The 57,671-nt window shown below is 69.5% G+C and carries 48 protein-coding genes, 1 pseudogene and 1 riboswitch (1 of these 50 cut by a window edge); of the genes and pseudogenes, 30 read left to right on the top strand and 19 right to left on the bottom strand.

Going from position 1 to position 57,671, the window contains the following annotated elements:
* Positions 1–1,386, bottom strand: partial view of an alpha-1,4-glucan--maltose-1-phosphate maltosyltransferase gene (locus tag OG395_RS20590; protein WP_327244270.1) — the 5' portion only. The gene continues 684 nt to the left of window position 1, outside the view; the window shows 1,386 of its 2,070 coding nt (coding positions 1–1,386); it begins with the start codon at positions 1,384–1,386; its stop codon lies off the left edge, out of view.
* A gap of 932 nt (positions 1,387–2,318) precedes the next feature.
* Here OG395_RS20590 and glgP point away from each other — a divergent pair.
* Complete coding sequence (gene glgP / locus OG395_RS20585) at positions 2,319–4,922, top strand: alpha-glucan family phosphorylase (protein WP_327244269.1); 2,604 nt, start codon at positions 2,319–2,321, stop codon at positions 4,920–4,922.
* 251 nt (positions 4,923–5,173) lie between these two features.
* On the opposite strand, the gene OG395_RS20580 is transcribed toward glgP, so the two are convergent.
* The 3 genes from OG395_RS20580 to OG395_RS20570 all read right to left on the bottom strand — a co-directional run bounded on the left by OG395_RS20580 (position 5,174) and on the right by OG395_RS20570 (position 11,931).
* A complete protein-coding gene (locus OG395_RS20580) occupies positions 5,174–7,201 on the bottom strand; it encodes a M4 family metallopeptidase (RefSeq protein ID WP_327244268.1) in 2,028 nt (675 codons plus the stop codon).
* An 873-nt stretch (positions 7,202–8,074) separates the two neighbouring features.
* Positions 8,075–10,078 (bottom strand): ABC transporter ATP-binding protein, encoded by a 2,004-nt coding sequence (locus OG395_RS20575; protein WP_327244267.1) that lies wholly within the window; start codon positions 10,076–10,078, stop codon positions 8,075–8,077.
* Entirely contained in the window at positions 10,075–11,931 is a 1,857-nt protein-coding gene (locus OG395_RS20570) for an ABC transporter ATP-binding protein (protein ID WP_327244266.1), read from the bottom strand. Before OG395_RS20570 ends, OG395_RS20575 begins: the two co-directional genes overlap by 4 nt.
* A gap of 180 nt (positions 11,932–12,111) precedes the next feature.
* Between OG395_RS20570 and OG395_RS20565 the strand changes: the two genes are divergently transcribed.
* The 4 genes from OG395_RS20565 to OG395_RS20550 are packed head-to-tail and all read left to right on the top strand — an operon-like array spanning position 12,112 to position 15,776.
* Positions 12,112–13,014 carry an ABC transporter ATP-binding protein gene (locus tag OG395_RS20565; RefSeq protein ID WP_327244265.1) on the top strand — a complete coding sequence of 301 codons (903 nt, stop codon included), beginning with the start codon at positions 12,112–12,114 and terminating at the stop codon, positions 13,012–13,014.
* A gap of 1 nt (position 13,015) precedes the next feature.
* Positions 13,016–13,792 (top strand): ABC transporter permease, encoded by a 777-nt coding sequence (locus OG395_RS20560; protein ID WP_327244264.1) that lies wholly within the window; start codon positions 13,016–13,018, stop codon positions 13,790–13,792.
* Positions 13,793–13,816: 24 nt separating this feature from the next.
* The gene (locus OG395_RS20555) at positions 13,817–15,106 is read left to right on the top strand and encodes a sensor histidine kinase (RefSeq protein ID WP_327244263.1); all 1,290 of its coding nucleotides are present in this window, start codon (positions 13,817–13,819) and stop codon (positions 15,104–15,106) included.
* A 19-nt stretch (positions 15,107–15,125) separates the two neighbouring features.
* Complete coding sequence (locus OG395_RS20550; protein WP_327244262.1) at positions 15,126–15,776, top strand: response regulator transcription factor; 651 nt, start codon at positions 15,126–15,128, stop codon at positions 15,774–15,776.
* A gap of 24 nt (positions 15,777–15,800) precedes the next feature.
* Here OG395_RS20550 and glgX read toward each other — a convergent pair whose 3' ends face one another.
* Positions 15,801–18,080, bottom strand: coding sequence for a glycogen debranching protein GlgX (gene glgX, locus OG395_RS20545; protein ID WP_442818579.1), 2,280 nt, complete (start codon positions 18,078–18,080; stop codon positions 15,801–15,803).
* Positions 18,081–18,366: 286 nt separating this feature from the next.
* On the opposite strand from glgX, the pseudogene OG395_RS58400 reads away from it, so the two are divergent.
* The 6 genes and pseudogenes from OG395_RS58400 to OG395_RS20515 all read left to right on the top strand — a co-directional run.
* Positions 18,367–18,420, top strand: a pseudogene (locus OG395_RS58400) (hypothetical protein); the annotation flags it as partial.
* Between the two features lie 499 nt (positions 18,421–18,919).
* Positions 18,920–20,173, top strand: coding sequence for a L,D-transpeptidase (locus tag OG395_RS20535; protein WP_327244261.1), 1,254 nt, complete (start codon positions 18,920–18,922; stop codon positions 20,171–20,173).
* A gap of 87 nt (positions 20,174–20,260) precedes the next feature.
* Positions 20,261–21,028 carry an enoyl-CoA hydratase/isomerase family protein gene (locus tag OG395_RS20530; RefSeq protein ID WP_327244260.1) on the top strand — a complete coding sequence of 256 codons (768 nt, stop codon included), beginning with the start codon at positions 20,261–20,263 and terminating at the stop codon, positions 21,026–21,028.
* Between the two features lie 251 nt (positions 21,029–21,279).
* Entirely contained in the window at positions 21,280–21,795 is a 516-nt protein-coding gene (locus OG395_RS20525; RefSeq protein ID WP_327244259.1) for an ATP-binding protein, read from the top strand.
* Between the two features lie 425 nt (positions 21,796–22,220).
* On the top strand, positions 22,221–23,033 hold the full coding sequence (locus tag OG395_RS20520; protein ID WP_327244258.1) for a polysaccharide deacetylase family protein: 813 nt from the start codon (positions 22,221–22,223) through the stop codon (positions 23,031–23,033).
* Entirely contained in the window at positions 23,033–24,214 is a 1,182-nt protein-coding gene (locus OG395_RS20515; RefSeq protein ID WP_327244257.1) for a YncE family protein, read from the top strand. Before OG395_RS20520 ends, OG395_RS20515 begins: the two co-directional genes overlap by 1 nt.
* Before the next feature lie 225 nt (positions 24,215–24,439).
* On the opposite strand, the gene OG395_RS20510 is transcribed toward OG395_RS20515, so the two are convergent.
* Positions 24,440–25,078, bottom strand: a complete 639-nt coding sequence (locus OG395_RS20510) for a GNAT family N-acetyltransferase (RefSeq protein ID WP_327244256.1) — start codon at positions 25,076–25,078, stop codon at positions 24,440–24,442.
* Between the two features lie 142 nt (positions 25,079–25,220).
* On the opposite strand from OG395_RS20510, the gene OG395_RS20505 reads away from it, so the two are divergent.
* Complete coding sequence (locus OG395_RS20505; RefSeq protein WP_037690105.1) at positions 25,221–25,436, top strand: EF-hand domain-containing protein; 216 nt, start codon at positions 25,221–25,223, stop codon at positions 25,434–25,436.
* Between the two features lie 206 nt (positions 25,437–25,642).
* Here OG395_RS20505 and OG395_RS20500 read toward each other — a convergent pair whose 3' ends face one another.
* The 5 genes from OG395_RS20500 to OG395_RS20480 all read right to left on the bottom strand — a co-directional run bounded on the left by OG395_RS20500 (position 25,643) and on the right by OG395_RS20480 (position 31,069).
* Positions 25,643–27,130 carry a carboxylesterase/lipase family protein gene (locus OG395_RS20500; RefSeq protein WP_327244255.1) on the bottom strand — a complete coding sequence of 496 codons (1,488 nt, stop codon included), beginning with the start codon at positions 27,128–27,130 and terminating at the stop codon, positions 25,643–25,645.
* Positions 27,131–27,314: 184 nt separating this feature from the next.
* Positions 27,315–27,605, bottom strand: coding sequence for a hypothetical protein (locus tag OG395_RS20495; protein ID WP_327244254.1), 291 nt, complete (start codon positions 27,603–27,605; stop codon positions 27,315–27,317).
* Between the two features lie 210 nt (positions 27,606–27,815).
* Complete coding sequence (locus OG395_RS20490; RefSeq protein ID WP_327244253.1) at positions 27,816–28,826, bottom strand: terpene synthase family protein; 1,011 nt, start codon at positions 28,824–28,826, stop codon at positions 27,816–27,818.
* 497 nt (positions 28,827–29,323) lie between these two features.
* Positions 29,324–29,998 carry a DUF6445 family protein gene (locus OG395_RS20485; protein ID WP_327244252.1) on the bottom strand — a complete coding sequence of 225 codons (675 nt, stop codon included), beginning with the start codon at positions 29,996–29,998 and terminating at the stop codon, positions 29,324–29,326.
* A 108-nt stretch (positions 29,999–30,106) separates the two neighbouring features.
* Positions 30,107–31,069 (bottom strand): helix-turn-helix transcriptional regulator, encoded by a 963-nt coding sequence (locus OG395_RS20480; RefSeq protein ID WP_327244251.1) that lies wholly within the window; start codon positions 31,067–31,069, stop codon positions 30,107–30,109.
* A gap of 73 nt (positions 31,070–31,142) precedes the next feature.
* Between OG395_RS20480 and OG395_RS20475 the strand changes: the two genes are divergently transcribed.
* Positions 31,143–31,625 carry a hypothetical protein gene (locus OG395_RS20475; RefSeq protein ID WP_327244250.1) on the top strand — a complete coding sequence of 161 codons (483 nt, stop codon included), beginning with the start codon at positions 31,143–31,145 and terminating at the stop codon, positions 31,623–31,625.
* 493 nt (positions 31,626–32,118) lie between these two features.
* Here OG395_RS20475 and OG395_RS20470 read toward each other — a convergent pair whose 3' ends face one another.
* The 4 genes from OG395_RS20470 to gcvT all read right to left on the bottom strand — a co-directional run bounded on the left by OG395_RS20470 (position 32,119) and on the right by gcvT (position 36,500).
* Positions 32,119–33,501 carry an L-serine ammonia-lyase gene (locus OG395_RS20470; protein ID WP_327244249.1) on the bottom strand — a complete coding sequence of 461 codons (1,383 nt, stop codon included), beginning with the start codon at positions 33,499–33,501 and terminating at the stop codon, positions 32,119–32,121.
* 156 nt (positions 33,502–33,657) lie between these two features.
* Positions 33,658–34,917 (bottom strand): serine hydroxymethyltransferase, encoded by a 1,260-nt coding sequence (gene glyA / locus OG395_RS20465; RefSeq protein WP_327244248.1) that lies wholly within the window; start codon positions 34,915–34,917, stop codon positions 33,658–33,660.
* 20 nt (positions 34,918–34,937) lie between these two features.
* Complete coding sequence (gcvH, locus tag OG395_RS20460; RefSeq protein ID WP_037690095.1) at positions 34,938–35,315, bottom strand: glycine cleavage system protein GcvH; 378 nt, start codon at positions 35,313–35,315, stop codon at positions 34,938–34,940.
* Positions 35,316–35,384: 69 nt separating this feature from the next.
* Positions 35,385–36,500, bottom strand: a complete 1,116-nt coding sequence (gcvT, locus tag OG395_RS20455) for a glycine cleavage system aminomethyltransferase GcvT (RefSeq protein ID WP_327244247.1) — start codon at positions 36,498–36,500, stop codon at positions 35,385–35,387.
* 141 nt (positions 36,501–36,641) lie between these two features.
* Positions 36,642–36,739: riboswitch (glycine riboswitch) on the bottom strand.
* Positions 36,740–36,897: 158 nt separating this feature from the next.
* Between gcvT and OG395_RS20450 the strand changes: the two genes are divergently transcribed.
* The 3 genes from OG395_RS20450 (at position 36,898) to OG395_RS20440 (ending at position 39,465) form a co-directional block, all read left to right on the top strand.
* Complete coding sequence (locus tag OG395_RS20450) at positions 36,898–37,593, top strand: AAA family ATPase (RefSeq protein ID WP_327244246.1); 696 nt, start codon at positions 36,898–36,900, stop codon at positions 37,591–37,593.
* Between the two features lie 144 nt (positions 37,594–37,737).
* Positions 37,738–38,508, top strand: a complete 771-nt coding sequence (locus OG395_RS20445) for an enhanced serine sensitivity protein SseB (RefSeq protein WP_327244245.1) — start codon at positions 37,738–37,740, stop codon at positions 38,506–38,508.
* A 180-nt stretch (positions 38,509–38,688) separates the two neighbouring features.
* Entirely contained in the window at positions 38,689–39,465 is a 777-nt protein-coding gene (locus tag OG395_RS20440; RefSeq protein WP_327244244.1) for an enhanced serine sensitivity protein SseB C-terminal domain-containing protein, read from the top strand.
* Between the two features lie 155 nt (positions 39,466–39,620).
* On the opposite strand, the gene OG395_RS20435 is transcribed toward OG395_RS20440, so the two are convergent.
* Positions 39,621–39,752 (bottom strand): hypothetical protein, encoded by a 132-nt coding sequence (locus tag OG395_RS20435; RefSeq protein ID WP_266981277.1) that lies wholly within the window; start codon positions 39,750–39,752, stop codon positions 39,621–39,623.
* Between the two features lie 105 nt (positions 39,753–39,857).
* Between OG395_RS20435 and OG395_RS20430 the strand changes: the two genes are divergently transcribed.
* From OG395_RS20430 to OG395_RS20405, 6 genes are all read left to right on the top strand, one after another.
* A complete protein-coding gene (locus tag OG395_RS20430) occupies positions 39,858–40,850 on the top strand; it encodes an ABC transporter permease (protein WP_327244243.1) in 993 nt (330 codons plus the stop codon).
* A 104-nt stretch (positions 40,851–40,954) separates the two neighbouring features.
* Positions 40,955–42,718 (top strand): ABC transporter substrate-binding protein, encoded by a 1,764-nt coding sequence (locus OG395_RS20425; protein ID WP_327244242.1) that lies wholly within the window; start codon positions 40,955–40,957, stop codon positions 42,716–42,718.
* Positions 42,719–42,839: 121 nt separating this feature from the next.
* Entirely contained in the window at positions 42,840–43,841 is a 1,002-nt protein-coding gene (locus tag OG395_RS20420) for an ABC transporter permease (protein WP_327244241.1), read from the top strand.
* On the top strand, positions 43,838–44,947 hold the full coding sequence (locus OG395_RS20415; RefSeq protein ID WP_327244240.1) for an ABC transporter ATP-binding protein: 1,110 nt from the start codon (positions 43,838–43,840) through the stop codon (positions 44,945–44,947). Before OG395_RS20420 ends, OG395_RS20415 begins: the two co-directional genes overlap by 4 nt.
* Positions 44,948–44,991: 44 nt before the next feature.
* The gene (locus OG395_RS20410; RefSeq protein ID WP_442818763.1) at positions 44,992–46,299 is read left to right on the top strand and encodes an ABC transporter ATP-binding protein; all 1,308 of its coding nucleotides are present in this window, start codon (positions 44,992–44,994) and stop codon (positions 46,297–46,299) included.
* Positions 46,300–46,317: 18 nt separating this feature from the next.
* A complete protein-coding gene (locus OG395_RS20405) occupies positions 46,318–46,989 on the top strand; it encodes a trimeric intracellular cation channel family protein (protein ID WP_327244238.1) in 672 nt (223 codons plus the stop codon).
* A 64-nt stretch (positions 46,990–47,053) separates the two neighbouring features.
* Here the strand turns inward: OG395_RS20405 and OG395_RS20400 are convergent, their stop codons facing one another.
* Complete coding sequence (locus OG395_RS20400; RefSeq protein WP_327244237.1) at positions 47,054–48,433, bottom strand: MFS transporter; 1,380 nt, start codon at positions 48,431–48,433, stop codon at positions 47,054–47,056.
* A 135-nt stretch (positions 48,434–48,568) separates the two neighbouring features.
* Here OG395_RS20400 and OG395_RS20395 point away from each other — a divergent pair, with 135 nt between their 5' ends.
* From OG395_RS20395 to OG395_RS20375, 5 genes are all read left to right on the top strand, one after another.
* Positions 48,569–49,330, top strand: coding sequence for an IclR family transcriptional regulator (locus tag OG395_RS20395; RefSeq protein ID WP_327244236.1), 762 nt, complete (start codon positions 48,569–48,571; stop codon positions 49,328–49,330).
* Entirely contained in the window at positions 49,327–50,550 is a 1,224-nt protein-coding gene (locus tag OG395_RS20390) for a CaiB/BaiF CoA transferase family protein (protein WP_327244235.1), read from the top strand. Before OG395_RS20395 ends, OG395_RS20390 begins: the two co-directional genes overlap by 4 nt.
* A complete protein-coding gene (locus OG395_RS20385; protein WP_327244234.1) occupies positions 50,547–51,398 on the top strand; it encodes a citryl-CoA lyase in 852 nt (283 codons plus the stop codon). Before OG395_RS20390 ends, OG395_RS20385 begins: the two co-directional genes overlap by 4 nt.
* Positions 51,399–51,507: 109 nt before the next feature.
* Entirely contained in the window at positions 51,508–52,374 is an 867-nt protein-coding gene (locus OG395_RS20380) for a thioesterase family protein (protein ID WP_327244233.1), read from the top strand.
* A gap of 52 nt (positions 52,375–52,426) precedes the next feature.
* Positions 52,427–53,431 (top strand): helix-turn-helix transcriptional regulator, encoded by a 1,005-nt coding sequence (locus OG395_RS20375; RefSeq protein ID WP_327244232.1) that lies wholly within the window; start codon positions 52,427–52,429, stop codon positions 53,429–53,431.
* 15 nt (positions 53,432–53,446) lie between these two features.
* Here OG395_RS20375 and OG395_RS20370 read toward each other — a convergent pair whose 3' ends face one another.
* On the bottom strand, positions 53,447–54,079 hold the full coding sequence (locus OG395_RS20370; protein WP_327244231.1) for a TetR family transcriptional regulator: 633 nt from the start codon (positions 54,077–54,079) through the stop codon (positions 53,447–53,449).
* A gap of 94 nt (positions 54,080–54,173) precedes the next feature.
* Between OG395_RS20370 and OG395_RS20365 the strand changes: the two genes are divergently transcribed.
* The 3 genes from OG395_RS20365 to OG395_RS20355 all read left to right on the top strand — a co-directional run bounded on the left by OG395_RS20365 (position 54,174) and on the right by OG395_RS20355 (position 56,048).
* Entirely contained in the window at positions 54,174–54,368 is a 195-nt protein-coding gene (locus OG395_RS20365; RefSeq protein ID WP_327249765.1) for a hypothetical protein, read from the top strand.
* 62 nt (positions 54,369–54,430) lie between these two features.
* Positions 54,431–54,745, top strand: a complete 315-nt coding sequence (locus OG395_RS20360) for a DUF4190 domain-containing protein (RefSeq protein ID WP_327244230.1) — start codon at positions 54,431–54,433, stop codon at positions 54,743–54,745.
* Between the two features lie 133 nt (positions 54,746–54,878).
* A complete protein-coding gene (locus OG395_RS20355) occupies positions 54,879–56,048 on the top strand; it encodes a cysteine desulfurase family protein (protein WP_327244229.1) in 1,170 nt (389 codons plus the stop codon).
* A gap of 139 nt (positions 56,049–56,187) precedes the next feature.
* On the opposite strand, the gene OG395_RS20350 is transcribed toward OG395_RS20355, so the two are convergent.
* Positions 56,188–57,615, bottom strand: coding sequence for an IS1182 family transposase (locus OG395_RS20350; protein WP_442818744.1), 1,428 nt, complete (start codon positions 57,613–57,615; stop codon positions 56,188–56,190).
* Positions 57,616–57,671: the final 56 nt, after the last annotated feature.

Below are 57,671 nucleotides of genomic sequence, written 5' to 3'. Positions count from 1 at the left end.
GAAGTACGTGTACGACTGCTGGAAACCGACCGTGGCGAGCGCATGCATCATCGCGGGGCGGGTGAACGCCTCGGCCAGGAAGATCACATCGGGGTCGGTGCGGTTGATGTCGGCGATCACCTTCTCCCAGAAGATCACCGGCTTGGTGTGCGGATTGTCGACGCGGAAGATCCTTACGCCGTGGTCCATCCAGAACCGCAGGATGCGGACGGTCTCCGCGACCAGCCCCCGCAGATCCTTGTCGAAGGCGATCGGATAGATGTCCTGGTACTTCTTGGGCGGGTTCTCCGCGTACGCGATCGTGCCGTCCGGGCGGTGGTGGAACCACTCGGGATGTTTCTCCACCCACGGATGGTCGGGAGAGCACTGGAGCGCGAAGTCCAGCGCGATCTCCATACGGAGGGTGCGGGCGGTCTCGACGAAGTGGTCGAAGTCGTCGAGCGTGCCGAGTTCGGGGTGGACGGCATCGTGACCGCCCTCGGCCGAACCGATCGCCCACGGCACCCCCACGTCGTTGGCGCCCGGGGACAACGAGTTGTTCGGGCCCTTGCGATGGGTGGTCCCGATGGGGTGGACGGGTGGCAGATAGACGACGTCGAACCCCATGGCGGCAACCGCGGGAAGCCGCTCGGCGGCAGTGCGGAAGGTGCCGCTGACACCCCTTCCCCGGTTCCCCTGCCCCTGCAGATGGTCCACCGCCTTCCCCGTACTGTCCCTTCTCGTGACCTTTGTCGCCTTCGTCGGCTCGGCCGGCTCGAACCTGGCGCCCTCCGACCGCGGGAACAGTTCGTACCAGGAACCGAACAGGGCCCGTCGGCGCTCGACGACGAGGGGGAGCGGGCGGGCCGCGGTCACCAGTTCGCGCAGAGGATGGCGGGCGAGCGCGGCCGTGGCCTCGGGGGCGAGCGCGACGGCGAGCCGCGCGGCGGCCGGACGTGACTCGTCGCGCAACGCATCGGCCGCGGCCAGCACCGCCTCACGCCCGTCCCGTTTGGGTACGCCCCCGGCGGCCCGCTCGTACAGCTCGGCGCCCTCCGCCAGGACGAGCGCGGTGTCGATCCCCGCCGGGATCTTGATCTGTGCGTGCCGGCGCCAGGTGGTCACCGGATCGCTCCAGGCCTCGACCGTGTACGTCCAGTGCCCCTCGGAGTCCGGCGTGACATCGGCGCCCCAGCGGTCGGTGCCGGGAGCGAGCTCACGCATCGGCGTCCATGGGCCCGGGCGGCCGCTCGGATCCCGCAGAACGGCATTGGCGGCGACCGCCTCATGTCCCTCACGGAAGACGGTGGCCGTGACCTGGAAGGTCTCACCGGCAACGGCCTTGGCGGGCCTTCTGCCGCAATCGACGAGAGGACGGACGTCGAGGACGGGAATGCGACCGATCATGGAATCACCTGGGGACTGGAGCTCGGGCTGCACGGAACGCGGTGCGGGCGTGGAGAGCGGTGTGCGTACGCCGCGACTGTGGGGGTCCGTCCTTTCTAGCTGCTCCGTTGACGGCTGATGGGGTGTGAGCATGGTCGCTCCTGTCCGCATTCACTCGAATGGCACTCGAATGGCTGGGGCGCGGGTGTGGTGCGGGGGTGAGTACCGCATCGCACCGGACGCGTACGGACTGCATACGAACCGCTGCCGGATCGCAGTTGATCCGCATTCGGGCTGTATTCGGGTTGTGTACCGCAGAAGCCTTCCCACGGTTGTCGGGGGGCCAATCCGGTGGTTTGTTAACTACTCGGGCGTAGCGGTGAAGGTCTGAATACGCCGGGCTCCGCCCTGTGCGCGGAGGCTCGCGGAAGACCGCCGTCAACCGCCGCCGAGGCAGCGCCGGTGGCCTCGAACACGCCTGTCCGCATCGTCCTGTGCCGGTCGTGGGCGTCGCCGTGGCAGGCCCATGAACCGAAACCTCCTCCTCGACGTGGTGCGCGCCGCACGGAGTCGCGTCGAAGGCCGGCCGGTCCGCCTCGACCCGACCCCCGTACACGCCACTGGGCAGCCTTCCCTGTGCCGTGAAGGGCCACAAGGCCGCCCGAGGGGGCGGAATCGGCCATAACGCCCGTGGCGGATGAGCACCGATCTACGGAAGGGGGCGGTGGGGCGGACGAGACGCAGGGGGCCGCTGATCCGACGCCGGGACTGCGGTGCGCGACGGGGCCGGGGGCGGATCCGGGGGCGGGCGGCTCGCCGGCGTCCGTTCGTTGTGAGCCGGTCGCGCGCCGTGGTTGCGGAGTACGGCACACCGTTACCGTCGAGGGTGACGGAGCGGCGCACACCGTGGTGCGTCCCCTCGGATTCGTACGTCCCCTGTAAAGGTGGAATACGTGAAGGCCATTCGTCGATTCACCGTGCGTCCTGTCCTCCCCGATCCTCTTCAACCGCTCAGCGGCCTCGCCCGCAACCTGCGCTGGTCCTGGCACACCGAGACACGTGAGCTCTTCCAGGCCGTCGACCCGGAGGGCAGGCGGGCGGCGGACTCCGACCCCGTGCGTCTGCTCGGCGCCGTCTCCGCCGGGCGCCTTGCCGAGCTGGCCCGGGACCAGCAGTTTCTGCACCGGCTGACCGAGGTGTCCGCCGCGCTCCAGGAGTATCTCGACGGTCCGCGGTGGTACCAGGAGCAGCTGGCACAGGGTGCGGAACTGCCCGCCGCCGTGGCGTACTTCTCGCCCGAATTCGGTGTGACCGCAGCCCTTCCGCAGTACTCCGGCGGACTCGGTATCCTTGCCGGGGACCATCTGAAGGCCGCCAGCGACCTGGGCGTGCCCCTCGTCGGGGTCGGCCTGCTCTACCGGCACGGCTACTTCCGGCAGAGCCTGTCGCGCGACGGCTGGCAGCAGGAGCACTATCCCCTCCTCGACCCGAACGAACTGCCGCTGACCCTGGTGCGCGAGGTCGACGGAACACCGAGCCGCGTGGTACTGGCCCTTCCGGGTGGCCGCTCGCTCCACGCCTACATCTGGCAGGCCCAGGTCGGCCGCGTTCCTCTGCTCCTGCTCGACTCCGACGTGGAGGAGAACGCGCCGGGCGAACGCGATGTCACGGACCGGCTGTACGGCGGTGGCAGCGAGCACCGGCTGCTGCAGGAGATGCTGCTCGGCATCGGAGGCGTACGAGCCGTGCGGACCTACTGCCGGCTCACCGGGCACGCGGCCCCGGAGGTCTTCCACACCAACGAGGGGCACGCAGGTTTCCTCGGTCTTGAACGCATCCGTGAACTCTCCGGAACCGGGCTGGATTTCGACTCCTCGGTCGAGGCGGTGCGGGCCGGCACGGTGTTCACCACCCACACCCCGGTGCCTGCCGGAATCGATCGCTTCGACCGGGAGCTCATCGCCCGTCACTTCGGCGACGACGGCGAACTGCCGGGTGTCGGGGTCGAGCGGATCCTGCAGCTCGGTATGGAGACGTACCCCGGTGGCGAGCCCACCCTCTTCAACATGGCGGTCATGGGCCTGCGGCTTGCCCAGCGGGCCAACGGCGTCTCCACCCTGCACGGTGCGGTCAGCCGGAACATGTTCGCCGGGCTGTGGCCGGGCTTCGACGCCGCAGAGGTGCCGATCACCTCGGTGACCAATGGCGTTCACGCGCCCACCTGGGTCGCCCCCGAGATCTTCGGGCTGCGAGCCCGGTACGGCGGCACGCCGGGACGCTGGGACGCGGCGGCCGGAATCCCGGACCGTGAGATCTGGGACCTGCGGCGGACGCTGCGCGAACAGCTGGTGACCGAGGTCCGCACGAGGCTTGCCGCCTCCTGGCGCACGCGTGGTGCGGAGCCGGCCGAACTCGGGTGGATCGACGGCGTGCTGGACCCGGATGTGCTGACGATCGGCTTCGCGCGCCGCGTGCCCTCGTACAAGCGGCTGACCCTGATGCTTCGTGACCGCGACCGGTTGATGGAGCTGCTCCTCCACCCGACGCGGCCGATTCAGATTGTTGTCGCAGGCAAGGCACACCCCGCCGACGACAGTGGGAAACGGCTGGTCAAGGAATTGGTCCGGTTCTCCGACGACCCCAGGGTCCGCCACCGCATCGTCTTCCTGCCCGACTACGGGATGGCCATGGCGCAGAAGCTCTACCCCGGCTGCGACGTCTGGCTCAACAACCCGCTGCGGCCGCTGGAGGCCTGTGGCACGAGCGGCATGAAGGCCGCGCTCAACGGCTGCCTCAACCTGTCCGTGCTCGACGGCTGGTGGGACGAGTGGTTCGAACCCGACTTCGGCTGGGCGATCCCGACTGCCGACGGGTCCGCGATGGACGAGGACCGGCGTGACGAGCTGGAGGCGAATGCCCTCTACGAGCTGATCGAGGAGCGGGTGGCACCGCGCTTCTACGACCGGGGCGACGACGGGCTTCCCGGGCGCTGGGTCGAGATGGTCCGCCGCACCGTGGGCACGCTCGGCCCCAAGGTCCTCGCCGGACGCATGGTGCGCGAGTACGTCGAGCGGCTGTACGCCCCCGCCGCGCTCGCCCACCGCTCCTTGGACGCCGCCACGGCGCGGGAGCTCGCGGACTGGAAGGCGCGGGTCCGTGCTGCCTGGCCGCGGGTCGCTGTCGACCATGTGGAGGCCGTGGCGCCCAGCGCGGTCGGCGGTTCGGCCGAGCTGGGGGCGATGCTGGGGCTGCGTGTCCGGATCGCTCTCGGAGCTCTGGAGCCGGACGACGTGGAGGTGCAGGCGGTGGCCGGGCGGGTCGACGCCGCCGACTCGATCTCGGACGCGCAGTTCTTCCCGCTGAAGCCGAGCGGAGGCCAGGACCTGGAGGGCCGCTGGCTGTACGAGGGCCCGCTCGCCCTCGACCGCACGGGCCCCTACGGCTACACGGTGCGAGTGCTTCCCGCTCACCCGCTGCTGGCAACCAGCGCGGAACTCGGCCTGGTCGCACTGCCGACGGAGGCGACGGGTGACGGTGCGGGCCTGCTGATGCGCTGACCACCCGTCCTCCCCGGGGCCCGGCGCCTGTGAGGTGCCGGGCCCCTTCGTCTTCTGAACGCAACGCCTTGACCAAACCACGCGCCATCGTGGAGTGCGGCTCGTACTCCAACCCCAACTACGGCTGCACCGACGAACGCGAAGACGCGACAGCCGCCTACACCCTGGCGCTCGCGGCGAACCGCCCGGGAGGAATGAGAGCTCCTCCCGGGCGGTTCGCCGCATCACGTGCGCGGAATGCGGTGCTGGGTTCAGAAGGTCAGCTTGAAGCTGTTGATGGCGCCGGTGTCACCCGAGTAGACGTCCTGGACCTTCAGCTTCCAGGTGCCGTTGGCGACCTCGGACGAGGCGTTGACGGTGTACGTGGTCTGGACGTTGTCCGCCGAGTCGGAGATCGAGGAGTTCTTCAGCCGGTAGGCCGTGCCGTCCGGAGCGACGAGGTCGATGACGAGGTCACCGCGCCAGGTGTGGGTGATGTCCACGCCGACCTGCAGGGTGCTGGGCGCGTTGCCCGTGATTCCGGTGACGTTGACCGAGCTGGTGACGGCCGCGCCTCCGTCCGGAATGGCGATGCGGGTCGTGTTCTGGAAGACCGTGCCGCCGGTGCCGCCACCGGAGCGCGAGCCGACGTTGACGCCGGCCCAGGCGTCGGCGACCGCCTTGTACTCGGCGCTCGTCGTGCCGTACAGGTCACCGGCCGCGGCGAGGGTACCGGTGCGAGCGGCCGCGTAGTTCGTCGTGGAACTGAACTTGGTGCTGAGCGCCTTGAACCAGATCAGCGCCGCCTTGTCGCGGCCGATGCCGGTGACCGGCAGACCGTCGGAGGTCGGGGAGTTGTACGAGACGCCGTTGATGGTCTTGGCGCCGCTGCCCTCGGAGAGGAGATAGAAGAAGTGGTTCGCGGGACCCGAGGAGTAGTGGACGTCCACTCCGCCGATGCCGGAGTACCAGGCGTCCTTGGACGCGCCGTCCTTGCTCGGCTTGTCCATGTAACGCAGCGGGGTGCCGTTGCCGTTGATGTCGATCTTCTCACCGACCAGATAGTCGCCCAGGTCGGTGGCGTTGTTGGAGTAGAACTCGACCGCGGCGGCCATGATGTCGCTGGTCGCCTCGTTGAGACCGCCGGACTCGCCGCTGTAGACCAGGCCGGCGGTGGCGGAGGTGACACCGTGCGTCATCTCGTGCGCGGCCACGTCGAGGGAGGTCAGCGGTGCGGCGTTGCCGCTGCCGTCCCCGTAGGTCATGCAGAAGCAGCTGTCGTCCCAGAAGGCGTTGACGTAGTTGTTGCCGTAGTGGACGCGGGAGTACGCACCGACGCCGTCGCCCCGGATACCGGTGCGGCCCTGCACGTTCTTGTAGTAGTCCCAGGTCTCGGCCGCGCCGTAGTGCGCGTCCGCCGCGGCCGTCTCGACGTTCGTCGGACTTCCGTTGCCCCAGATGTCGTCGGAGCCGGAGAAGAGCGTCCCGGTGCCGGACGTGCCGTGGTTCAGGTTGTACGTCTTGTGGTTGCCGCGCGTCGTGTCGGTCAGCGTGTACGACGGTGCGGTGCCGAGCGTGACCTGGCCGCTGTACTGGGTGTTGCCGGTGCCGGTCTCGATGGCCTGCCACTCGTAGAGCTTCGCACCGGTGGAGGCGTCAGTGACGACGTGCAGTTCGTTGGGGGTGCCGTCGTCCTGGAGTCCGCCGACGACGGTCTCGTAGGCGAGCTGCGGCTTGCCCTGGGCCATCCAGACCACCTTGCGCGGTGCCCGGTCGGCGACGGTCTTCTTGGAACCGGCAGCCTTGGCCGCACCGAGAGCCTGCGCCTCGGCCTTGGCCGGGGCGACGTCGGCGGCGGTGTCGACGGCCTTCAGCTGTGCAGAGGTGACCTTGGACGCCTTGGTGACGCCTTCGGTCTCACCGGCCTTGGACTCCTGGACGATCAGGTCGCCGCCGAGGACCGGGAGCCCGCTGAAGGTGCGCTCGTAACGCGTGTGCGTGGTGCCGTCGTTGTCCTGGATGACGTCCCGGACGACGAGCTTCTCCTGAGAGCCGAGACCGAGCTCCTTGGCCGTGGCCGCCTTGCTCGCGTTGGCCTCGCGGATCAGCTCGGCACGCGCGGAGGGGGAGAGCTGCTTGGCCAGCGCGCCGTGCTTGGCGTTGGTGGCGACCGGGGCGGCAGCGGCGGAACCGCCGGCTGTGGCAGTTGCCGTGCCCGTCTGGACTCCTACGGCGAGGAGGGCTGCTACGGCTATCAGAGCGCCGGTCGCGGTGGCGCGACGGCTGGGCGTGGATCTCACGCGGACTCCTTCTGCGAGGGGGGTACCGGTGGCTGGGTGAGCCGACCGGGCAGAGCAGGCGGTGCGCGGAACGGGGGAAGAGTGTCAGCAGATGGATGTTCCTGTCAGGACCGCGTCAACAAGTTGGCCGGAATTCGTCCGTTGCTAGAAAGGTCATGTTCGTTAAGCGGACGTTTCGCCGATCGTTACCGCGAAGGCGTCCACGGTCCCGAGCGGCCGATTTCGAAGAGTGGGTCCGGGTCGAGCTCGAACACATCGTGTTCGAACGGCGCGTTCGGCGCGGGGTCGTGGCCACCGGCCGAAAGTGTCTTGAATTGTGGCTCGTTCTGAACGGGTCAGCCCTTGTCGTGCAGCAAAGGCCAGGTAAAGCGCCGGGCGACGCGGCCGGCCGTGGCGGCTTCCGCGCGGTTCGCAAGGGCAAGGGCAAGGAGGAGGAAGGCGGCTCGCGGCGGCTCGCTCTGTGTGCCGTGCGGCCCCCGGGCTCAGAAGGGAGTTGGCTCCCGTGAGGATCGGCGCGTGAGGGCCGGCCGGCGAGTGCCCCGGCCGTCCGCGTCTTCAGCGGCACGGCTCCACACCGACAGCGGCGAGCGCCGTGCGAAGTCCTGGATCAGTGGCAGAGCATGCGGTGATCCGCACGGCGATCCGGACCACGCCCGGCAACACGGGGAGCTCCTGGCCAAGGGCGCGGACGGCCCCCGGGAACACGTGCTGTTCCTGGGCCGCGGTGACGACCTGGCAGCGCGACGGGTCGGGGTCAGGCCGGCAACGGAACCTGCCCCACCGCTACCGAGCCGGTGCGCGGCACCGCCGCACCGGCCGGTCGTCCGTCCGGCGTGGTTGTGCCGACGCCGGTGGTTGTTGCCGGGAAGCGGGTCAGGCCAGGCTTTCCCGCCAGGCGCGGTGGAGCCCGGCGAACCGGCCGGTACCGCCGATGAGTTCGGACGGGGAGCCGTCCTCCACGATCCGGCCGTGCTCCATGACCAGTACCCGGTCCGCGATCTCCACGGTCGACAGCCGGTGGGCGATCACGACCGCGGTGCGGCCGTGCAACACCGTGTCCATGGCCCGTTGCACGGCGCGTTCGCCGGGGATGTCGAGGGAACTCGTCGCTTCGTCGAGGATCAGGACCGCTGGGTCCGCGAGCAGGGCGCGGGCGAAGGCGACCAGTTGGCGCTGGCCCGCCGAGATCCGACCGCCCCTCTTGCGGACATCCGTGTCGTACCCGTCGGGCAGTCCGCTGATGAAGTCGTGCGCGCCGATCGCCTTCGCGGCCCGCTCGATCTCCTCGCGAGGGGCCTCCGGACGGCCGATGGCAATGTTCTCGGCGACCGTCCCCGAGAAGAGAAACGCCTCCTGGGTCACCATCACGACGCCGCGCCGCAGTTCGGGCATGGCCAGATCACGCAGATCCGTCCCGTCCAGCAGTACCCGGCCGTCGGTCGGGTCGTAGAACCGGGCCAGTAGCTTGGCGAGGGTCGACTTCCCGGCTCCTGTCGAGCCGACCACGGCCACGGTCTGCCCCGCCGGGATCGTCAGGTCGAAGCGGGGCAGCACTTCGCCGCCCGTGCGGTAGGCGAATCTCACCGAGTCGAAGGAGACGTCCCGCCCCGGGTGCTCACCCGTGCGGGCAGGCAGCTCCCGCGGGTTCGTCGCCTCGGGGACGGTGGGGGTCTGGGCCAGCAGCCCCGCGATCTTCTCCAGCGAAGCCGCGGCCGACTGGTAGGAGTTGAGGAACATGCCGAGCCGGTCTATCGGGTCGTACAGCCGTCGCAGGTAGAGCACGGCAGCGGCAAGCACGCCGAGCGCGAGCGTCCCCGAGGCGACTCGGTACGCACCCCACAGCACGATCCCGGCGACCGCCGTGTTGGCGACCAAGCGGGAGCCGACCACGTAGCGCGCCATCTCCAGCAGCGCGTCGCCGTTCGTCCGGCAGTGCCGCTGGTTGAGCCGCTCGAATTCTGTGTCGTTGATGCGCTCGCGACGGAACGCCTGGACGGGACGGATCCCGTTGATCGTCTCCGCGAACTTCACGATGACCGATGCGATCGCTGTCGACCGGGCGGCGTAGATCACCCCGGCGCGTCGCTGGTAGAGCCGCACCAGCAGATACAGCGGTACGAACGAGAGGACGGCGACCGTTCCGAGACCGGCGTCCAGCCACAGCAGCAACAACGAGATGGAGATGAAGGAGAGCACGACCCCGATCAGTTCCTGCAACCCCTCGCTGAGGAGCTCCCGCAGCGACTCCACATCCGTGGTGGACCGGGAGATCAGCCGGCCCGAGGTGTAGCGCTCATGGAAGTCCACGCTCAGTGCCTGCGCATGACGGAAGATCCGCCCCCGGAGATCGAGCAGCACGTCCTGGTTGATCCGGGCGGAGGCCTGGATGAACGCGTACTGCATGCTCCCCGCGCCGGCCGAACAGAGCGCGTACCCGATGGCCACGGCGATCAGCGGTCCGTAGTCCTTGTCGCGGAACGCGGGTACGCCGCTGTCGATGGCGTAGGCGACGAGCAGCGGGCCCGCCTGGACCGCAGCCTGCTGGATCAGCAGGAACAGCGCGGCGACCACCACCCTGCCCCTGAGCGGGCCGAGCAGGGACAGCAGCAGAGCGCGGGTCGCGCCGCGCGGAGTGGGCAGGTCGTCCTGGTCGAAGGGGTCCTGGGCGCCGGAGGCGGAGCCGGGCTCGGGCGCGGCCTTCGGCGGCTTCCGTGTGGTGTCGTCCGGGCTTGTTGCCGGTCGGTCACGGGTCAGGGTGTCCGTATCGGTACCTCTGGCCGCGGCTGCGGTGCCAGTGGTTGCGTCGGTGCCGCTCGGGGGCTCGTTCTCGTCGCTGCCGCCCGCTCCCGCGGGGCGTCCGGTCGTTGCGTCGGTCATCGGGTGCTGTCCTTCTCGGCAGGGACGACCATGGCAGGCATGCCGTCGGTGGACAGGAATTCGGGTGCGTCCCCGGCGCCGGACATCAGCCAGGCGTACTCGGCGTTGCTGCGCAGCAGTTCCTGGTGGGTGCCCACGGCGCTGATCCGGCCCTCGGACAGCAGCGCCACGCGGTCCGCGAGCATCACGGTGGACGGCCGGTGGGCGACCACGATGGCGGTGGTCGACTCGAGCACGCGCCGCAGTGCGGCCTCCACCAGCGCCTCCGTGTGTACGTCCAAGGCGGAGAGCGGGTCGTCGAGCACCAGGAAGCGCGGCTGCCCGACGACGGCGCGGGCCAGTGCGAGGCGCTGCCGCTGGCCTCCGGAGAGACTGAGCCCCTGCTCGCCGACCTGGGTGTGGATGCCTTCCGGCAGGTCGTACACGAAGTCGGCCTGGGCGATCGAGAGCGCCCGCCGCAGCTCGTCTTCGCCGGCGCCGTCGGCGCCCATGAGGACGTTCTCCCCGACGCTCGCCGAGAAGAGCGTCGGCTCCTCGAACGCCACGGACACCAGTCCACGCAGCTGTTCACGCCGCATGGTGGTGATGTCGGTGCCGTCCAGCGTGATCCGCCCGGCGGTGGCGTCGTGCAGCCTCGGGACGAGGGCGGTGAGCGTCGTCTTCCCCGATCCGGTGGCCCCGACCAGGGCCATCGTCTCGCCGGAGCGGATCCGCAGATCGATCCGGGTCAGCACGGGTGCGGAGCCCGACTCCGCGTCGGGGTAGCGGAACTCGACGCCTTCGAAGACCATTCCGCCGTCCGCGTGCTGCTGCGAGGGCGGCGGGGAGGACTGCGAGGAAGACTCGTCGGCGGTCTCGCGCTCCTCCGCCGCATCCATCACCTCGAAGAACCGCGCGGTCGCCGTCGCCGACTCCTGGCTCATCGCCAGAAGGAAACCGATCGACTCGACCGGCCACCGCAGCGCGAGAGCGGTCGACAGGAACGCCACCAGCGTGCCCGCCGAGAGATCTCCGTCGGCGACCTGGATCGTGCCGAGAACCAGGGCCGCGCCGATCGCCAGCTCCGGGATCGTGGTGATGAAGGCCCAGATGCCGGCCAGCAGCCGGGCCTTGTCGAGTTCGGTGCCGCGCAGTCGCTGCGAGAGGCCGTGGAAGGCCAGAGCCTGGCTCCGGTGCCTTCCGAAGCCCTTGATGATCCGGATGCCGAGGACGCTCTCCTCGACGACCGTCGTCAGATCGCCGACCTGGTCCTGGGCCTTGCGCGCCACCACCGCGAACTTCGTCTCGAAGACGGAGCAGAGAATCACCAGCGGCACGACCGGTACGAGCAGCACCAGGCCCAGCGTCCACTGCTGCACCAGCAAAATGATGAAACCCGCCACGATGGTGGTGGCGTTGACCAGGAGAAACGTCAGCGGGAATGCCAGGAACATGCGCAGCAGCATCAGGTCCGTGGTTCCGCGTGACAGCAGCTGCCCGGACGACCAGCGGTCGTGGAAGGCCACCGGCAGCCGTTGCAGATGCCGGTACAGGTCGGCCCGCATCGATGCCTCGACGCCCGCCAGCGGCCGCGCCACCAGCCATCGCCGCAGCCCGAAGAGCAGTGCCTCGGCGATGCCCAGCACCAACAGGTACAGCGCACCGAGCCAGACTCCGCCCGGATCACGGTGCGCGACCGGGCCGTCCACGATCCACTTCAGTACGAGGGGTATCACCAGGCCGAGGCAGGAGGCGACGATCGCCACGGCTGCCGCGCCGAACAGGCGGATACGTACAGGCTTCACGTAAGGCCACAGCCGCAGCAGGGAGCGCGCGGCGGACCGGTCCTTGGGCTCTACATGTGTTTCGGGCATCAGGGGCGAGCCTACGGTTCACCACTGACATCGCTCATCTGGTTTTCGTCGCTCTGTCGACATCTCGCCTCCAATGGCCCGAGACCGTCAGGTCGTACCCCGGAGTCAACCGATCGGCCGATGCCGTTCCGAGCGTGATGGCCGATGCGCCCGGGGCCGGCCGACGGGACCCTCGTACCCATGGCAATCATCGAAGTGAACGCGGTGCACAAGGCCTACGCCGGGCGCACCGCGGTGGACGGGGTGACGTTCGCCGTCGACGAGGGGGAGATCTTCGGGATTCTCGGCCCCAACGGCGCGGGCAAGACCACGACCGTCGAATGCGTCGAGGGTCTGCGGATCCCCGACTCCGGTACGGTCCGGGTCGCCGGACTCGACCCCGTCGCCGACCACGGACAAGTGACGCAACTGCTGGGCGCCCAGCTCCAGGAGAGCGAGCTGCAGGCGAAGCTCACGGTCCGCGAGGCGCTGGAGCTGTACAGCGCCTTCCATCCGAACCCCGCCGACTGGCGGACCCTGGCCGAACGGCTCGGTCTGCACACCAAGCTCACCACGCGCTTCGCCAAGCTGTCGGGCGGTCAGAAGCAGCGGCTTTCCATCGCCCTCGCCCTGGTCGGCAACCCACGGGTCGTGGTGCTCGACGAGCTGACCACCGGACTTGATCCGCGGGCCCGCCGTGACACCTGGCAACTGATCGAAGAGGTACGGGACAGTGGTGTGACCGTCCTCCTCGTCACCCATTTCATGGAGGAGGCGCAACGGCTCTGCGACCGGATCGCGGTGATCGACCGGGGGAGTGTCGTGGCCCTTGACACCCCGTCCGGTCTGATCAGCAAGGCAGGCAGCTCCACGGTCATCTCCTTCACGCCGTCACAGCCGCTCGACGACACCGAGCTGGGCCTGCTGCCCGGGGCGGTCTCCGTCGAGCAGAACGACGGCCGGATCGTCATCAACGGCACCGACGAGACGGTCAACGCGGTCATCTCGCTGCTGGCCCGCCACCGCGTAACGGCACACCAGCTCCGCGTCTCCGAGGCCACTCTGGACGACGCGTTCCTCGACCTCACAGAACAGGCGGCGTGAGATGACCACGGCGAGCCCGGCCAGGACACAGACCGCGACCACCCCATGGGCAGCGGTACTCAGGACCGAGACACGGCTCTTCCTCCGCGAGCCCGGAAGCCTGTTCTGGATCCTCGTCTTCCCGACCGCGCTGCTGACGATCCTCGGCCTGATCCCGTCCTTCCGGGACCCCGACGACGCGCTCGGCGGCCGCCGCGTCATCGACTTGTACGTACCGGTGTCGGTGCTGCTCGCCATGATCATGGCCGGGATCGGGGCCATGCCGACCGTCCTCACCGGCTACCGCGAGCGCGGGATCCTGCGCCGGATGTCGACCACTCCGGTGCCGCCGTCCGCCCTGCTCACCGCGCAGATCGCCCTGCACGGCGCCGCGGCCCTCGGCTCCGCCGCGCTGGTGATGACCGTCGGCCGCGCCGTCTTCGGCGTGAGGCTGCCCGGACAGCCCTTCGGCTACGTCCTGGCGCTGCTCCTGGCGACCGCGAGCGTCCTCAGCCTCGGCGCGCTGGTGTGCGCGCTTTCCCGCACCACCAAGGCATCCTCCGCCATCAGCACGGTCGCCAACTTCGTGATGATGTTCACCGCCGGGGTCTGGATCCCGGTGCAGACCATGCCCGACACCCTCCGGCGCATCGTAGAGGTCACCCCGTTCGGCGCGGCCTCCCAGGCACTGGACCGGGCGGCTTCCGGCGGCTGGCCCGGCTGGGTACAGCTGGGCGTCATGGCGCTGTGGGCGGCCCTGGTGACCCTGCTCGCGACCCGTCTGTTCCGATGGGAGTGACCAGTTCCGGGGGAGACTTCACCCATGAACGCGGGGGACAGGGCTGAGGCGACGACAACCGGACCGACGACGGCCGCGCAGTTGGGGGACCGGTTCTTCCGGTACGGGCCGTACGGTCTGCTCGGCCTGGGCACCGCGGTCTCGGCCGTGGCCGCCGACCTCATCATGTCCCGCGCGGACGTGTACGCCGTCGCGGTACTGGTTCCGGTGGCGCTCGTCCTCCAGCTCTGGTGGGGGCGGGTGCGGCCGGGTGTTCCCCCGAAGTCGCGGGCGGCGCAGTTCTACTTCGTCGCCCGCACGTTGCTCGCCTTCGCCCTGACCTGGTGCAACCCGTTCTTCTCGATGTTCGCAGTGCTCGGCTACTTCGACGCGGGCCGGCTGCTCCCGGATCGGGCCTTCCGGGCCGGACTGCTCGCCACCGCCGTCATCATGGCGGGCTCGCAGTCCGGCAGTGGCCTCCCGCCGGACACTCTCATGAACTGGATCGCCTTCGGCATCCTCCTTGCCCTGCACGGGACTCTCACGATGGTGTTCGCCCAGATCGGCGACCGGGAGGCCGAGCACGCCCGCAACCAGGTCGACACCATCACCGAGCTGGAGTCCGCCAACGCCCGTCTCGAACAGGCCCTCGCGGAGAACGCGGGCCTGCACGCCCAACTTCTCGTCCAGGCGCGCGAGGCGGGCGTCGCCGACGAGCGGCGCCGGCTCGCCGCCGAGATCCACGACACGCTCGCCCAGGGCCTGACCGGCATCATCGCCCAGCTCCAGGTGGTGACCTCGGTCGCCGACACCGATCCTGCTCTGGCCAGGCAGCACCTCGACCGTGCCGCCGCACTGGCCCGGCACAGCCTGGGCGAGGCGCGTCGCTCGGTGCACGATCTGGTTCCTGCCGCACTGGAGCACGACGACCTTCCGGGCGCGCTGAAGAAGACGGTCACCGGCTGGGCCGAACGCCACGGGGTCCGGGCCGAGTTCACTGTCACCGGTACCGCCGAGCCGGTCCACGACGAGATAGCCGCCACCTTGCTCCGTATCGCCGAGGAAGCCCTCGCCAACACCGGCCGCCATGCCCGGGCCGCACGGGTCGGCCTCACCCTGTCCTTCATGGGCGACGAACTGACCCTGGACGTGCGGGACGACGGCTGCGGCTTCGACCCGGCCGCCCTGCCGCCGCACAGCGGCGCGGGCGGTTTCGGGCTCCGCGGCATGCGGGCCCGCGCCGAACGCATCGCGGGCACCGTCGAGGTGGAGACGGAGCCGGGCCGCGGCACGGCGGTCTGCGCCCGGGTGCCACTGGTTCAGCACCCCCGATGACCAGTACGGTTGGCCTGCCATGGCTGAGGATTCCGCACGTGTCATCACGCTCGTCGTCGTCGACGACCACCCCGTCGTACGGGACGGTCTGCGCGGCATGTTCGATTCGGCCCCCGGCTTCCGGGTCCTCGGGGAGGCGTCGAACGGGGTGGAGGGCGTCGGCCTCGTGGCCCGGCTCGACCCCGATGTCGTTCTGATGGATCTGCGGATGCCGGGCGGCGGCGGAGTCGCTGCGATCGCCGAACTGACCGCGCGCGGCGCCCGTTCCAAGGTGCTCGTCCTCACCACGTATGACACCGACTCCGACACGCTGCCCGCGATCGAGGCGGGCGCAACCGGCTATCTGCTCAAGGACGCGCCCCGCGACGAGTTGTTCAACGCCGTTCGCGCCGCCGCCGACGGACGTACCGTGCTGTCGCCCGCGGTCGCCTCCCGGCTCGTCTCGCGGGTACGTGCCCCCGGCGCGGTGGGCCACGAGGCGCTGTCCGCACGCGAGCGCGAGGTGCTCGAACTGGTCGCCAAGGGCACCTCGAACCGGGAGATCGCCGCCGAACTGTTCGTCAGCGAGGCAACGGTGAAGACCCATCTCACGCACATCTTCGCGAAACTGGGCGCCAAGGACCGCGCCGCGGCCGTCGCGACCGCCTACGAGCGCGGCATCCTCGGCTGAGCCGGCCGTCCGCCCTGTTCCGCATCACTCACTGACGCGCAGCAGCACCACAGCCCTGGCCGGCACCGTCAGCGTCTCGGAGCCACGGTGCACGGTCCCCGGAGCGGTGGACTGGTCCTCCCGCGAGGTGTCCAGCACCAGTTCGTACGCCTGCGCCCACGGCGGACCGGGAAGCCGGAAGCTGCTCGGGCGGTCGGCGGCGTGCAGGATCGCCAGGAAGCTGTCGTCCGTGACCTGTTCGCCGCGCGCGTCCCGGCCCGGGATGTCACGCCCGGAGAGATAGAGCCCGACGGTCGCGGCCGGTGCGTACCAGTCCTCCTCCGTCATCTCCGTCCCCTGCCGGGTGAACCACGCGAGGTCCCGCAGCCCGTCCGCGGCCTGCGGCCGGCCGGAGAAGAAGGCGCGGCGGCGCAGCACCGCATGGGTGTGGCGCAGCGCGAGCAGCCGCGCCGTCAGCTCGGTCAGTTCCCGCCACTGCGGCTGGTCGAGCAGCGACCAGTCCAGCCAGCCGATCTCGTTGTCCTGGCAGTAGGCGTTGTTGTTGCCGCCCTGCGTCCGGCCCATCTCGTCGCCCGCGACCAGCATCGGCACCCCGGTCGACAGCAGCAGGGTGGTGAGCAGATTGCGCAGCTGGCGGCGGCGCAGCGCGTTGATCCCGGGGTCGTCGGTCTCGCCCTCGGTGCCGCAGTTCCAGGCCCGGTTGTCCGACGTGCCGTCCCGGTTGCCCTCGCCGTTGGCCTCGTTGTGCTTCTGCTCGTAACTGACCAGATCGCGCAGCGTGAAGCCGTCGTGCGCGGTGATGAAGTTGACCGATGCGTACGGCCGGCGGCCGCCCCACGCGTACAGATCGCTGGATCCGGTCAGCCGGTAGCCGAGGTCCCGTACGTCGGGCAGGGCGCCGCGCCAGAAGTCCCGTACGGCATCCCGGTAGCGGTCGTTCCACTCCGTCCACAGCGGAGGGAAGGCGCCGACCTGGTAGCCGCCGTTGCCGACGTCCCATGGTTCCGCGATGAGCTTCACCCGGCGCAGCACCGGGTCCTGGGCGATCACCGCGAGGAACGGGGACAGCATGTCGACGTCGTGCATCGAGCGGGCCAGCGCCGCCGCCAGATCGAAGCGGAAGCCGTCGACGCCCATCTCGGTGACCCAGTACCGCAGCGAGTCCGTGATCAGCCGCAGCACATGCGGCTGCACCACATGCAGGGTGTTTCCGCAGCCGGTGTAGTCGGTGTATCTCCGGGCGTCGGACTGGAGCCGGTAGTAGCCGCGGTTGTCGATGCCGCGCAGTGACAGCATCGGACCCAGCTCACTCGCCTCTGCCGTGTGGTTGTAGACCACGTCGAGGATGACCTCGATCCCGGCGTCGTGCAGCGCCCGCACCATCCGCTTGAACTCGCCGACCTGCTGGCCTCCCGTACCGCTCGCCGAGTAGTCCGCGTGCGGGGCGAAGTAGCCGATGGAGTTGTATCCCCAGTAGTTGTGCAGTCCGCGCCGCAGCAGGTGGTCCTCGTGGGCGAACTGATGCACCGGCAGCAGCTCCACCGCCGTCACGCCGAGCCGCGTCAGGTGGCCGATGGCCGCCGGGTGGGCGAGTCCGGCGTACGTGCCCCGGAGCTCCTCCGGGATCTCCGGGTGCCGCTTGGTGAAGCCACGCACATGCAGTTCGTAGATGACGGAGTCGGCCCACGGGGTCTTGGGGCGCCGGTCCTCCGCCCAGTCGTCGTCATCGTGGACGACGACACCTTTCGGTACGTACGGAGCGGAGTCCCGTTCGTCCCGGACGGTGTCGGCGACCTGTTGCTGCGGCCAGTCCCGCACATGGCCGTAGACCTCGGCCGGGAGGGTGAACGAGCCGTCCACCGCACGTGCGTACGGATCGAGCAGCAGTTTCGCCGGGTTCCAGCGGGCACCCGTCCAAGGGTCCCAGCGGCCGTGCACCCGGTAGCCGTACCGCTGACCCGGCTGTACACCCGGCACGAAACCGTGCCAGATCTCATGGGTCAGCTCGGTCAGCGGGAGGCGTGTCTCGTCCCCCTCGTCGTCGAAGAGACAGAGCTCGACCGCCTCGGCCCCGCCCGCCCAGAGCGCGAAGTTGGTGCCCGCCACCCCGTCCGGGCCCACCCGGAAACGGGCTCCGAGCGGCATCGGCGCACCGGGCCACACGGCCGGAGGCCGCTGCCCGCCGTCGAGCACCCGCTCTTTCACCGGGCCGGTCCCGGCCTCGGCCCCCGCCTCCTTCGACGTCCGCTCCAGAACCTTCCTGACCGACTCCCGCACTGCCTCCTGCTCGGCTGCGCTCGACACCTCTCAGCCTCCCGCGGCTCATCGGACCCGGCGCCGAAGAGGAGCGCACGGCGTCCCGGCCGTGGCTCCTCCCATGTGGTCCTCCCCTCTGTTCTGCCCACAGTGGGGCCCGCACTCACGTTTCCCCCGGTCGGCCCTGGTCGCTGCGGGGGCGTGAACCACAACGCGAGGAAGGCAGGGGCGAGCACGGTCACCGCGCTGACATGGGCAGGACCGCTCGCCGCACCGGCCGCGCTGTTCGTACCGACCGGTGAGACCTGACAACAGGTCGACCGTCGGCACCGGCATGATCGTGACCTTCCGCTTCAACCGGGCGATCGAGAACCGTGCGGCGGTGCAGCGGGCCATCCGGATCGACGCGGAGCCGGCCGTCGAGGTGGTGGGCCGCTGGTTCGGCGGCGAGTACGGCATCAAGGACGTCCCGCAGGCCGGCCGGCTGGTTCTTCGGCCGGACGCTCATCGGGGACGTCGTCGAGGTCGTCAACTCCAAGGACAGGCACGTGGCGCCGGACAACGGGCTCGGCGGACGGAACCTGAGCCGGACCCAGTGGAGGGCGGGCTCCGCGTGCCGTTGAAGCGCGTCCGCGCCGAAGCTCCCCGGGACCTCCCGAGGGTGTTCTGAACCGGGACGGGCCGGCCGGGCGCCCTTGCGCCCTACCAGGCGTCACCTGGTGCATTCCTGGGACAACTTGGGACTGAACGGTGACATCCTCGGGGGGATCTCTCAAAGGTCCGTGTGATTATCTTTCGCTAGCGCGCATGTGCAGCGCGCGGGGGTAGGAGCCTGCAGGCTCCCGGGGCCATGGCGGGGCCAGGCCGTGTGAGGGGAGACGACCACATTGAACGGGCAGCCGATATCGGGGACATCGGTCGGGGCGGACAGCGGACGGCGTGGTCGGGGGACCGCCGGACTGCTGGCTCTGGTACTGGGTGCGCTGCTGTTGCTGGTGACGGCGTGCGGCGGGGGAGACACCGACGCCGGAGACAAGGGCGGGAAGAGCGGCGGCGGCAGGAGCGCGGACACGACCGCCTCGCAGGCGGTGGTGACCGTCGCGCCCAAGGACGGTGCCGACTTGGTGGCCACCAGCGGGGCGCTGAAGATCTCCGCCGACCAGGGCAAGCTGACCACGGTCCAGGTCGCGGACCCCAAGGGCGTCGAGGTCGAGGGCAAGATCGCGGCGGACGGCGCGAGCTGGGAGCCCGAGCAGCACCTGGCCGCGGCGACGAAGTACACGGTCCACGCGATCGCCAAGGACGCCAAGGGCCGCGAGTCGGCCAAGGACACCACGTTCACCACGCTGGTCCCGAAGAACACCTTCATCGGGCAGTACACGCCGGAGGACGGTTCCACGGTCGGCGTCGGCATGCCGGTCTCGATCCACTTCACCCGCGGTATCACCGACCCCGAAGCGGTCGAGAAGGCCATCGAGGTGACGGCGGAGCCGGCGGTACAGGTCGAGGGCCACTGGTTCGGCAACGACCGCCTGGACTTCCGCCCGGAGAAGTACTGGGCCGCGGGCACCAAGGTGACCGTGAAGCTCAACCTCGACGGCGTCGAGGGACGCCCCGGGGTCTACGGCAAGCAGGCCAAGACGGTCTCGTTCACCATCGGCCGCAGCCAGGTCAGCCATGTCGACGCGAGCACGCACCGGATGAAGGTCGTCCGTGACGGCAAGCAGATCAAGAACATCCCGATCTCCGCGGGCGCTCCTGCGACCACCACGTACAACGGTCAGATGGTCATCAGCGAGAAGCTCAAGGTGACCCGGATGAACGGCGACACCGTCGGCTTCGGCGGCGAGTACGACATCAAGGACGTGCCGCACGCGATGCGTCTGTCCACGTCGGGCACTTTCATCCACGGGAACTACTGGGGCGCGCCCTATGTCTTCGGTTCGACCAACACCAGCCACGGCTGCGTCGGTCTGCAGGACGTGCGCGGCGCGTGGAGCAAGAAGACCCCGGCTGCCTGGTTCTTCGACAACTCGCTCATCGGCGACGTCGTGATCGTGAAGAACTCCCACGACAAGACCATCCAGCCGGACAACGGCCTCAACGGCTGGAACATGACCTGGGCGGAGTGGACCAAGTAGTCCGCGAAGCACGACATAACGGCGGGCCCGGTGCTGTGACCAACAGCACCGGGCCCGCCGTCGTTAGCGACGGTTAACCTGCCTCTCATGACCGTAACCCTCGAAGCAAGCGACGGCGTCGGCACGATCCGGCTGGACCGTCCGCCCATGAACGCCCTGGACGTCGCCACCCAGGACCGGCTGCGTGAACTCGCCGAGGAGGCGACGCGGCGCGACGATGTGCGCGCCGTCATCCTCTACGGCGGTGAGAAGGTGTTCGCGGCGGGTGCGGACATCAAGGAGATGCAGGCGATGGACCACACGGCGATGGTCGTGCGGTCCAAGGCGTTGCAGGACTCCTTCACCGCGGTGGCCCGCATCCCCAAGCCTGTCGTCGCCGCCGTCACCGGTTATGCGCTCGGTGGCGGCTGCGAGCTGGCGCTCTGCGCCGACTTCCGGATCGCCGCCGACAACGCCAAGTTGGGCCAGCCCGAGATTCTGCTTGGCCTGATTCCCGGCGCGGGCGGCACCCAGCGGTTGGCCCGGCTGGTCGGCCCGTCCAAGGCCAAGGACCTGATCTTCACCGGCCGTCACGTGAGGGCCGAAGAGGCACTGGCGATCGGCCTGGTGGACCGGGTGGTGCCCGCGGCCGAGGTGTACGAGCAGGCGCACGCCTGGGCGGCCCGGCTGGCCAAGGGGCCGGCTCTCGCGCTGCGCGCGGCGAAGGAGTCGGTCGACGCGGGACTGGAGACGGACATCGACACCGGTCTCACGATCGAGCGGAATTGGTTCGCCGGTCTGTTCGCCACCGAGGACCGTGAGCGCGGTATGCGCAGCTTTGTCGAAGAGGGACCGGGCAAGGCCAAGTTCCTCTGACCGAACGCCAGTTGGGCACAGACTGCCGCGGATTCATCCGTGCGAGCGGATTGGCTGAGCCTTAAGGGAACCTTAAGGCTCAGCGCTCGGATGACCCCGGCAACCTCGCGCGGACGGGGCATACACGCAGGTCAGCGGCAGTATCGAGCATCGCATTCTGCCGCTGGCATATGCCTGCCGACCACTACGGAATGTCCTATTCCGGGGTAGGGATTCCTTCGGAACGGCCCCGGAGTGCCCGCCGTGCGGCCATGATGGTGGACATGGCGGGCCTGGAGGGTGTGGAACAGCCGCGACAACGCAGCGGCGCGACTGCGGCACGCTGGATGCCGGCTGTCGAGGACGAACAGGCGTTCAAGGCGCTGGAGTTGTTCGGAAATCCGGCGGAGGACGAAGTCAGGCTGCCGTCCCGTCCGGAGTCCGCGGCCACCGCCCGGCGGCTCACCTCCTGCGTGGTGCTGCGCCAGTGGGCGCTTTCCCCGCAGACCGCCGAGCATGCCGTCCTGCTCGTCTCGGAACTCGTCGGCAATGCGGTACGGCACACGGGTGCGCGCATTTTCGGGCTGCGGATGCTGCGCCGTCGCGGCTGGATCCGGATCGAGGTGCGCGATCCCTCGCGCGGGCTGCCGTGCCTCATGCCGGTCCAGGAGATGGACATCAGCGGCCGCGGGCTCTTTCTCGTCGACAAGCTCTCCGACCGCTGGGGGGTGGATCTGCTGCCGCGCGGCAAGACCACCTGGTTCGAGATGCGGATCTCCGACCACTGAGCCGATCCGGTCCCCGTCCCTGCGCCCTCTGTGACGACACCCGGCACGACGCACAGAAGCCCCCGGTCGGCCGTGGTGCGGCGCTGCGGGGGCTTCTGTGTGGGGACCGTGAAATGGGGGGTGTGTTCACGGCCGCTCTGGACGACCTGGCCCGGGTCAATGGGGGTCGTGGAACCGACTATGGCAGATGGGCGACCCGGGATCCAAAGGAACTAATCGGATAAATTTGGTCACATCGTGACTTTTCGCTAGTGAATCGTAGGTGTGATGGGTCACTGGCCTGGCAATGCATGAATGATTATGTGGTTCGACGGGTGAATCATCGAGCAATCGAGTCATTGGCAGTACTTCCTTCGCGACCCGGGGAGGAGTGTGTATGTGGGTGATTGTTATTTTTCTGACATTTCCCACCTACTGTTCTGCCCATGAAGGCCTCCGAGACGCCGGTCGACCGCCGCAGCACACTGCGTGCGGGTGCAGGGGCAGCCCTGGCCGGCGTCCTTGCGGCGGGATGTACGGACGACCGCGGCGCCGTCAACACCTCGGCGAAGACCCCGGCCACCACCCCCGCGACGACCACCGGGGGTGCGAAGCCCCCGGCCCCGCATCCCGCACCCGCCCCGCACCGCTTCCCCGGGCAGCCGGTCCAGATCGACCACGGTCCCCGTCACCGCGCCCGCGTCGCCCTCACCTTCCACGGCCAGGGCGACCCCGCCATCGCCCGGACCGTGCTCGCCGAGGTGGAACGGGCCCACGCCCGGATCACCGTCCTCGCCGTCGGCAGCTGGCTCGACGAGCACCCCGACATGGCCCGCCGGATCCTCGACGGCGGCCATGACCTCGGCAATCACACCCAGCACCATGCCGACATCTCGGCGATGGGCGAGTCCGAGGCATACGCGGAGATCACCGGCTGCGCCCAACGGCTGCGTCGGCTCACCGGCTCCATCGGCACCTGGTTCCGGCCCTCGCGCACCCGGTACGCCACCCCGCTCGTCCAGCGTCTCGCCCACCGGGCGGGCTACCCGCACGTCCTCTCGTACGACGTGGACTCCCTCGACTTCACCTCTCCCGGCGCCGCGGCCGTCACCCGCAAGGTCGCCGGGGAGATCCGCAACGGATCGGTGGTGAGCCTGCATTTCGGCTACGCGGACACGGTCGCCGCACTGCCGGTCCTCCTCACCGAAATCGACCGCCGCGGACTGCGCGCGGTGACGACCACGGAGCTGCTGACCTGATGCTCACCACCACGCGCACCGCGGCCCTGCTCGGCGGCGTCCTCATCGCCGTCCTCACGGGCTGTGACACCCCGGCCGAGAAGGGGACGCCCGAGGCCGCCGGCACCGAGGCCGCCGCACGGCAAGCCGCCCCCGGACGCGTCACGTCGCCCGGACTCGCCGGGATGCCGCCGGTGCTCGATCCCAAGGACGTGTACGCGGCCGACCGGCCAGGAAATATGTCGCCGGCCGTCAAGGGCTTCCCGGCACGGATCTACGTACCCAACACCAACTCCAACACGGTGTCGGTGATCGACCCGAAGACGTACAAGGTCATCAAGACCATCCCGGTCGGACACCAGCCGCAGCACGTCGTCCCGTCCTGGGACCTGAAGACGCTCTGGGTGAACAACGACCTCGGCGACAGTCTCACGCCCATCGACCCCGCCACCGGGAAGCCCGGAAAGACGGTCCCCGTCTCCGACCCGTACAACCTGTACTTCACGCCGGACGGCAAGTACGCCATCGTGATGGCCTCGATGGATCGTGAGCTGGTCTTCCGCGATGCCCACACCATGAAGACGGCCAAGACCGTTCCGGTCGACTGCTCGGGCGTCAACCACGCCGACTTCTCCATGGACGGCCGGTACTTCATCGTCTCCTGCGAATTCTCCGGCGAACTCCTCAAGGTCGACACGGCGAAGATGAAGATCGTCGGCCAGCAGAAGCTGCCGTTCAAGGGCGCCATGCCCCAGGACGTGAAGCTGTCGCCGGATGGCAGTAAGTTCTACATCGCGGACATGATCGCGAACGGCATGTGGGTGCTGGACGGGAAGAAGTTCACCACCCCGAAGCTGCTGCCCACCGGCAAGGGGGCCCACGGGCTGTACGTCAGCCGGGACTCCAAGGTGATGTACATCTCCAACCGCGGCGAAGGGACCATCTCCGTCTTCGACTTCGCACGGAACAAGCTGACGAAGAAGTGGCGCCTGCCGAACGGCGGCAGCCCGGACATGGGCGGTGTCTCACCGGACGGCAAGGTCCTCTGGCTGTCGGGGCGTTACAACGCCGAGGTGTACGCGATCGACACGACCACCGGAAAGCAGCTTGCCCGGATCCCGGTGGGCAGCGGACCGCACGGACTCGCCGTCTATCCGCAGCCGGGCCGCTACTCGCTCGGCCACACCGGCGTCTTCCGCTGACCCACCGCAGAGTCCGTGACTCAGAGCCTGTCGGGTGACCTCTGATCGGGCGGCCACGCCCTGGCACGCACGCTTCCCGCGTTGCCGAAATATCCTGGTAGCTCCTTCCCCGAGCTCTCAGCTTCGTTCGAGCAGGGGAGACCCCATCCGAGGACATCCCGCCGCCTTGGAATCGCACGCACCAGACCGCGTCCGCTATCCGATCGAAGGTCACCCGACAGGCTCTCAGCCCGCGACCAGCAGCGCCTCCGAGCCCACCGGACGGTAGCCCGCCGCCTGGAACGTCCGCACACTGCGGGCGTTCCCCGGCGACTGCTGCGCCCACACCACTTCGTCCGGCACCAGATGCCGGGCCGCCCGCGCCAGGTGCTCCCCGAGGCGGCGTCCGCGCGCCTCCTCCGCCACCTCGATCGCCGTCTCCCAGCGACCGGCGACCCCACGGCCGAGGATCAGCACCCCGCCGTCGGCTGCCCAGACCCGGACCTCGTCGCGGAACTTCATCGCCCGCGCCACCCGCGGGTGCTCCGGGTCCTCGATCTCCCGGAGCCCGATCTCCGGCTCGCCCGGCAGCGCGCCCGCGACGGTCAGCAGATCGATGGTGTTCATGTGCCGTCCGGTACGGGCCAGCAGCGCGCCCAGGAAGTGCGGATTCATCGTCGCGGCGAGCGCGTCGCCCGGGGTGCCTGCCAGCGTGGTCCGTACCCAGTCCGGATCCTCGTCGGTGACCACCACCGAGTGCGCGGTGAAGGCCAGCACCCCGGCGTCCCGTGCGTTCGGCTGTGCCACCACGGTCGTGGAGCCGTCCGGCGGCGGGAACCGCCCGTGTGCGGCAGCCGTCAGGATCTGGGCCAGTGCGTCGGTCATGAAGTGTTCCCCTCCCGGGTTCCCGGTCCTGTCCGCCGTCCGCGGACACCCACCCATGATCGACGACCGGCCGCCGCAATCGGTGCCCCTCGCGCCCGTTAATCTGACCTCCGTCAGTTAGGCATTACGAAGGGGCGGAACAGTGGCGGACATCGAGTCGGCGCGCAAGGCGTTCGAGCGGTACGACCTGAACGGCGACGGTCTGATTTCGGCCGCCGAGTACAAGAGCGTGATGGCTCAGCTGGGTGACCCCTACGTCACCGAGCCGGTGGCCCAGGCCGTCATCAACTCCCACGACACGAACGGTGACGGTCTCCTCACCTTCGACGAGTTCTGGGCTGCCCAGAACAAGGGCTGATCGCCGGAAGGACCCCCGGCCCTGCCCGGCCGGGGTCCGCCGGACCACCGGCCGCTCAAGCCTCCGGGCAGACGGCCTGCACCGGAGCGGCGGCGGGGCGAAACCGTTCACGCACCTGTCCGGCCCGCGGCAGCCGCAGCATTCTCGGGGCAGCCCCGGATCAGCCGGGTTTGCCCCTCGCGCACGCCGCCGGGCCCGTGGGGACCCTACGACCTCTCGTCCCGGTACGGTGTCCAGCCGCGCAGTTCGTCGTTGCGCGGGGCGTGCACCACCGCGGGCGCACCGGGGCCGAAGACCATCACCGGGCGGGACGCATCCCAGGACGGCCACCCGGGGTTGCCGGTCGCGGCGAACCGCACCCAGGCCGCATGCATCGCGTCGGCCAGCTCCTGCGGGGCGTTCTCGCCGGTCAGGGCCATGGCGTCGGGCCGGTCCAGGGTGTCGAAGACGAAGCCGATCTCCAGTGCGTGACAGGCACCGAGCCGTCGTACCGGCGTCCGCCAGCCGAACTCGTACAGGAAGGTGCGGCCGGAACTGCCGCTGCGGGCGTCGGCCAGCCGGTTCAGCGGGACACGCAGCAGAAGATCGGTGGCGAGCGCACCGAGCAGTTCACCCGGAGTGGCTCCGGGGCGGTTCGCGCGGTACGTACGCGCCGTGGCGCCCGGCACCTTGAACTTCAGCAGCGCCAGACGGAGTGTGAAGCGGCTCAACCGTTCGGTCAGCCCGCTGGGGACGAACCAGAGCCGGTACTCCTCGGTGTTCGTCCCCATCAGCAGATCGATCCCGGCGGCAGCACCCTCGCGCAGGGCCTCGGCAGGGTCGTGGGGCAGCAGATCGCCGTCCACCACGATCTGGAAGGAGTTCCCACCGGTCAGCGGGGTGCCGCCGCCCGTCACCTCGGTCTGCGCGGCCAGCAGTCCGGCCGGGTCGACCGCGGCCAGAGCCTCGGCCGTCGCCGCGACGCCCAGCCGCTTCGCGATCAGCTCCGTGGTACTCCGGCCGGCCTCCGGGGAGAGCGCGGCCGGCGCACCGCTCTGCAGCACCGCCCGCCGGAACAGTCCCTGTGAGCGCGGCGCGGCGAGCAGCGCTCCGATGGAGATCGCGCCTGCCGACTCGCCGCACACCGTGACTTGCCGCGGATCGCCGCCGAACGCCGCGATGTTCTGCCGCACCCACTCCAGGGCCGCCAGCTGGTCGAGCAGACCGCGATTGGCGGGGGCGTCGGGGAATACGCCGAACCCTTCGATACCGAGACGGTAGTTGACCGACACGAGCACCACGCCGTCACGGGCGAACGCCGCCCCGTCGTACAGCTCCACGGCCGACGAACCGTGCAGCAGCGAACCGCCGTGGATCCAGACGAGCACGGGCAGCCCGGCCCGGGCGGGGGACGGCGTCCACACATTGAGGTTGAGGCAGTCGTCGCCCGGCACTTCGGGGTCGGGCAGCAGCTCGTCCAGCGGAGGGGAGTAGGGCCGCTTGGGGGCGGTGGGCCCGAACGCCACCGCCTCCCGCACGCCGTCCCAGCGCTCCGGTGGCTCCGGCGCCCGGAAGCGGCGGGGGCCGACCGGCGCGGCCGCGTACGGGATGCCGCGGAAGACGGCGACGCCCTGTTCGAGCGCACCGCGCACCACGCCGTGGACCGTACTGACCAGCGGAGATGTCTCGGCTTTCGGGGGAGGTGCGGCAGTCATGAGGTGGCTTCAGCCCTTCTGCGGCGCGGCGGCGGCGGTTTCGTCGGCGGGGTGGTGGTCGGGACTACGGAGGGGGACAGGGCGACGGCCGACGCTCGGGCCGGATGGCGGGTGACGGACCCGTCGGGGTGCAGCACGTCCACCTCGACCGGCGAGTCGATACGTACCCGCTCCGGTGCCGCATTCACCCGGACCAGGGCGTACGGGGTCGGTACCGCAACCCGCACCCCGGAGAGAGCCCACCGGGCCGTGGGGCGAAGAAGCTCAACATCTCGGTGACGGGGCGGCGTTCGACGACCGGCTTGCCGAGGTGCTCCTCGTCGGCCGGCCCGAGATCGCCGAACGCATCGTCACCACCCATCTCGGCGCCGTCCTGGACACGGCGGCCGAACGCGAGGCGCTGCTCCCCACGCTGCGGGTCTGGCTCGACAACGGGTGCTCGGCGGCGCGCGCCGCCGAGCTGCTGTACTGCCACCGCAACACGGTCCTCAACCGGATCGGCCGCATCGCCGAACTCACCGGTCGCTCCGCCGAGTCGGGCGAGGCCCGGCTCGGCTCGGCTGGGCGCTGGCCCCCTGCGTGCCCTGCCGCTGAGGGGCGCCGGTGGCGAGCCGGCGCCCCTGGACGGCTACTTCGGTTGAACGGTGCACGACTGGCTGGATCCGGCCCTCCGGACCTATGCGGGTCAGGCGGCGAAGTTCCGGGACAGCGCGTGCTGTTCGTCGATTTCCATCAGGTCGGGGCGGGTGTACCGCTCCGCCCGTGCGTGGTAGTCGAAGTCCCCGCGAACGAGCCCCCGGTAGTCCTGAATACAGCGCTCCAGCGCGGCGCGCGCAGGGCCGTCGATATGAGCCGCCTCCATCTCCTCGACGAGTTCCTTCTCCGATCGCTGCACCCGGTCGGCGATCCCCGCCAGCCATGTCCCGGCCTCGTCGACGGCCTCCTGGACCGAGCAGCGGCGGTCCCGCTGGATGAGCCGGACCATATTGTGCTCGTATCCGAGCACGGCTTCCTTCTCGAACGAGCAGATGTCGTTGCAGAGCCCCGAGTGATCGGCCACCGAATTGCGTAGCGCGATATACGCGGGAAGGGATCGGGCGGATTCCGGGAGATCTATTCCGGCAGTGATCTCGTGCAGATCGAGGAACGGCTGCATGGCCACCGAATCGCGGCGGTGCTTCACGAAGTCCGCCATGCTCGGCACATGACCCGCGGCCCGGTCGACGGCCTCCGCGTAGTACGTCCACAGCCAGGCGACCGTGTCCCGGCGGAACTGCCGGACCCAGCGCGGCGACCGCCCCTCGCAGGTCCGCCGCGTGAGGCCGTCGAGCGCGTGCTCCATGGGGCCGTTCGGCGTGCTGGTGCCGTCGAGCACGTCCACCAGTCGGGCGATCGCCTCCTCGCACAGGTGCGGGTCGCGGCCGGCGGGCCCGTCGTCGAACTCGTCGTCGACCAGGAACGCCCAGAACAGCCACTGGCAGAAGAGGTCGAGGTGTTCCTGCGACGCGGCCGGGAATATGAGTGATATCCAGAGCTCGGGACGCGTACGGACCATTTTCTTCTGAGCCACCGGAGACAGGACCAGGTCATTGTCGTCCGCCCAGTCCCAGGCGGACTGTTTGGTCTTCTGAATTCCGGGGTTGCAGCCCGTGCTCTCGAACGGCATATGAAACTCTGGAAGCGCAAGTTTGCTCATGGTGCCCCTCGTCTGAACGTTACGAACAGGGAATGGGAATGAGTCGAATTCGCGAATCAATGCAGGCGACGGGTGGTCGATTCTCGGGGAGTTCCGCGCTGTCCTCTTTCCTCCGCCGGGGCCGGGCGTCCGAGCCGGGCCTCGGGCCCTCGGCAGCGGACGGCGCCGTGATGGCGATCGCGTCACCACTCGTCACGTCCAGTGAACCCCTAGAGCACGGCCGAGGGAAGCTGTTTGTGACCGAAAGGGCATGATCGCAATGAACACCTGTTCGGTTACGAGTAGTTGGTGAACTCTGGGTCGAGTGGCACCGTCGGTCGAGGGTGCGGAGGCTGCCGGGTCGGTGACGTCGTCGGCCTCGTGGAACCGGCTTGCGTCGAGGCCGCCCTCCTCCGCATGTGCGCAAGCGCTCCTGGCCGCCGAGCGAGCCGTGCCGTCGGACGACTGCGAGAGGGGAGGTCCGACGGCACGGGGCGGGGGCAGGCGTGCCGGCGGGGTCAGCCGGCCATCCAGAAGAAGACGGCCGTCATCCGCTTCTCTTCGAGTGTCCGGCCCCAGTAGCCGGTCGCGCTGTGGATCATGTTGGCGGAGTAGAGCAGCAACCGGTTGGCGCGGTGCGGGACCCTGATGTCCTCGGTGAAGGAGTCCGGCGCCACGAAACGGGTGCCCAGCGCGTCGACGAGGTTGTTGTGCGGCGCGATCACCTGATTCCCGCCCAGCGAGCCGCCGGGCAGGCTCTGGCGGTAGAAGCTGGTCCCGCAGTCCTTGGGCACCTTCGGGTTGAGATAGAGCACCGCGGCGTAACGGCAGAGCGTGCGCGAATCGGTGTGGGGGCGCGACTCGCACTCGCCCTCTCCGACGATCTGGACGCAGTTGTGATTGAACGTGCCGCCGCCGGCGGGACGTTCGGCCCAGATCTTCCCGGCGCCGGTTTCCCTCTTCACCAGCCCTTCCACCCGCGCCAGTTCATCCGGTTCCAGCGCGGGCATGGCGCGCAGTCCCGGCCAGCTCTCCGGCTTCGCCGGATAGCCCTCCGCCCAGTCGTCCCGGTCCAGGCAGCGCTCCCGCACGGCCCCCGGGTCCGGCAGCACGTCGTCCAGCACCCAGTAGTCGCGTCCGCGCGTCGGCTTGCGGTAGGGAAGCACCGGTAGAGAAAAAGGAGTTGAGGGCATGGGAGGGAACGTAGCGGCGCCTCGTCCGGCCGCTCGCCACGGAAGGGGTCAACCTTCTGCCAAGAATGTCCCATGCGCAGGAGGACGGCGAGGGCGGTCCTCGGCTCCTCAGGAACTCCGGGGCCGGTACACGTCGGCCAGGGTGCGGGCCGCTTCGTACAACCCGTCCCGCAGCTGTGGGGGCTCCAGCACCTCGACGTCCGGGCCGAGGACGAGGAACATCCCGATCGCGTGCTCGAGCGACTCCGTGGGCAGCACCGCCCGCGACCAGCCATCCCGCTCGGGCACGGCTGTCTCGGCAAAGGCCTGCGCGGCGGCCCCGGTGAACCGGGAGGACGCGCCGGGAGCCACCCGGACGACTGCCTCGCCCTGGTGCAACCGGGCGTGGAAGTCCTCCTGCGCCAGGCGCCAGTGCTCGGCCAGATCGAATCCGTCCGGTATCTCGAACGTGTCGTCCGAGACGCGCAGTTCCAGGATCTGGTCGACCCGGAAGGTGCGCGGGCCGGGCCCAGCGACCAGGTACCAGCGCCCGGCCTTGAGTACCAGGCCGTACGGGTCCAGCGTGCGGTCGACCTCGGTCGGGGCCTTCCACCGCCGGTAGCGGACCATCAGTCTCCGCCCGGTCCACACGGCCTCCGCGACCTCGGGAAGATGGCGCAGGTCGTCCACCTCCGCGTACCAGCCGGGAGCGTCCAGATGGAAACGGGCCCGCATCCGGTCGGCCTCGGCGCGCAGGTCGGGCGGCAGCGCGGCACGCAGCTTGAGCTGGGAGGAGGCGAGCGCGGACCCGAGCCCCAGCGCGGCGGCCGGTCCGGGCATCCCACTGAGGAACAGGCTCTGCGCCTCGTCCTCGCTCAGCCCGGTGAGCCTCGTGCGGTACCCGCCGAGGAGCCGGTAGCCGCCGTGATGTCCGGCGTCGCCGTAGAGCGGGACACCTGCGGCGTGGAGAGCCTCGATGTCCCGGTACACGGTCCGTACGGAGACCTCGAACTCCCGCGCGAGCTCGTCGGCGGTGACCCGGCCCCTGGTCTGGAGCAGGAGGAGGATCGCGAGCAGGCGGCTGGACTTCACTGACACAGGATGTCAGTGAAGTGCGCCTAGTTTCCCGGGGTCGGCACACAACCGGACACGGAAGGCCCCACTCATGACCAGCTTCACCCGCACCGCCACCCCCGTATCGACGGACTTCGACTTCCTGGTCGGCGCATGGGACGTCGCCAACCGCCGGCGGACCGACTTCCTGGACGAGGCGAGCGAGTGGGAAGAATTCCCGGCCGTCAGCCACGGCACACGGCACTTCGACGGTGGTGCCAACTTCGACGAGATCGAGTTCCCGACGAAGGGCTTCGCGGGTCTCACCCTGCGTCTCTTCGACCGGGACACACAGCTCTGGGCGCTCCACTGGGCCGACCGCCGCACGGGGCGGCTGTTTCCACCGGTGGTCGGCGGCTTCGTGGACGGCCGGGGCGAGTTCTACGGTGACGACACACACGAGGGCAAGCCCGTACGTGTCCGCTTCATCTGGTCCGGCATCACAGCGGATTCGGCCCACTGGGAGCAGGCGTTCTCCGTGGACGACGGCGGCACCTGGGTCACCAACTGGCACATGGATCTCACCCGGCGCTGAGAGCCCCGCCGTCGCCGCCCGCAACCCGGGGCCGCCGCACCGGCACTCCGGCGCCCACCGCGACCACATGTGTCCGCGGCGAGCGGTGAAGCGCCCCGATCAGGACCCGCAACAGGAGGGTGAGACCCCTCGGGGCTCACCCACCTGTGTTCTCGGTCCGGGACCCGACCGGATCGGTTCAGGTCCGATCAGGTCATCTCAGGTGGAGCTTGAGCTGATGGTTGTGCTCCTACGGCCCGCCCCGACATTGTCGGGGCCGCTTACCGCCCGCCATGGAAAGTCGTAGCTGCCTGTGCCACGCATACGTGGGGACCGGCCGCGTTCACGAGGCGCGCAGGCAGTTGCAGGCCGTGCTCGCGGCTGGGACATCCCAGGAACTTTTCAGGGACTTCGACGTCTGTCCCAGGGAGATTCCAGGGACATTACGTTGCGTAAGCAGGGAAGGCCCTGACAGCGCTGAAAGATACGAACGCACTGGTCAGGGCCTGTTCCCTCAGCACTCGATGATGTTCACCGCGAGCCCGCCCCGCGCCGTCTCCTTGTACTTCACGCTCATGTCCGCGCCCGTCTCCTTCATGGTCTTGATGACCTTGTCGAGGGAGACCTTGTGGCTGCCGTCGCCGCGCAGCGCCATCTTCGCCGCGGTGACCGCCTTGACCGCCGCCATGCCGTTGCGCTCGATGCAGGGGATCTGGACGAGACCGCCGACCGGGTCGCAGGTCAGGCCCAGGTTGTGCTCCATGCCGATCTCGGCGGCGTTCTCGACCTGTTCGGCGGAGCCGCCGAGGACCTCGGCGAGTGCTCCCGCGGCCATCGAGCAGGCGGAGCCGACCTCGCCCTGGCAGCCGACCTCAGCGCCGGAGATCGAGGCGTTCTCCTTGAACAGCATGCCGATGGCACCGGCCGCGAGGAGGAAGCGGACGACGCTGTCCTCCTTCTCGGCCTCGGTGGCGCCACCCGCGGCGAAGTTCATGTAGTAGTGCAGCACGGCAGGGATGATGCCGGCTGCGCCGTTGGTGGGGGCGGTGACGACGCGGCCACCCGCGGCGTTCTCCTCGTTGACCGCCATCGCGTAGAGGGTGATCCACTCCATCGAGTGGGCCTGCGGGTCGCCCTCGGCGCGCAGCTGGCGTGCGGTGTTCGCGGCGCGGCGGCGGACCTTCAGGCCACCGGGGAGGATGCCCTCGCGGGCCATTCCGCGCGACACGCATGCCTGCATGACCCGCCAGATGTCCAGCAGACCGGAGCGGATCTCCTCCTCCGTCCGCCAGGCCCGCTCGTTCTCCAGCATGAGGGAGGAGATCGACAGGCCGGTGTCGCGGGAGAGCCCCAGCAGTTCGTCGCCGGTGCGGAAGGGGTGCTTCAGGACGGTGTCGTCGAGAACGATCCGGTCCTCGCCCACCGCGTCCTCGTCGACGACGAAGCCGCCGCCGACGGAGTAGTAGGTCTTCTCCAGCAGCGGGGCGCCGTCGCGGTCGAACGCGAAGATCGTCATGCCGTTGGCGTGGTACGGGAGCGCCTTGCGGCGGTGCAGGACCAGCTGCTCGTCGGCGTCGAAGTCGATCTCGTGCATGCCCAGCAGGTTGAGCCGGCCCGAGGAGCGGATCGCGGCCACCCGGTCGTCGGCGGACTCCACGTCGACGGTACGGGGGGACTCGCCCTCCAGACCGAGCAGGACGGCCTTGGGCGTGCCGTGGCCGTGGCCCGTGGCGCCGAGCGAGCCGAACAGCTCGGCGCGTATGGAAGCGGTGTGGGCGAGCAGGCCCTCGTTCTTCAGGCGGCGCGCGAACATACGGGCCGCGCGCATCGGGCCGACCGTATGGGAGCTGGACGGGCCGATGCCGATCGAGAACAGGTCGAAGACCGAGATGGCCACGGTGTGACTCCTAAGGGGTTGGTAGACGCCGTTGTCTGCCGGGTGGTGCGGTACGGACCGGTCGGTCCGAAGAGCAGCGGGACAAGGGTTGGGGCACCGCGCTCACTGTCCAGTGTGCGCGGTGCCCCGCCCCAAACGTGCGAAAAGTGACCCGGACTACTTCAGGCCGGGGTACAGCGGGAACTTCTCGGCCAGCGCGATCACGCGGGCCTTGAGGTCGTCGGCGTCGTACGACGGCTTGAGGGCCGACGCGATGATCTCGGCGACCTCGGTGAAGTCCTCGGCCTGGAAGCCGCGGGTGGCCAGGGCCGGCGTGCCGATCCGCAGACCCGAGGTGACCATCGGCGGCCGCGGGTCGTTCGGGATGGCGTTCCGGTTGACCGTGATGCCGAGCTCGTGGAGCCGGTCCTCGGCCTGCTGGCCGTCCAGCTCCGAGTTGCGCAGGTCGACGAGGACCAGGTGCACGTCCGTACCGCCGGAGAGGACGGAGACGCCTACCTCGGTGACGTCCGGCTGGACCAGACGCTCGGCGAGGATGCGGGCGCCGTCCAGGGTGCGCTGCTGGCGCTCCTTGAACTCGTCGGTCGCCGCGACCTTGAACGAGACCGCCTTGGCCGCGATCACGTGCTCCAGCGGACCACCCTGCTGACCGGGGAAGACGGCAGAGTTGATCTTCTTGGCGAGCTCCTGCGTCGACAGGATGACGCCACCGCGCGGACCGCCGAGGGTCTTGTGCGTGGTGGTCGTGACGACGTGGGCGTGCGGTACCGGGTTCGGGTGCAGACCCGCGGCCACCAGGCCCGCGAAGTGCGCCATGTCGACCATCAGGTACGCGCCGACCTCGTCCGCGATGCGGCGGAAGGCGGCGAAGTCCAGCTGACGGGGGTACGCGGACCAGCCGGCGACGATCAGCTTCGGCTTGGACTCCTTGGCCAGGCGCTCGACCTCGGCCATGTCCACGACGCCGGTCTCGTCGACGTGGTACGGGACCACGTGGTAGAGCTTGCCGGAGAAGTTGATCTTCATTCCGTGGGTCAGGTGACCGCCGTGGGCCAGGTTCAGACCCATGATCGTGTCGCCCGGCTTCAGCAGCGCGAACATCGCGGCGGCGTTGGCCTGCGCACCCGAGTGGGGCTGGACGTTGGCGGCCTCGGCGCCGAACAGCGCCTTGATCCGGTCGATGGCGATCTGCTCGACCACGTCGACGTGCTCGCAGCCGCCGTAGTAGCGGCGGCCCGGGTAGCCCTCGGCGTACTTGTTGGTGAGGACGGAGCCCTGGGCCTCCATGACCGCGACCGGAGCGAAGTTCTCCGAGGCGATCATTTCGAGGGTGGACTGCTGACGGTGGAGCTCGGCGTCGACGGCGGCGGCGACGTCCGGGTCCAGCTCGTGGAGGGAGGAGTTGAGAAGCGACATCAGGTGGTCCCTTGGAGTCTTTAGTTGCCGGAGAACTCGGTGTACTCGTCGGCGGAGAGCAGGTCCTTCGGCTCCTCCGCGACGCGTACCTTGAACAGCCAGCCGCCCTCGAAGGGAGCGGAGTTCACCAGCGACGGGTCGTCCACGACGTCCTGGTTGGAGGCGGTGACCTCGCCGGTCACCGGCGAGTACAGGTCGCTGACGGACTTGGTCGACTCGAGCTCGCCGCAGGTCTCGCCCGCGGTCACCGTGTCACCGACCTCCGGGAGCTGGGCGTAGACGACGTCACCGAGCGCGTTGGCCGCGAACTCGGTGATGCCGACCGTGGCCACACCGTCCTCGAGGGCCGACAGCCACTCGTGCTCCTTGCTGTAACGCAGCTGCTGGGGGTTGCTCATGACCTGAATTCTCCTGTACGCGGGGGAGTGCTGATGAACGGTGGTCTTACGGTGTGAGACGCGACTGCGTCACTTCTGGCGCTTGTAGAACGGCAGGGCGACGACCTCGTACGGTTCGTGGCTGCCCCGGATGTCCACTCCGACGCCTGTGGTCCCGGGCGCGGCGTGCAGGGCGTCCACGTACGCGATGGCGATCGGCTTGCCGAGCGTCGGCGACGGGGCGCCGGAGGTGACCTCGCCGATGACCTGGCCCTCGGCGACAACGGGGTAGCCGGCGCGCGGCACCCGGCGGCCCTCGGCGATCAGGCCGACGAGCTTGCGCGGCGGGGCGGTCTCGGCGCGCTCGGCGGCGGCCTCCAGGGCCTTGCGGCCGACGAAGTCGCCCTCCTTCTCGAACTTCACGACCCGGCCGAGACCGGCGTCGAACGGGGTCAGCTCGGTCGTCAGCTCGTGCCCGTACAGCGGCATGCCCGCCTCCAGGCGCAGCGTGTCGCGGCAGGACAGACCGCACGGGATCAGGCCACGGGAGGCGCCCGCCGCCGTGAGGGCCTGCCAGAGCTGCTCGGCGTGCTCGGGGGCGACGAACAACTCGAAGCCGTCCTCGCCGGTGTAACCGGTACGGGCGATCAGCGCGGGCACACCGGCGACGGTGCCGGGCAGACCCGCGTAGTACTTCAGACCCTCCAGGTCGGCGTCGGTGACCGAGGCCAGGATGGCGGGGGACTCGGGGCCCTGGACGGCGAGCAGCGCGTACGCGTCGCGGTCGTCGCGCACCTCGGCGTCGAACCCGTCGACGCGGGCGGTCAGCGCGTCCAGCACGATCTGGGCGTTCCCGGCGTTGGCGACGACCATGTACTCGGTCTCGCCCAGCCGGTAGACGATCAGGTCGTCCAGGATGCCGCCGTCCTCGGCGCAGATCATCGTGTAGCGGGCGCGGCCGACGGCGACGGTGCCGATGTTGCCGACCAGCGCGAAGTTCAGGAACGCCGCGGCCTGCGGACCGGTGACGGTGATCTCACCCATGTGCGACAGGTCGAAGAGACCCGCCTTCGTGCGCACCGCGTTGTGTTCGTCGCGCTCACTGGCGTACCGCAGCGGCATGTCCCAGCCGGCGAAGTCGGTCATGGTCGCGCCCAGCGAGCGATGCAGGGCGTCGAGGGCGGTGAGACGGGGGGCGTTGCTCATAGGTGTGGCTCCCAGGGCATGGCGACGATGACGATCCCTCCCCATCTGTCATCGGAACCTGAGAGGTTCGCCGAGAGACCCCCGGGGGGTTCGGCTTGCACCTTGGGTGGAGCCGCCGGGCGACTCGCTTTTCAGATCTGCCTCATCCACGCGGTACGGGGCCTGAGAGATTCAAGGGAGGATCTTGCTCCTTCGGCGCCCGGCACACACTGTGGCCGGAGCTCTCCCGCGCGGATTCAAGCGGCCTTTATGCAGTTGGCCGGGTCATCATTGCACGCATTGCGGAAGAGTGGGGCGTCGGTACCCCATGCACGGGACGAGTAGTGGGACGGTTGTCTCGCATTACCTTTTCTTTACACTTCTTGGGCAGACGTGGGTGACCCGACAGGGGAGGGCGATGACGTTGCAGCGGTACGCGACGACCGCGGGGGTCGCGCACGGCGCGATGCACGCGCAGCCGGGCGCACCCGCCCGGGAATTGCCGGGCACGCACGCGCCCGTCGTGCGGGACCTGCGCGAGCGCGCCGGGCGCAGCCCGCGCGGGCTCCATTTCGAGGCGGGCGATGTGGTGGTGGTCTCCGGGCTGCCGGGAGGCGGAAAGTCGACACTGATCCGGCGGGCGGTGGCCGCACGGGCCATCGACTCCCAGGACACCCGGGACCGCTGGGCGCAGCGGGTGCCCCGCTTACTCCCGTACGCCCTCTACCGCCCGCTGGTCCGCGTCGCCCACTACTGGGGGCTGTGGCGGACGCTGCGCTCCGGTGAGTCCGTCGTCGTCCATGACTGCGGGACCCAGACATGGGTGCGGGGCTGGCTGGCCCGGCACGCACGGCGCCGCGCCCGCACGCTGCATCTCGTGCTGCTCGACGTCACCCCGCAGGAGGCCAGGGAGGGCCAGCGCGAGCGTGGGCGCGGAGTCTCCGGATACGCCTTCGCCCGGCACCGCAGGGCCGTCGGCCGGCTGCTGCGGGACACCGAGGCGGGCGCCCTGCCGCTCGGCTGCTCCTCGGCGGTCCTGCTGGACCGGGAGGCGGCCGGGATGCTGGCGCGGATCACGTTCGCCGACGCCCAGGGGATGACGGGAAAGCCCTGAGGGTCCTTCTCTACGGATCGGGCCCCCGCGCCCGGCATGATCCGCAAGAGAGGCCCTGGCGCCCCCGGTCGTCCGTCAGCGCGGAGGGGCGCGCCGGAGTTACTGTTCTGCGGCAAGGCATGGGTGAGAAGGGGAAGCAGCGCAGTGGACATTCCGGCACCGGTCCAGAACCATCCGCAGAGCGGATGGCCGGCCAATGAGCTCGAAGAGGTGCTGGTTGCCTCGCTGGGCAGCCCGGAGGCGGGCGGCAGGCTCGTCGAAGTGCTCGGCCGCAGTCACCTCTGGGTGCCGCTTCCCAACGGTGGGGGCCCCGATGCCCCGTCGCTCGACCTGCCGACGGTGGAGATCGAGGACGCTCCGTACGTCCCCGTCTTCAGCTCCGAACAGCAGTTCCTGCAGTGCGTCGGTACCCATATGTCCTTCACCGTGGCGCCCGCCGTCGAATTCGCCCGCGGGCTGCCCCCGCAGCTCGGCATCGCGGTCAACCCGGGCGGCGCTGTCGGCATGCCGCTGCCGCCGCCCGCCGTCGCCGAGCTCTGCCGTGCCGGACGCACCTCGCTGGACGGGCCGGCCACCGGCGGCCGGGTCCGGCTGTACGAGCCGGACTGGCAGGAGGAGCCCGTCGACTTCCTCGCGGCCGCGGCCGGGGAATTCGAGGAGAGCGGCGTCGTGCGCACCGCGCGCCGCACACTGGCCAGCATCGAGGGCGGCGATCCCGTTCTCTTCATAGGCGTCGAGTTCTCCACCTGGGACGGCGCGGGGCGCAACGCCCCGATGGACGCCCTGGGCCGCGCACTGGGCCGCGTCGAGGTGCCCTGGCCGGTCAATCTGGTCCTGCTCGACGTGGCACACGATCCGGTCGCCGACTGGATGCGGGCCAGGATCCGGCCTTTTTACCAGCGCGAGGGGCACTAGAGCGCGGAGTCCCCGACTCCGGGGAGGGCGGACGCGACACCGTCAACCTGTGGCGTCAAGTCGGTGTCAGGGGTGCCGCATAAGCTGGTTTGATGGCTAGTGCCTCGGCCACCGAGCCGCACCCGCGTGCCCCGGGAGCGGCAGGCCGACACAGTGGATCGAAGAGGGGCGGGACCCAGGGTGAGTGCGTCAGGCACCGCGGCGGCCGGGCAGGTCGAGCACATGCTGCGCCAAGTGACGCCCGGGCGCTACGACGCGTACGAGGCACTGCTCCGGGCGCTCGCCGGCGACCGGATCTGGATGCTGCTCTGGCACGGCCGGGCGGGCTCGCCCGACGCCCAGTACGGGAACATGGAGGTCGACGGGCTGGGCTACGCGCCCTGTGTGACCTCCGCCCAGGAACTCTCGGCCAGCGGCTGGAACCGGGCCCATGAAGTAGTCACCGGACTCGACATCGCCCGCGCTCTCTTCCCGGACCGCTGGGGCATCTGGCTCAACCCGCACGCCCCCGGTGGCGGCGTCGGCATCCCGTGGCTGGATCTGCGCCGTATCGCCACCGGCCTCGACCGGATGCCCGCGGGACCGCTCCGGCTCGCCGAGCCGGCCATCGAGATCCCGCAGTTCTACGCCCTGCTCTCGCAGAACGCCCATCACACCCCCGCGATCCGCTCCCTGCGCCGGGCCTGGGTGCAGCCCGCACTCGGGGTGCCGTACCTCGCCATCGGTCTCGATCTCTACGACACGAGCCAGACCTCCGTCGACGCGGTACGCGCGATGATGCAGCAGTCGATCGGCGCGGTCCCGGACGGGCTGCCCGTCTCCACCGTCGCGATGTCCGACGAGTACGACCCGGTCGCGATGTGGCTCCGCGCCAACGCCCGCCCGTTCTACGACCGCGAGGCGCACGTCGCGCCCGCTCCCGCCGTGGGTTACGGCTACCCCCCGGTTCACGGCTGACCGGCCCGGACGCCTGTCAATTAACGCCAGGATGAACCCTGTTGGGGTACCTGTCCGATCTGGGCGAAGAGTGCCGACTTGGTTCGCTGGGACGATCACGGCGTCCGGATAACGGAAGCTGACTGGTCACATCACGGTTGCGCATCCATTCCCCATCAGGGCTGGCGGGTGATCCGCGACGCGTTGAAGACTCCCCGGAACAAGAAGCGTTCGGCGCCCTGCGCGACCTGCGGCTTCTGGTTGGACCAGTTGAACTGCTCCACTCGCACCACCTGCTTCTTCCGCACCACCCGCACCAAACGTGCGACTTGCACCTGTGATGTGAACAAGCCGCTACAGCGGCGGGCACGGGCCGGCCACAGTCGGTCGAGCCGAGAGGGGTCCCCACAACGATGACGGCACCACTGCATGACAGCGCGGCCGAGACAGCGACCGTCGATGTCACGGCCGATGTCCCGGCCAAGGACATCGAAGGCCGCTCGCCAGGACGTATCGCCTGGACACGGCTGAAGCGCGACAAGGTGGCGCTCGCCGGCGGTGTGGTCGTGCTCCTGCTGATTCTGATCGCGGTGTTCGCACCCCTGATCGTGAATCTCCTCGGCCACCCGCCGAACGACTTCCACGAGGATCTGCTCGACCCGGACCTCGGCATCCCCAAGGGCTCCTTCGGCGGGATGAATTCGGACTACCTGCTGGGTGTCGAACCCACCAACGGTCGCGATGTGTTCAGCCGCATCGTCTACGGCGCGCGCATCTCGCTCCTGGTGGCTTTCCTTGCCGCGGTGGTCTCCGTGGTCATCGGCAGCATCCTCGGCTCGGTGGCCGGCTTCTTCGGCGGCTGGGTCGACGCACTCATCAGCCGGCTGATGGACCTGCTGCTCGCGTTCCCGCAGCTGCTGTTCACCATCGCTCTCGTCTCCGTCGTGCCCAACTCCCTCTGGGGGCTCACCGGTTCGGGCGTCAGGATGGGCGTGCTGATCGTGGTGATCGGCTTCTTCGGCTGGCCCTATATCGGCCGTATCGTCCGAGGGCAGACGATGTCCCTGCGCGAGCGGGAGTACGTCGAGGCGGCACGCAGCCTGGGCGCCGGGCGGGGCTACATCCTCTTCAAGGAGTTGCTGCCCAACCTGGTCGCGCCGATCCTCGTCTACTCGACGCTGATCATTCCGACCAACATCCTCAGCGAGGCCGCGCTCAGCTTCCTGGGCGCGGGTGTGAAGCCGCCGACCGCCTCGTGGGGCAAGATGCTCTCCGACGCGATCAACACCTACCAGGCGGACCCGACATACATGGTGGTCCCGGGACTCGCGATCTTCATCACCGTTCTGGCATTCAACCTCTTCGGCGACGGGCTGCGGGACGCCCTCGACCCGAAGGGCAGCTGAGCCGACCCCAAAGGTCTCCGGCGCGAGCCGGTGGGCACTCGATCGACCGTCGGGCGCGGACTGCGTACCCACGGGCCACACCACATCACGGAGGTTGCAAGACAGTGAATCGCTCACGGAAGGCAGTTGCGCTCACGGCCCTCGCGGCCGCGGTGGCGCTGACCGCAACCGCTTGTGGCGGAGGGGGCAGCAACAACAAGTCCTCCTCGAACCAGGGTGCCGGTTACGACGCGGCCACCAAGGGCAAGGTCATCAACGCGTCCGACAAGAAGGGCGGCACGCTGAAGCTGATGTCCCCTCAGGACGTCGACTTCCTGGACCCGGCCCGTGCCTACTACGGCTTCGTCTGGAACATGCAGCGGCTGTACATCCGCCAGCTGCTCGCGTACGACTCGAAGCCCGGTGAGGCCGGCACCAAGCTGGTCCCCGACCTCGCCGAGTCGCTGCCGACACTGAGCAACGGCGGCAAGACGTACACCTTCAAGCTGAAGGCCGGTGTCAAGTTCGAGGACGGCACGCCGATCACCTCGAAGGACATCAAGTACGGCATCGAGCGCGTCTTCGCGCAGGACGTCCTCTCCGGCGGTCCGACCTACCTGATCGACCTCCTCGACCAGGGCCAGAAGTACCCCGGCCCCTACAAGGACAAGGACCCCAACAAGCTGGGTCTGAAGTCGGTCCAGACGCCGGACGACCAGACGATCGTCTTCAACCTGGCGAAGCCGAACTCGGACTTCTCGTACCTGATGGCCATGGCCGACTCCTCGCCGGTGCCGGCGGCCAAGGACGACGGCGCGAAGTACACGAACCACCCGGTCGCGACCGGTCCTTACAAGGTCCAGTCCTTCGCCGCCGGCAAGGAGACGGTCTTCGTCCGGAACCTCAACTGGGACCCGAAGACCGACCCGATCCGCAAGGGTCTGCCGGACAAGGTCACCTTCACCGTGACCTCGAACCCGGACGACATGGACGCGCGTCTACTCTCGGGCGACGTCGACTACGCGGTCGACGGCACCGGTGTCCAGCAGGCCGCCAAGATCAAGATCCTGCAGAACGCCAAGTACAAGGCCAACGCCGACGACCCGTTCAGCGGCTACATCCGGTACTTCGCGTTCCCGCAGACGGTCGCGCCGTTCGACAACATCGAGTGCCGCAAGGCGGTCATCTACGCCGCCGACCCGAAGTCGCTCCAGACCGCCCGTGGCGGCCCGACCAGCGGTGACCTCGGCGCCAACATGCTGCCCCCGGGCATCCCGGGCTCGGACAAGTCCTACGACCCGTGGGGCCTGACCCAGGGCAAGCCGCAGGTCGACAAGGCCAAGGAGGCCCTGAAGGCCTGTGGCAAGCCGAACGGCTTCAAGACCACCATCGCGGTCCGCAACAACCGCAAGCCCGAGGTGGCCACCGCCGAGTCGCTGCAGGCTTCGCTGAAGGCCGTCGGTATCGACGCCTCCATCGACCAGTACGACGGCAAGAACTCTGCTTCCGTGATCGGTGCTCCCGACAACGTGAAGAAGAAGGGCTACGGCATCGTCGTGATGGGCTGGGGCGCCGACTACAACTCGGGTGCGGGCTTCCTGCAGCCGCTGGTTGACGGCTCCTTCATCCTGAAGAACGGCAACAACAACTACACGATGCTGAACGACAAGACGGTCAACGGTCTCTTCGATCAGGCCGCCTCCGCAGCGTCGCCGGAGGCCGCCGCGCCGTTCTACACCCAGATCAACAAGGCGATCATGGAGAAGGCTCTCTATCTCCCGATCAACTTCGACAAGGCGCTCGTCTACCGCAACCCGCGGCTGACCAACGTCTTCTACAACGAGTCCATGGGCCGTCTCGACCTCGCGGTCATGGGCGTCGTCAAGTAGCAGTTGGACATGCGGGTCCTTCACCTCGCATGCGCTAGTTCGAAGGGCAGGTGAAGGCCGCGGGCGGGCGGCTGTCGTCCCCACAAGGGACGGCAGCCACCCGCCGATCAGGCCGACTGCAGTGCTCGTCTACCTCCTCCGGCGACTCGTCAATGTCGTCGTCATGCTGGTGATCGTCTCCATGGTCACCTTCGGCATCTTCTTCATGGTGCCGAAGATCACCGGAAGCGATCCCGCACTCCTCTATGCCGGCCGTGAGACCAACAAGACGGCCATCGAGGGCATCCGTAAGAAGATGGGCCTCGACAAGCCCGTCACCACGCAGTACGGCCTCTTCCTCAAGGGCATCGTGGCGGGCCGGGACTACGATCAGGGCTCCCAGGTCACCCACTGTCCGGCCCCTTGCTTCGGCTACTCGTTCAAGAACGAGCAGCCGGTGTGGCCGGACCTGAAGCAGCGCATCCCGGTCACCCTGTCGCTGGCCGCGGGAGCTTCGGTGCTCTGGCTGATCGGAGGTGTCGCCACCGGCGTGATCTCCGCACTGCGCAGACGCACTGTGCTCGACCGGGTCACGATGATCACCGCGCTGGCGGGGGTCTCACTGCCGATCTACTTCACCGGGCTGGTCTCGATGGCCATCTTCATCTACAGCCTGGAATGGATGGAGACGATCAACTACGCGCCGCTCACGGATGATCCGGCGGCCTGGCTGAACAGCATGATCCTTCCCTGGATCACCCTGGCCTTCCTCTTCGCGGCCACCTACGCCCGGCTCACCCGCGCCACCATGCTGGAGATCCTGGGCGAGGACTACATCCGTACGGCCCGCGCCAAGGGCCTCAAGGAGCAGGTGGTCATCCGCAAGCACGCCCTGCGGTCCACCCTCACCCCGATCATCACGGTCTTCGGTCTGGACCTGGGCGCCCTGCTCGGCGGCGCGGTGCTGACCGAGTCGACCTTCAGTCTGCCCGGCATGGGAAAGGCCGCCGTCGATGCCATCAACTCCGGTGACCTGCCGGTCATCATGGGCGTCACGCTCATCGCGGCGTTCTTCGTAGTCATGGCCAACTTGATTGTCGACCTGCTGTACGCGGTCGTCGACCCGCGTGTGAGGCTGACGTGACCGACAACACCCCCACCCAGGACGAGCAGCCGACCGGTCCGGTCGGTGTTCCCGAGCAGGGCGGCGCACGGCCCGAGGCCTTCCTCTCCGTACGCGACCTGAAGGTGCACTTCCCGACCGACGACGGCATCGTCAAGTCCGTCGACGGGCTCTCCTTCCAGCTGGAGAAGGGCAAGACCCTCGGCATCGTGGGCGAGTCCGGCTCCGGCAAGTCGGTCACCTCGCTGGCCATCATGGGCCTGCACCGCTCCGGCCAGGCGCGCAGTCGCCCCGACATCGCCGGTGAGATCTGGCTGGACGGCGAGGAGCTGATCGGCGCCGGCGACGACCACGTGCGCAAGTTGCGCGGCCGCCAGATGTCCATGATCTTCCAGGACCCGCTGTCGGCGATGCACCCCTACTACACGGTGGGCGCGCAGATCGTCGAGGCGTACCGCAACCACCACGACGTCACCAAGAAGGTGGCCCGTGCGCGCGCGATCGAGATGCTCGACCGGGTCGGCATTCCCGAACCCACCAAGCGTGTCGACTCCTATCCCCACGAGTTCTCCGGCGGTATGCGCCAGCGCGCGATGATCGCGATGTCGCTGGTCAACAACCCCGAACTGCTCATCGCCGATGAGCCGACGACCGCCCTGGACGTGACCGTCCAGGCACAGATCCTCGACCTGATCCGCGATCTGCAGAAGGAGTTCGGCTCCGCGGTCATCATGATCACTCACGACTTGGGCGTCGTCGCCGAGATGGCCGACGACATTTTGGTCATGTACGGCGGTCGCTGCGTCGAGCGCGGCACCGCCGAGCAGGTCTTCTACGAGCCCCGGCACCCGTACACCTGGGGTCTGCTCACGTCGATGCCGCGCATCGACAAGGAGGAGACCGACCGGCTCGTCCCGGTCAAGGGTTCCCCACCCAGCCTCATCAACATCCCGTCCGGCTGCGCCTTCAACCCGCGCTGCCCGTACGCGGATGTGCCCAAGGGCGGCATCACCCGGACCACGCGCCCGGAGCTGCAGCAGGTCGAGGGCGACCACTTCGCGGCCTGCCACATGTCGCCGGAGGATCGGACCCGGATCTGGACCGAAGAGATTGCGCCGAAGCTGTGAGCGACAAGAGCGAGAAGACCGAGAAGAGCGCCGCCGCGACGGCGATCCCGACGCAGGCGACGAGCTCGCCCGAGCCCCTGCTCAAGGTCGACAACCTGGTCAAGCACTTCCCCATCAGGAAGGGGCTGCTGCAGCGTCAGGTCGCCGCGGTGAAGGCCGTCGACGGCATCTCCTTCGACGTGCGTCCGGGGGAGACCCTGGGTGTCGTGGGTGAGTCCGGCTGCGGCAAGTCGACGATGGGGCGGCTGATCACCCGGCTGCTCGAACCGACCGGTGGCACGGTCGAGTTCGAGGGCAAGGACATCACGCACCTGGGCGTATCGGCCATGCGGCCGATGCGTCGCGACGTGCAGATGATCTTCCAGGACCCGTACTCCTCGCTGAACCCACGGCACACGGTCGGCACGATCGTCAGCGCGCCCTTCAAGCTCCAGGGCGTCACGCCCGAGGGCGGGGTCAAGAAGACGGTCCAGGACCTGCTCTCGCTGGTGGGTCTCAACCCCGAGCACTACAACCGCTATCCGCACGAGTTCTCCGGCGGGCAGCGCCAGCGCATCGGCATCGCCCGCGCGCTCGCGCTCAAGCCGAAGCTGGTGGTGGCGGACGAGCCGGTCTCGGCGCTGGACGTGTCGATCCAGGCGCAGGTCGTCAACCTCCTCGACGACCTCCAGGACGAGCTCGGGCTCACATACGTGATCATCGCGCACGACCTCTCGGTCATCCGCCACGTCTCGGACCGCATCGCCGTCATGTACCTCGGCAAGATCGTCGAGCTCACGGACCGCAAGTCGCTGTACGAGTCGCCCATGCATCCGTACACGAAGGCCCTGATGTCCGCGGTGCCGGTGCCGGATCCGCGGCGGCGCGGCGTCAAGAGCGGGCGGATCCTGCTCAAGGGCGATGTGCCGTCGCCGATCTCGCCGCCGAGCGGCTGCCGCTTCCACACGAGGTGCTGGAAGGCGACGCAGATCTGCAAGACGCAGGAACCCCCGCTGATCGCGCTGAAGACCGGTCACCAGGTGGCCTGCCACCACCCGGAGAACGCGCCGGACCAGGTGCCGGGCGAGGAGGTGCTGGCCGCGGCGCGGGAGGCGGTCGAGCTGGTTTCGGTGACGAAGGCGGTGGCGGCCGAGGCCGCGGAGTCCTCGGAGGACGTTGCGTCGGCCGAGGCCGCGGAGCCTGCTGAGGTCACCGAGTCTTCGCAGGCCACCGAGGTGGCTGAGGTCGTCGAGTCCGCCGAGGCCGCTGAGGCTCCGGTGTCCGGCGGAACGGCCGACGACGACATCGCTGCACCGTCCTCGGACGACGCCGCGACGCCCTCCGGGACCTCGGAGGACAGTCCCAAGGAGTAGTACCGGCACAATTGCCCGGTGCTCAACGAACTGTTCACGCCCTCCGTCCAGCATGCGCTCGACATCGTCGGAATCTTTGTCTTCGCGATCTCCGGCGCACTGCTCGCCGTACGCAAGAACTTCGATGTCTTCGGCATCGCGGTACTCGCCGAGGTGACAGCGCTGGGCGGGGGGCTGTTCCGTGACATCGTCATCGGGGCGGTCCCGCCCGCGGCGTTCACGGATCTCGGCTACTTCACCACCCCGCTCCTCGCCGCAGGCCTGGTGTTCTTCCTGCATCCGCAGGTCGAACGGATCCAGGTGGGCGTCAATGTCTTCGACGCGGCCGGCCTCGGGCTGTTCTGCGTCACGGGCACGGTCAAGGCGTACGACTACGGCCTCGGCCTCACCGCGTCGGCGGCCCTGGGGCTGGCCACCGCGGTCGGCGGCGGTGTGCTGCGCGACGTACTGGCCAACGAGGTGCCTTCGCTGCTGCGCTGGGACCGGGACCTGTACGCGGTACCCGCGATGGTCGGCGCCACCATGATCGTGATGTGCATCCGCTTCGACGAGCTCAACGCGTTCACCAGCGGCACCGCGGTCATCCTGGCCTTCGTGCTGCGGCTGCTGGCGATGCGCTACCACTGGAGGGCCCCGCGCGCCTACAACCGACGGTCGGCGACGGCCGAGGAGGGCCCCGCGGCCGCCTGACGCGACTTCGCGCCCGCCCGGGACCGGGGCAGGCGTGAAGTCCCGTACGCATGTCGTGGGACCGTCAGACCGTCTCCATCGGACGGGCCCGGGATGCCGAGCCCTCGTTCGGCTCGCGGTGCCTGGTCTCCTTGGCGAGCAGCACCGTCACCGCGGTGAGTCCGCTCATCAGCGCGATGAAGACGACCACTCCGGTCACACTGTGGTCGAACCAGAGCAGCAGCGACGTGGCCAGCAGCGGGGCGAGGCCGCCGGTGAGGACCGTACCGACGTTGTTCGCCACCCCGACCGCGCTGAACCGCACCTTCGTGTCGAAGAGTTCCGCGAAGAAGGCGGGCTGCGAGCCGAGAATCGCGGACTGCCCGATACCCAGTGTGACCAGCAGCGCCATCCAGATCACCCAGGGCTTTCCACCGTCGAGCAGCTGGAAGAACGGGTAGGCGGAGGCCAGCAGGACCAGTGCGCCGAACACCGAGACGGGCCTGCGCCCGACTCTGTCGGAGAGCGCTCCGAAGGCCGGAACGGTGATCAGTTTGACCGCCGCGGCGATGGAGATTCCGGTGAGCAGGACTGCGGTCGGCAACCCCTTGTCCTCGGCGTACGCGACGGAGAAGGTGCCGAAGATGTAGTACCCGGCGTTCTCGCCCGCGCCCGCACAGATCACGATCAGCATCTGCTTGGGGTAGCGGCGCCAGGCCTCGACGAAGCGGCTGGAGCGGATGCGCGCACCGATCGCGGTCGGTGCGGGTTCGGTGTCCAGGGCGGCGCGTGCCTGCTCCTGCTTGAACTCCGCGGTCTCGTCCAGCGACCTGCGTACCCAGAGTCCGAACAGTGTGAGCACCGCGCTGAACAGGAACGGGATGCGCCAGCCCCAGGTCAGGAACGCCTCCTGGGGCAGCAGTCCGGTGACGAGCGCGAAGGCGCCGGTGGACAGCAGCGTCCCGGTTCCGGTGCCGATCGCGGGCAGTGAGGTGAGCAGTCCGCGCCACTTCGGCGGGGCGTTCTCGAACAGGATGATCAGCGCGCCGGTCTTCTCGCCGCCCGCCGCGAAGCCCTGTACGAAGCGGAACAGCGTCAGCAGCACCGGTGCGGCCACGCCTATCTGCCCGTACGTCGGCAGCAGCCCGATCGCCGTCGTCGCGAGCCCCATGAGCAGCAGCGTCGTCACCAGGACGCTCTTGCGGCCCTTCGTGTCCCCCTTCTCGCCGAAGTACGCGCCGCCGAGCGGGCGAGCGAGGAAGCCGATCGCGAATGTCCCGAAGGCGAGCACGGTGGCGACCAGCGGGTCGGAGTCCGGGAAGTAGACCTTGTTGAAGACCAGAGCGGCCGCGGTGCCGTACAGCGCGAAGTCGTACCACTCGACGGTCGTGCCGAAGACGGCTGCCACGGCGACGCGTGGCTGGAACAGCGGCCGCTGATCGGGCGCCGTACTCGCTGTGGTCATGGGGACTCCTTCGTCACCTCGGTCGAGTACCACCACGTGGTCCTCTTGTGCCGCTGAATGGTTCGGTGATGTTATGGAGGCGTCCGGACGCTGACAAGAGTCCGGCAGCGAAGACTTTCTAGGAGGGGCCGCGCGATGGCCGAGTCCGAATCGGGCGGAGTACGCAGTGTGCAGCGGGCCGTGGACCTGCTGAGCCTGTACGACGCCGAACACCCCACCCGCACCGTGCGCGAGCTGGTCGACGCGACGGGTCTGGCCAAGACCACGGTGGTGCGTCTGGTGCGCACCCTTGAGGAGTGCGGTCTGCTGTGGAGCCGTGGCGACGGCCGTACGGTTCCGGGGCCTGGCCTGCTCCGTTGGGCGGAACTGGCCCGTACCACCTGGCAGTTGCCCGAGGCGGCGCTCGCCCGGATCAAGGAACTCTCCGAGGAGTCCGGGGGCGAGGCGGTTCATCTCTACGTACGCCAGGGACTCGCCCGGGTCTGCGTCGCCCGCCACGAAGGAACCCGGACCCTGCGCCATGTGGTGCGGGTGGGGGCGGAGATGCCGCTCTGGTCCGGTGCGGCCAGCCATGTCCTGCTCTCCCGCGCCGACCGTGCTGAGATCGACGCCGTCGCCGAACTCTCCCCGCAGGGCTCGGAGTACGGCGACACGCTCTGGGAACGCAGCCGGACCGCCGCCGTGCGGGGCTGGGCGGTCAGCCACGGCGAGCGCGAGACCGGGGTCTCCGGTGTCGCCGCCCCGCTTCTGGACCGGCAGGGCCGGGTCGCCGCCGCGGTCGCGCTCGGTGGCCCCACCGCCCGCTTCACCGAGGAGGCGGCCGCCGGATTCGCCGACGCCCTGGTCGAGGCGGCACGTTCCCTGACGGCCCTCGACTTCATCGGAGGTGCGGCATGACCCCATCTGTGGAGACGGGTACGGCGCTGCTCGACGGCATCCGGGTCCTCGACCTCACCAATGTGCTCGCCGGGCCGTACGCCGGCTATCAATTGGCGCTCCAGGGCGCCGATGTGATCAAGATCGAGATGCCGGGGGCGGGCGATCTGGCCCGCAGGCTCGGAGCCGACCGGTCGCTCGGCGACGATCTTCTGGGCGCCTCCTTCCTGGCGCAGAACGCGGGCAAACGCTCACTGACCCTGAACCTCAAGGACCCGGCGGGCCGCGACGCCCTGCTGCGCGCAGTGCGCGACGCCGATGTCCTGGTGGAGAATTTCCGGCCCGGCGTGATGGACCGCCTCGGCGTCGGCTGGGAGGTGCTGCGGAAGGAGAACCCGGCGCTGATCTACTGCGCCATCTCGGGCTTCGGACAGACCGGGCCGATGCGCGGCCGTCCCGCGTACGACCAGATCGTCCAGGGACTCAGCGGCATGATGAGTGTGACCGGCACCGCCGAGGTCACCCCGCTGCGCTCCGGCTTTCCGGTCGCGGACACGCTCGGCGGCATGGCCGCCGCGTATGCCGTCGCCGCCGCACTGGTGCGGCGCGGACGCACCGGGCAGGGAGCGCTCCTGGACGTTTCGATGCTGGAGGCCGCGCTCACCGCGATGGGCTGGGTCACCTCCAACTATCTGATCACCGGCCGCACCCCGGAGCCGATGGGGAACGAGAACTTCACCGCAGCGCCCTCCGGAACCTTCCGGACCGCCGACGGTCATCTGAACATCGCGGCCAACAGGCAGCAGCAGTTCGCCACCCTGTGCCGGCTCATCGGACGCCCTGAGCTGCTGGACGACCCGCGCTACGGCCACCCCGCCGACCGCAAGACGCACCGCGACGAGCTGCGCGCGGAGATCGAGACGGGTCTTGTCCTGCGTACCGCCGAGGAATGGGAGGAGGTCCTCTCCGACGCGGGAGTGCCCGCTGCCCGGGTGCTCACCGTGCCGGACGCTCTGGGCCTCGAACAGCTCGCCGTCCGTCACTTCGTGTCCAAGCTGCCCTTCCCCGACGGCCGGGACCGCATGCTCGATGTGCTCGGCAGCCCCGTCCAGGTGGACGGCGCGCCGATCGGCCCCGCCTTTCCACCACCTTTGCTCGGCGAGCACACGGACGCCGTGCTCGCCGAACTCGGCTACGTACAGGAAGAAATCGAGCAGCTGAAGGAGCGGGGTGCGGTATGAACACGACACAAGGGACGGTGGCACCGGACAGGGCGGTGACGACGCACCGTACCGTCGAGGAGTCCACGGTCACCGACTGGTGGTCGACCGCCGTCAGCCGGATCCGCCCGGGTGAGATCCTGCTCCGCGGCTACCCCGTCGAGCAGCTCATCGGTCAGGTCACCTTCGCCGAACAGATCTGGCTGATGCTGCGTGGCGAACTCCCGACCTCCGCGCAGGGCCGGCTGCTCGAAGCAGCGCTGGTGGCTGCCGTCGACCACGGCCCACAGGCCCCGTCGATCGCCGCCGCCCGGATGGCCGCCACCTGCGGAGTGGGGCTCAACAGCGCGGTGGCGACCGGCGCGGGACTGCTCGGGGACACCCACGGCGGCGCCGGACAGCAGTGCATGGAACTGCTGGAACGGATCGCCGCGGGGGAGTCCGCCGCGGAGATCGTCACGGAGTACCGGGCCCGCAAGGCGTACGTGCCCGGTTTCGGCCACCGCTTCCACCCCCGCGATCCGCGTCGCGACCCGCTGCTCGCCCTGGTGACGGAGGCGGTCGACGCGGAGGAGATCCCGGGCGGGGCACTGGCTGCCGGTCTCGCCCTGGAAGCCGCGCTGGCCGACGGCCGTCCCCGCCCCGTACCGATGAACATCGACGGCGCGACCGCGATCATCTATGCCGAACTGGGCTTTCCGGCCGAGCTGGGCCGCGGTCTGTTCGTGCTCTCCCGCAGCGTCGGCATCCTTGCCCACGCACGGGAGGAGTACGAGGGCGGGGCACGGATCAAGGGCCCGCTGCCGAGGCCGCTGCTCGCCGGGTACCACGGCACGGGGCCGCGCGACCTGGTGCGCGAGGGGCGCTGAGACAGGGCTTCGCGAGGTGAGCCGGGAAAGGGCTCCACGCCGTGCGCCGACATCTTCCGGGCATCCAAAAGCTACCGCTTAGTAATACAATCGGTGTACGGTGCATCGCATGGCACAGGCAGCATCGCAGACGGCTCAGGCCACGCAGGCAACCATCGGGAACAGCGAGTTCGACCGCGACACCGCCGTCACCCTTCGCGAAGAGGGCGTCTATGACGCCGAGCTCTCCGCCGGCTGGACGATCATCCACGCCGTCAACGGCGGCTATCTGCTGGCCATGCTCGGCCGTGCGCTCGGTGAGGCCCTGCCGCACCCGGACCCCTTCTCGGTCTCCGCGCACTACCTCACCGCATCCGTCCCGGGCCCCGCGGTCATCCGCACCCAGACGGTCCGAACCGGCCGCACCCTCTCCACCGGCCAGGCCTCCCTCTTCCAGTACGCGGAGGACGGCACCGAGGTGGAGCGCATCCGTGTCATCGCCACCTACGGCGATCTGGACGCGCTGTCCGACGAGGTACGCACATCGGCGAAGCCGCCGGCCATCCCGCCGCTGGAGCACTGCCTCGGCCCGGGCGACGGCCCGGCCCCGATCCCCGGCAGCTCCGCCATCACCGAGCGGCTCGACATCAAGCTCGACCCGGCGACGATCGGCTGGGCCGTCGGAGCTCCCTCCGGCAAGGGTGAGATGCGCGGCTGGTTCGGTCTCGCGGACGGCCGCGACGCCGACCCGCTCTCGCTCCTGCTCACCGTCGACGCACTGCCGCCCACCTCGTTCGAGCTGGGCCTCAAGGGCTGGACGCCGACCATCGAACTCACCACCCACATCCGCTGCCGCCCCGCCCCCGGCCCGCTGCGCGTCTCCATCACCACCCGCAACCTCGCGGGCGGCTTCCTGGAGGAGGACGCGGACGTCTGGGACAGCGCGGACCGGCTGGTGGCCCAGTCGCGCCAACTGGCGCGGGCACCGCGCGCATAGCCGCACGGGAGCGGCGGGCGGGTCGCGGAGGGCCAGGGGGGAAGCTGGTGGAGTGAAATCCGACCGGCTGCTCTCGATCCTCCTGCTGCTCCAGACCCGCGGCCTCGTGCCCGCCACCGAGCTCGCCGAGCGCCTCGAAGTCTCCGTACGCACCATCTATCGCGACATCGAGGCGCTCTCCGCCTCCGGCGTCCCCGTCTATGCCGAGCGGGGGCGGCGCGGCGGTATCGCGCTGCTGCCGGGATTCCGTACGGATGTCACCGGGCTCACCGCCGACGAGGCGCGCGCCCTCTTCGTCCTCGCCGCTCAGGGCACCCATGCCGCGCTCGGCCTCGACGTGGCGCTCGGGTCCGCGCTGCGCAAGGTGATGGCGGCCCTGCCCGCACCGCACCGGCCCGCCGCCGAGCTGACCAGCCGAAGGATCCTGGTCGACCCGGTGCGCTGGATGAGCGGCCCGCAACCGGTCGTCGATGTCGCCGAACTGCACGACGCCGTGTTCGCCGACCGGCGGTTGCGGATGAGCTACCGGCACAGTGGCACGCAGACCCCACGTACCTACATCGTCGATCCGTACGGCCTCGTCGTGAAAGCGGGCGTCTGGTATTTGGTCGCGGACCGTGACGGTGTGCCCCGGCTGTTCCGGGCGGACCGGGTGCAGTGGGCCGCTCGCACCGGCGATCCCGTTGCGCGCCGGCCGGGAGTGGAACTGACCGATCTGTGGGACGCACTGCGCAAGCAGGTCGAGGAGCGGCCGGGTGGCGTACGGCTGCGGGTTCGCGTGCACCGTTCCCGGCTCGATCTGTTCGTACGCCTCCACGCCGGGGCGCTGACCGGGGAACCGTGGCCCGAGGAGCAAGGGGAGCGGGCGTCGGCCGAGGGGCAAGGGGATTGGGTGCGGGCCGAGTTGGCCGTGGACTCGGTGGAGTGGGCCCGCTCCCTGCTCTCCTTCGGTCCGAATCTCGAAGTGCTCTCGCCACCGGAGGCGCGGACCGTTCTCGCCCGTCACGCGAAGGCGGTCGTGGCACTGTACGGGGAGCCGGGTGCGGAGGACGGGTGAGGCTTTGCGGACTCCCTAATGGGCGTCCGAGCCGTCCAGCCAATGCCGTCTGCCGAGGGTGACCAGTCTCAACCGGCGGCGGGCCACCCCGGCCACCTGCTGCTCGCCCGCCGGACCCGCCTCCAGCATCGCCGAGGCCGTGAGCACCATATGGTCGACGTAGAGGCCGCCCAGCATCAGCAGATCCTCGTCGCTCCAGCCCCGCGAATCCGGATCCTCGGCGAGTGTCGCGGCCACCTCCTCGGCGAAGCTCAGCAGTTGAGCCGCTATGGCCTCGCGGACCGGGCCGACGCCGCCGTGCTGTTCGCGGGCGATGAAGCGGAAGTGTGCAGGCTGCTCGCGGACATGACGAATGATCAGGTCCACGCTGCGGTCCAGCCGGACCTCGCTGTCGCCCGTCGCTGCGAGGATCTCGCCGATCATCCCGTGCAGGCTGTCCAGCGCCTCTTCGACGAGTGCCACCCCGAGCGCGGCGGTGTCCTCGAAGTGCCGGTAGAAGGCGGTCGGTGCGACGCCCGCTGCCCGGGTCACCTCACGCAGGCCCAGGCTGCTCAGGCTCTGGTGCTCCAGCAGCTGGAGCGCGGCGTCCAGCAGGGCCTGACGGGTTTTCAGCTTCTGGGTCCGGCGGATGCCGACGGTGTGACTCATGCCATTCAGTAAACAACTGTTCTCCAGAGCGGGGAAGTGCCCGACGGGTCTAGACTGACAAGTCAGTGAACATTCGTACTCTCAATTGCTCGTCGTGAGCCGGAGAGAGCTCACGGAAAGGCCGGACATGATCGTCCTCGTCGCCGCCCTGCTCCTGCTGGGGGTCGTCCTCGGAGCGGTGGTCCAGATCCCGCTCCCGCTGACCCTCGTCCTCGCCGCCGCGATCGGCTGCTGGCTGCTGGTCTTCGCGATGCGCGAACGGCTGAGCACGCAGCGCCGGTCCCGCTGACCCCGACACGTTCGTACCCGCGGCCGATCCGCACCCACGACAGAGACGAAGGAGCCCGCACCATGACCCTCACCGCATTCGCCCGCCGCACCACGTCCGGTACGGAAGCGGTTACCGGGGAGGGCGACGCCGGCCGCTCCACCCGGGACGCCGACGGTCTGGCCGTCGCATCCTTCGTGCTCGGGTTGATCGGCCTCCTGGTGATGAACATCCTGCTCGGCCCGGTCGCCGTCGTGATGGCGGTCATCGCCCTCGCCCGCTCCACCGCCCGCCGCGGCCGCGCCCTGCTCGGGCTCGCCCTCGGTGTCGCCGATCTCGTCGTCCTGGCCTTCCTGGTCACCGGAAACGGCACCGTCTCCTGGAGCTTCGGCAGCTGACCGACGGTGCGCCCCGGCACCCCTGCCGACCGGATCGGGACAGGTGGCACAGCGCCCGTCCACCGTGCACGGGTACCGGACCGCGATGCGCCCGGCATGCGCCCCGCCACAGGCTCGTAGAATCGAGCCCACCATGGCTTACCTCGACCACGCCGCGACCACGCCGATGCTTCCGGAGGCGATCGCGGCGATGACCGCCCAGCTCGCCGTCACCGGCAACGCGTCCTCACTGCACGCCTCCGGGCGCCGGGCCCGCCGTACCGTCGAGGAGTCGAGAGAGACCCTCGCCGACGCCCTCGGAGCACGCCCCAGCGAGGTGGTCTTCACCTCCGGCGGCACCGAGGCCGACAACCTCGCCGTGAAGGGCCTCTACTGGGCCCGCCGCGACGCCGACCCGCGGCGCACCCGCGTTCTCGCCGGTCCAGTCGAGCACCACGCGGTGCTGGACGCCGTCGACTGGCTCGCCGAACACGAGGGCGCGACCGTCGAATACCTCCCCGTCGACACGTACGGGCGCGTCCACCCGGACGCACTGCGCGAGGCGATCGTGCGCAACCCCGACGATGTCGCGCTGGTCACCGTGATGTGGGCCAACAACGAGATCGGCACCATCATGCCGGTACGTGAACTGGCCGCCGTGGCGAACGAGTTCGGCGTGCCGATGCATGCCGACGCGGTCCAGGCCTTCGGCCAGCTGGACGTCGACTTCGCCGGCTCGGGGCTGGCCGCGATGACCGTCAGCGCGCACAAGATCGGCGGCCCGTTCGGCATCGGCGCGCTGCTGCTCGGCCGCGAACACACCCCCGTACCCGTGCTGCACGGCGGCGGCCAGGAGCGGCATGTGCGCTCAGGGACCCTCGACGTGCCCGCCGTCGCCGCCTTCGCGGTGGCCGGACGGCTTGCCGCCGAACGGCGCGAGGAGTTCGCCCGCGAGATCGGCGGGCTCCGCGACGAGCTGGTCGCGGCCGTGCTGGCCGCGGTCCCCGACGCCATCCTCGGCGGCGACCCGGCCCCCGGTGGCCGGCTCCCGGCCAACGCCCACTTCACCTTCCCCGGCTGCGAGGGCGACTCCCTCCTGCTGCTGCTGGACGCCCAGGGCATCGAATGCTCCACCGGCTCCGCCTGCACGGCGGGCATCGCCCAGCCCAGCCATGTCCTGCTGGCCACCGGCACCCATCCTGACCTGGCCCGCGGCACGCTGCGGTTCTCGCTCGGCCACACGTCGACCAAGCAGGACGTCGAGGACGTGGCACGCGCGATCGGACCGGCGGTCGAGCGCGCCAGGACGGCGGGGCTCAGCTAGGAGCGTGTCCCGGTAACGGGCAATCGGCTGGTGATCGTGACGGTGAGATCGGTGGTTGCTCGCTGGGTGCCTGCTGAGGCGGGTGGCCTGGTTATGTCGGCTTGGGGATCGGCCTGAAGGGGGCCGTTGACCGGGCTGGTCAGCTGATCGCCGCGGCGAGTCCTGCGGTTCCGGCGTGTCGGAAGATCTTGCGGAGGTTGTGGCAGGCGGCCAACAGTCGCCACTCGCCGCGGGCTCCGTCCTCACCGCGCAGGAGGAGTTGGCGGCCGTTCTGGCAGGTCATGATCTGGCCGAAGACGGGTTCGACGATGGCTTTGCGGCGGCTGTAGGCGGCCTTGCCGGGCTTGGTCCGCAGTTTGCGGGCCATGCGCTCCTTGAGGGTGGCGCTGGCAGGGATGCGTCCGCGGGGCGCGGGCGGGACCTGTTCGTCGTGGCCGAGTCGGCCGGTGGCCATGAACGTGTCGGTGCCGCAGGCGAGTTGGCGCTCTTGGGCGGCTTCCAGGTTGGTTTCGGAGCAGTAGCCGGCGTCGACGAGGGCCTGCTTGGGGTGGACGCCGGTGTTCTGCGCGGACTGGTCGAGCATCGGGGTGTAGTTCAGCGCGTCCGAGGCGTTGGTAGTGATGTCGGCGGCCGTGATGACCTGGTGCTTTTCATCGACGACAGCTTGGGCGTTGTAGGCCTGGATGTAGGCGCCGTCGCTGTTCTTCATGATCCGCGAGTCGGGGTCGGTGAAGTTGGCCTGGGCCTTGGGCTTGGGCCGGACCTTCGCGGCGGCCTTCTGCCCGGCGTCGGTGACGGCCCGTTCGTCGCTGGTCCCGGCGCGCTCCTGACGGCGGCGTTCCTTGTCCTCGGCGTGGCGGCGGGCCTTGTCGGCAGCCTCGGCCTCGATCTGCGCGCGGGCGGCCTGCAGCCTGGCCAGGCGCTTCTCACGCCGGTCCAGCTCGGCAGGCAGGTCGGCCTCTTTGCCGTCCACGCCGAACCGGGCATCTTCGGTGGTATCGACTGCTTCGGCGTCGTCCAGCAGGGACCGGGCCGCGGCCTCCAGGGCGGCGATCTCGGCTTCGATCTGCTCTTCCTTGCCGATCAGGCGGCCGTAGCTCATCGCCTTGTGTTTGGAGGCGCTGGCCTCCAGCTTGGTGCCGTCCAGCGCGACGCGGCCCATCTTGACCATGTCCAGCTTCCGCGCCAGGTGCAGCGACTGCAGGAACAGGCCGGCGAGCGCGTCCAGGTGGCGGCGGCGGAACCGGGCGATCGAGCGGAAGTCCGGAGTCTGGTCGGCGGCCAGGAACCGGAACGCGACGTCATCGACACACTTACGCGTGATCGCCCGCGAGGAGCGCACCCCGGTGGTGTAGCCGTAGATCAGCAGCCGCACCATCAGCCGCGGGTCGTAGGGCGGGTAGCCGCGCTTTTCGGTGTAGTCGGCCAGGATCGGCGACAGGTCGAGCACCTCGTCGACCAGGTCGGCGACGAACCGGGCCAGGTGGTCCTCCGGCAGCCAGTCCTCCAGCGACGGCGGCAGCAGCAGGACCTGGTGCGGGTCGAACGCCCGGAACGTCTTGTCCACCGCCGCGGGACGACCCTGCGGCTGCTTCTTCTCACCCGGCTCGATCTCGAACAGCC

Source organism: Streptomyces sp. NBC_01320 (genome assembly GCF_035974375.1).
Taxonomy (GTDB): domain Bacteria; phylum Actinomycetota; class Actinomycetes; order Streptomycetales; family Streptomycetaceae; genus Streptomyces; species Streptomyces yanii.
This window is presented reverse-complemented; position numbering and strand designations above follow the sequence as displayed.

What these genes read in the sequence shown, in the direction of transcription:
- OG395_RS20575 (WP_327244267.1), bottom strand. Translation starts at nt 10,078, where the DNA reads ATGACCGACGCAACGACCGGACGCCCCGCGGGAGCGGGCGGCAGCGAC.
- OG395_RS20570 (WP_327244266.1), bottom strand. Translation starts at nt 11,931, where the DNA reads ATGCCCGAAACACATGTAGAGCCCAAGGACCGGTCCGCCGCGCGCTCC.
- OG395_RS20565 (WP_327244265.1), top strand. Translation starts at nt 12,112, where the DNA reads ATGGCAATCATCGAAGTGAACGCGGTGCACAAGGCCTACGCCGGGCGC.
- OG395_RS20560 (WP_327244264.1), top strand. Translation starts at nt 13,016, where the DNA reads ATGACCACGGCGAGCCCGGCCAGGACACAGACCGCGACCACCCCATGG.
- OG395_RS20555 (WP_327244263.1), top strand. Translation starts at nt 13,817, where the DNA reads ATGAACGCGGGGGACAGGGCTGAGGCGACGACAACCGGACCGACGACG.
- OG395_RS20550 (WP_327244262.1), top strand. Translation starts at nt 15,126, where the DNA reads ATGGCTGAGGATTCCGCACGTGTCATCACGCTCGTCGTCGTCGACGAC.
- OG395_RS20530 (WP_327244260.1), top strand. Translation starts at nt 20,261, where the DNA reads ATGACCGTAACCCTCGAAGCAAGCGACGGCGTCGGCACGATCCGGCTG.
- OG395_RS20525 (WP_327244259.1), top strand. Translation starts at nt 21,280, where the DNA reads ATGATGGTGGACATGGCGGGCCTGGAGGGTGTGGAACAGCCGCGACAA.
- OG395_RS20520 (WP_327244258.1), top strand. Translation starts at nt 22,221, where the DNA reads ATGAAGGCCTCCGAGACGCCGGTCGACCGCCGCAGCACACTGCGTGCG.
- OG395_RS20515 (WP_327244257.1), top strand. Translation starts at nt 23,033, where the DNA reads ATGCTCACCACCACGCGCACCGCGGCCCTGCTCGGCGGCGTCCTCATC.
- OG395_RS20510 (WP_327244256.1), bottom strand. Translation starts at nt 25,078, where the DNA reads ATGACCGACGCACTGGCCCAGATCCTGACGGCTGCCGCACACGGGCGG.
- OG395_RS20500 (WP_327244255.1), bottom strand. Translation starts at nt 27,130, where the DNA reads ATGACTGCCGCACCTCCCCCGAAAGCCGAGACATCTCCGCTGGTCAGT.
- OG395_RS20490 (WP_327244253.1), bottom strand. Translation starts at nt 28,826, where the DNA reads ATGAGCAAACTTGCGCTTCCAGAGTTTCATATGCCGTTCGAGAGCACG.
- OG395_RS20485 (WP_327244252.1), bottom strand. Translation starts at nt 29,998, where the DNA reads ATGCCCTCAACTCCTTTTTCTCTACCGGTGCTTCCCTACCGCAAGCCG.
- OG395_RS20475 (WP_327244250.1), top strand. Translation starts at nt 31,143, where the DNA reads ATGACCAGCTTCACCCGCACCGCCACCCCCGTATCGACGGACTTCGAC.
- glyA (WP_327244248.1), bottom strand. Translation starts at nt 34,917, where the DNA reads ATGTCGCTTCTCAACTCCTCCCTCCACGAGCTGGACCCGGACGTCGCC.
- gcvH (WP_037690095.1), bottom strand. Translation starts at nt 35,315, where the DNA reads ATGAGCAACCCCCAGCAGCTGCGTTACAGCAAGGAGCACGAGTGGCTG.
- gcvT (WP_327244247.1), bottom strand. Translation starts at nt 36,500, where the DNA reads ATGAGCAACGCCCCCCGTCTCACCGCCCTCGACGCCCTGCATCGCTCG.
- OG395_RS20450 (WP_327244246.1), top strand. Translation starts at nt 36,898, where the DNA reads ATGACGTTGCAGCGGTACGCGACGACCGCGGGGGTCGCGCACGGCGCG.
- OG395_RS20430 (WP_327244243.1), top strand. Translation starts at nt 39,858, where the DNA reads ATGACGGCACCACTGCATGACAGCGCGGCCGAGACAGCGACCGTCGAT.
- OG395_RS20400 (WP_327244237.1), bottom strand. Translation starts at nt 48,433, where the DNA reads ATGACCACAGCGAGTACGGCGCCCGATCAGCGGCCGCTGTTCCAGCCA.
- OG395_RS20395 (WP_327244236.1), top strand. Translation starts at nt 48,569, where the DNA reads ATGGCCGAGTCCGAATCGGGCGGAGTACGCAGTGTGCAGCGGGCCGTG.
- OG395_RS20390 (WP_327244235.1), top strand. Translation starts at nt 49,327, where the DNA reads ATGACCCCATCTGTGGAGACGGGTACGGCGCTGCTCGACGGCATCCGG.
- OG395_RS20385 (WP_327244234.1), top strand. Translation starts at nt 50,547, where the DNA reads ATGAACACGACACAAGGGACGGTGGCACCGGACAGGGCGGTGACGACG.
- OG395_RS20380 (WP_327244233.1), top strand. Translation starts at nt 51,508, where the DNA reads ATGGCACAGGCAGCATCGCAGACGGCTCAGGCCACGCAGGCAACCATC.
- OG395_RS20370 (WP_327244231.1), bottom strand. Translation starts at nt 54,079, where the DNA reads ATGAGTCACACCGTCGGCATCCGCCGGACCCAGAAGCTGAAAACCCGT.
- OG395_RS20360 (WP_327244230.1), top strand. Translation starts at nt 54,431, where the DNA reads ATGACCCTCACCGCATTCGCCCGCCGCACCACGTCCGGTACGGAAGCG.
- OG395_RS20355 (WP_327244229.1), top strand. Translation starts at nt 54,879, where the DNA reads ATGGCTTACCTCGACCACGCCGCGACCACGCCGATGCTTCCGGAGGCG.